Origin of the sequence: Kitasatospora arboriphila (assembly GCF_039528095.1) — a bacterium.
GTDB classification, from domain to species: domain Bacteria; phylum Actinomycetota; class Actinomycetes; order Streptomycetales; family Streptomycetaceae; genus Kitasatospora; species Kitasatospora arboriphila.
This window is the reverse complement of record NZ_BAAALD010000010.1, coordinates 1-57428: the sequence shown is the minus strand read 5'-3', so window position 1 is coordinate 57428 and position 57428 is coordinate 1. Positions and strand designations below refer to the sequence as shown.

Sequence of the window (57428 nt, the reverse complement as noted above, 5' to 3'; positions counted from 1 at the left end):
GTAGCCGTAGCGGATTACCTGCCCAAGCGGATTGGTCACCCGCAGCAGTTGCCCGAGGGCGTCTGATTCGTAGGAGATGCTGCGGTGGTGGAAATCGCGTTCGCCCGTCAGGCGTCCGGCCGAGTCGTAGCTGTAGTGCCACTGGCGGCCGAGCGCGTCCGTGACGGCGACCAACTGCATGTTGGCGTCATGGGTGAAGGTGATGCGGGTGCCATCGGGGGTGGTGCGAGCGGCGAGCGTTTCGAAGTGGGTGTACTCATAGGCGGTGGTCTGGCCGAGCTGGTCAGTGTGGGACAGGCAGTTGCCCTCGCCGTCGTAGGCCCAGGTTTCGGTGGCGCCGTCCGGCGTGGTGCGGGAGGCCGGTTGACCCTCGATCGTCCACGTCAGGCGGATCATGCCGCCAAGGGGGTCCGTGACGCTGACAAGGCGTCCGAAGGCGTTGCGGTGGTAGTGAGTGGCGGTGCCGGTGGCGTCGGTGATCTCTTCCGGTAGTCCGGCGGGATTGCAACGGATACGAGTGGTCTGGCCGAGGGCGTCGGTGACGGCCGTCAGGTGGCCGCTCTCGTCGTAGCCGTAGGTCGTCCTTGCGCCGAGCGGGTCGGTGAGCGAGGTGCGCAGTCCGCTGTCGTCGTACGTCTGTCGCCAGACCGCGCCGCCGGGTTCGACGATCTCCGTGGGCAGGCTGAGTTCGCCGACGTAGGTGGCGGTGGACCGTTCGCCGTCGGGGCGGGTGACGCACACGAGGTCGCCGGCACCGTCGTAGTCGTAGCGGGTGGTGCGGCCGAGGGGGTCGGTCTCGGCGAGGAGCCGGTCGTAGGCGTCGCGTTCGTAGCGGGTGGTGTGGCCGAGCGGGTCGGTGATCGCGGTGATCTGGGAGTGTTCGTTGACCTCGTAGGCGGTGGTGTGGCCGAGTGCGTCGGTCTCGGTGTGGACCTTGAGACCGGTGGCGGGGTCCACCTCGCCGTAGCTGAAGCGGAAGCGCAGCGCGCCGTCGGTGCCGCCCTCGTCGACGACCCGGTCGTGCGCGTCGTAGGTGTAGACGTACCGGGAGTTGTTGCGGTCGGTCCAGGACAGGATGCGGCCGCTCGCGTCGTTGGCGAAGCGCATCGGCTTGCCGGAGGAGTTGTAGACGGACGCGAGGTGGCCGTCGGTGTAGCCGTAGCGCAGCAGCAGGGCGTCGTGGCCGTCCTCGCCGCCACCGGCCAGTCGCAGGGCGGTGATGCGGCCGGCGTCGACGGTGACCAGCAGTTGGTAGCCGCCGGAGTGGGTGATGGAGACGGGTGCGCCGTCGGCGTCGTAGGCGAGGTCGTAGTGGCGGCCGTGGCGGTCGCGGACCCGGGTGAGCAGGGCGATCTGCGCGCCGGGCCGGGTGGTGAAGGTGCGGGTCAGGCCGTCGGAGCGGTCGGTGAGGGTGTAGGTGCCGCTGTCCGGGTCGATGTCGAGGTCGCGGCGGGCGCCGCCCGCGGAGGCCTGGACCGGGTCGCCGGGCTCGGGATGGGGGTAGGCCTGAGTGGTGCGGTCCGGGCAGAGGTGGACGACGCCCTCGTCGTCGATCTCCAGTCGTTCGTCGAAGGTGCAGACCCAGCGCGGGCCCATCCAGCGGCCGGCGAGGTAGCCGGACTCGTAGTTGCGGGTGAACACCAGCGGCAGTGAGCCGGGCAGGGAGGCGTCGTCCTGGTCGATGAACATCCGCCCGGTGGCCATGTCGACGGGCTCGCCGCCGCCGCACACCGCGTCCTCACGCCGGCCCGCCTGCCGCGGATCCGCCACCTGGCGGCGGCCCTCGCCGCCGTGGGTGTTCCCGCGTCCGCCCCGACCCCCGCCGCCGGAGCGCGGGTGCGGGACACCCTTGCCCTCGTGCCCGGCGAGGATCTTCTCCAGGTCCTTGGCGTGCTTCGCCTCGACCTCGCGGACGTTCTTGGCGACCTTGGTCAGGTTGTCGCCGGCCTGCTTGTACAGCTGGTGGACGGCCTTGCCGGCATCGTCCGCGAGCGTCTTGCCGAGCTTCTGCGCGCCGTGTTCGAGCGCCTTGACGATCCGGTTGCTCATTCGAAGCTCACCCCCGCGAGCTTGGACTGGAGGGCCTGCGCATGGCCGGCCACGGTCTCGGCGTGCTGGTGCATGGTGCGGGCGTGCGCCTCCAGGGCGTCCGGGTTGATCCGGAAACCGGTGCCGCCCCCGCCCCCACTGCCGCCGGAGACACCGAGCGCCGACTCGGCCGCCTGGAACACCAGGCCCGACACCGCACCCGCGACAACACCCACCAGCGGGTCGATCGCGGCCTCGATCACCTGGCCGATGATGTAGTCCTCCAGCTGCTGCTCAAGGAACTGCACCAGCTTGCGCCCCGCCAGCACCGTCGCCGCCGCAGCCGCCTCCGCCGCACCCAACGTGGCCACCGCGGCCGCCTGCTCGGCGATCAACGTGGCTGCCAGTAGGACGAGTTCGGCGATCGCCTCCAGCTTCATCGCCACGATCACGTCCGCCGCCACGTCCAGTGCCGTCGCCACCACCCGGCAGGCCTGCACCAGCTCGTTCATGTGGGAGTCCGACAGCGACGCCCACTTCGCCAGCAGCGCCTCGTACGAGGCACCCTCGTACGCCTCCGACAACGCGTGGATCGTCGCCGTCGACTCCCGGTGCGCCTCGTCCACCTTGTCGGCGAACTCCCGCACGTGGTCGGCGAACTCGCGGACCTTGTCCTCGTTCACCGACGGCCAGCGGATCCCGATGAAGGCCAGGAACGACTCCACCTCACCGGGTAACTCGATCGCCATGCTGTTCCTCCCCCGTCACGGCATGTGAACCTACGATCGCACAGCAGGACGACAGTGCCGATGCCGCGGTTGCACACATGCCGCCGCCCCCGGACCTCACCGGCGGGGCCGGCGGTCCGGGGGCGGACGGGGTGGAGCGGGGATCAGGCGGCGAGGCGCTCCGCGGCGGCGTCGAGGCGGGCCAGCACGCGGTCGCGGCCGAGCAGCTCCATCGACTCGAACAGCGGCAGGCCGACGGTGCGGCCGGTGACGGCCACCCGGATCGGGGCCTGGGCCTTGCCGAGCTTGAGGCCGTGCTCGGCGCCGACCTTCTCCAGGACGGTCTTGAGGTCCTCGGCCGTCCAGGCCGCCGTGGCGAGCACGGCCCGGACGTCCCGCAGCAGCTCGGCGGCGCCCGCCTTCATCGCCTTCGCCCAGGACGCCTCGTCGGCGACCGGCTCGTCGAGGAAGAGGAAGTCCACCTGCGCGGTGATCTCCGACAGCACCGCGATCCGGGTCTGCGCGAGCGGCGCGACCTTCTCGAACACGGCGGCGTCGAAGGCCTCCGGCTGCCACGGCGCGTGCGGGGCGGCCAGCCACGGCGCACAGGCCGCGGCGAACTGCTCCGCGCCCAGCGCCCGGATGTAGTCGCCGTTGAAGGCGGTCAGCTTCTTGATGTCGAAGAACGCCGATGAGCTGTTGACGTTCTCCACGCGGAAGAGCTGCTGCAGCTCCTCGAACGGCAGGATCTCGCGGTCGTCGCCCGGCGCCCAGCCCAGCAGCATCAGGTAGTTGACCATCGCCTCGGGCAGGAAGCCCTCGGCCAGGTAGTCCTCCAGCGCCACCTTGTCGCGGCGCTTGGAGAGCTTCTGCCGCTTCTCGTTGACGATGACCGGCAGATGCGCCCACACCGGGGGCTGCGCGCCGAGCGCCTCCCAGAGCAGCTGCTGCTTCGGGGTGTTGGAGAGGTGCTCCTCGCCGCGGATCACCTGGGTGACGCCCTCGTCGAGGTCGTCGACCACGTTGGCGAGCAGGAAGACCGGGGTGCCGTCGCCGCGGGCGATGACGAAGTCCTCGATGGCGCTGTTCGGGAAGGCCGGCTCGCCGCGGATCAGGTCCACGACCACGGTCTCGCCCTCGTCCGGGGTGCGGAAGCGCATCGCCCGGCCGGCCTCCCAGTCGAGGCCGCGCTCGCGGCAGAAGCCGTCGTAGCCCAACTGCTGCGAGCCGGTGCGCTCCTGGACCTGCTCGCGGGTGCAGTCGCAGAAGTAGGCCTTGCCGGCGGCGCGCAGCTGCCCGGCCGCCTCGCGGTGCCGGTCGGCGTTGTGCGACTGGAAGTAGGGGCCCTCGAAGGCGGGGTCGGACTCGTTGATGCCGATCGCGGAGAGGGCGTTGACGATGCCGTCGATCCACTCGGGCTTGTTGCGCGCCGCATCGGTGTCTTCGATGCGCAGGACGAAGGTGCCGCCGGACTGTCGCGCCACAGCCCAGTTGTAGAGGGCGGAACGAGCGCCGCCGACGTGGAACATGCCGGTCGGGGACGGTGCGAAACGGACGCGAACAGCGGGAGCAGACATGCCGCACAGCCTACCGATCCCGCGCCCGCCCCTGCTCCGCCCGACCGCCGCCCCGAGGGCGTGCACCCGCCCCCGCACTGCCCCCGCACGGCCCGCCGCACCGCGCCGCACCACGGACGGCGTCCGGCCGCTCGCGGCCCGTCCTCTAGGATGGCGGGGTGACCGATGACACTCAGCAGGCTCCCGACCGCGGGCCGATCAGCCACCCCGAACTGCCGACCGCCTACGCCCCGGCCGAGGTAGAGGGCGAGCTGTACGAGCGCTGGGTGGACCGCGGTTACTTCACGGCGGACGCGAAGAGCGACAAGCCGGCGTACACCATCGTCATCCCGCCGCCGAACGTCACCGGTGCGCTGCACCTCGGCCACGCCTTCCAGCACACGCTGATGGACGCCCTCACCCGCCGCAAGCGGATGCAGGGCTTCGAGACGCTGTGGCTGCCCGGCATGGACCACGCCGGCATCGCCACCCAGAACAAGGTCGAGCAGCAGCTCGCCGAGTCCGGCCTCTCCCGCCACGACCTGGGCCGCGAGGCCTTCGTCGAGAAGGTCTGGGAGTGGAAGGAGAACTACGGCGGCAAGATCCTCGGCCAGATGCGCCGCCTCGGCGACGGCGTCGACTGGTCGCGCGAGCGCTTCACCATGGACGAGGGCCTGTCCCAGGCCGTCCAGACCATCTTCAAGAAGCTCTTCGACGACGGCCTGATCTACCGGGCCGAGCGCATCATCAACTGGTGCCCGCGCTGCCTCACCGCGCTCTCCGACATCGAGGTCGAGCACAAGGACCGCGACGGCGAGCTGGTCTCGATCCGCTACGGCGAGGGCGAGGACTCGGTGGTCGTCGCGACCACCCGCGCCGAGACGATGCTGGGCGACACCGCGGTCGCCGTCCACCCGGACGACGAGCGCTACAAGCACCTGGTCGGCCGGACCGTCAAGCTGCCGCTGACGGACCGCGAGATCCCGGTCGTCGCCGACGAGCACGTCGACCCGGAGTTCGGCACCGGCGCCGTCAAGGTGACCCCGGCGCACGACCCCAACGACTTCGCCATCGGCCAGCGCCACGGCCTGCCCAACGTGACCGTGATGGACGAGCGCGGTGTCATCACCGTGCACGGCCCCTTCCTCGGCCTGGACCGCTTCGAGGCCCGCTCGGCCGTGGTCGGCGCGCTCCGCGAGCAGGGCCGGATCGTCGCCGAGAAGCGCCCGTACGAGCACTCGGTCGGGCACTGCTCGCGCTGCCACACCGTGGTCGAGCCGCGGCTGTCGCTGCAGTGGTGGGTCAAGGTCGGCCCGCTGGCCCAGGCCGCCGGCGACGCGGTCCGCGACGGCCGGGTCGAGATCCACCCGAAGGAGCTGGAGCGCCGCTACTTCGACTGGGTCGACAACATGTACGACTGGTGCATCTCGCGCCAGCTCTGGTGGGGCCACCGGATCCCGGTCTGGTACGGCCCGGACGGCGAGGTCGTCTGCGTCGGACCGGACGAGCAGCCGCCGACCGGCGAGGGCTGGCACCAGGACCCGGACGTCCTGGACACCTGGTTCTCCTCCGGCCTGTGGCCGTTCTCCACGCTCGGCTGGCCGGAGAAGACCGCCGACCTCGAGAAGTTCTACCCGACCGACGTCCTGCTGACCGGCCACGACATCATCTTCTTCTGGGTCGCCCGGATGATGATGTTCGGCCTGTACGCGATGGACGGCCAGGCGCCGTTCAAGACGGTCGCCCTGACCGGTCTGGTCCGCGACGAGTTCGGCAAGAAGATGTCGAAGTCGTCCGGCACCGCCGTCGACCCGCTGGACTGGATGGACGCCTACGGTGCCGACGCCGTCCGCTTCACCCTGGCCCGCGGCGCCAACCCCGGCGCCGACGTGCCGATCGGCGAGGACTGGGTCAAGGGCTCCCGGAACTTCTGCAACAAGATCTGGAACGCCACCCGCTTCGCGCTGATGAACGGCGCCACCGTCGAGGGCCCGCTCCCGGCCGCCGAGGAGCTGACCTCGGTCGACCGCTGGATCCTCTCGCGCCTCAACGCGACCGTGGCCGAGGTCGACGCGCTGTACGACGACTACGAGTTCGCCAAGGTCTCGGACGCGCTCTACCACTTCGCGTGGGACGAGGTCTTCGACTGGTACGTCGAGCTCTCCAAGACCACCCTCGCCAAGGGCGGCGCGCAGGCCGACGCGGCCCGCCGGGTCCTCGGCGAGGTCCTGGACCTCACCCTGCGCCTGCTGCACCCGGTGGTCCCGTTCGTCACCGACACCCTGTGGACCACCCTCACCGGCGCGGAGTCGCTGGTGGTCACCGAGTGGCCGAAGGATTCCGGCTTCCGCGACGCGGAGGCCGAGGCCGAGATCGCCACCCTGCAGCAGGTGGTCACCGAGGTCCGCCGCTTCCGCTCGGACCAGGGCCTGCAGCCCGCGCAGCGCGTCCCCGCGCGGCTCGAGCTGGCCGGCACCGTGCTCGGCGTCCACGAGGACGCGATCCGCTCGCTGCTGCGCCTGACCGTGCCGGAGGCCGGCTTCGCCGCCACCGCCTCGCTGCCGGTCGCCGGCGCGACGGTCTCGCTGGACCTGTCCGGCACGATCGACGTCGCGGCGGAGCGCAAGCGCCTCGCCAAGGACCTCGCCGCCGCCGAGAAGGAGAAGGCGCAGACCACCGCCAAGCTCGGCAACGAGGCCTTCCTCGCGAAGGCCCCGGACGAGGTGGTCGCCAAGATCCGTACCCGCCAGGAGGCCGCCGAGGCCGACATCGCCCGGATCACCGCCCAGCTGGCCGGCCTGCCGCAGGGCTGACCGGGCCGCCCGGCACGGACGACGGAGGGCCGCACCCGCGCGACGGGTGCGGCCCTCCGGCACGTCCGGCCGCTCGGGCTCCTCGGGGCCTTCAGGCCACGGCCGGCCGCATCCGCCGGGCCAGCCACTTGCCGAGCTCCCAGAGCACCAGCAGCGCCAAGGGCGCCAGCAGGGCCCAGCCGAACTGCTGGACGCTGATCCGGGTGGTGCCCAGGATGCGGCGGAAGCCGTCCATCTGGGTGACCATCACGGCCAGTACGAACTCGCCGAGCGCGGCCCAGTTCATCTGCTTGCTGTCGAAGGTCGTGGTGTTGAACACCGAGGCCGTCTCGCTGCGGCACTCGAAGGCCGCGACGATCAGGCAGAGCGAGAAGGCGGTGAAGGCGATCGAGCTCCCCGTGTCCACGTCGCCGTAGCGCGACTCGCCGAGCTTGATCAGCGAGAGCAGGAAGACGGTGATGGCGAGGCCGCTCAGCCCCACGGTGACCATCACCGGCCGGGTCAGCACCGACTCCCCGCGCGGCCGCGGCGTCCGCTGCATCAGCCCGGGGCTCTCCTGGTCGAAGCCGAGCGCGAAGCCGAACGGCGCGTTCACCACGAAGTGGATCCACAGCACCTGGGGCGGCGGGAAAGGCTCGCCGCTCGCGATGTTGAGGATCGTCGCGCCGAGGAAGGTCAGCACGAAGGTGACCAGCAGCAGGAGGACGAAGCGGATGTACTTGGTGAGGTTGTCGTAGAGCTTCCGGCCCTCCGCCACGGCGTAGACGATGGTGGCGAAGTTGTCGTCGGAGAGGATCATCCGGCTGGCGTTCTTCGCCACGTCGGTGCCGCTGCCCATGGCGATGCCGATGTCGGCGGCCTTGATCGCCGGCGCGTCGTTGACGCCGTCGCCGGTCATCGCGACGACGGCGCCCTTCTTCTTGAGCGTGTTCGCCAGCAGCACCTTGTGCTCGGGCGCGACCCGGCCGACCACCCCGATGGTGTCGATCCGCTCCATCTGCTCCTGCTCGGACAGGGCCGCGAAGTCGGCGCCGAGCACGGCCTCGCCCTCGATGCCGAGCTGCCGGGCGATGGCGGCGCCCGTGGTGACGTCGTCGCCGGTCACCATCCGGACCCGGATGTGGGCGGCCTGCGCCTCGGCGACCGCCGCCTTGGACTCCTCGCGCGGCGGGTCCACCATGCCGACCAGGCTGGTCATCTGCAGGTCGGTGACCAGGGCGAGCAGATCGCCGCCGGGATCGAAGTGCGCCGGGTCGATGTCGCGGACGGCGGCGGCCATCACCCGGCGACCCTCGCCGCCCATCCGCTCGGTGGCCGCGACGGCCCGCCGGGCGAGCTCGCCGTCCCAGGGGACGGTGGTGCCGGCCGAGAGCGCGGTGGCGGCCCGGCCCATCACCGCCGGGGCGGCCCCCTTGACGAAGCAGCGGACGACCGGCCGGCCCATGGCGTCCACCGCCGAGTTGAAGGTGGCCATCAGCTTGTAGCCGGGGTCGAAGGGCAACGTGGCGAGCCGCGGGTAGCGTTCCCGGGTCGCCTCGATGTCCAGACCGGCCTTGTGGCCGAGCACCAGCAGGGCGCCCTCGGTGGGGTCGCCGACCACCCGGCCGTCCACCAGCTTGGCGTCGCTGGCGACCAGGTACGGCAGCACCGCGTCCTCGACGCCGGCCGAGGTGCCCGCGGCGTGGTGGATCCGGCCCTCCAGGCCGTAGCCGGTGCCGGAGACGGTGTAGCGGTCGGTCGGGCTGAGCACCTCCACGGCCGTCATCTGATTCATCGTCAGGGTGCCGGTCTTGTCGGAGTTGATCGCCGAGGTGAAGCCCAGGGTCTCGACCGAGGGCAGCTCCTTCACGATCGCGTGGCGCTTCGCCAGGTTGAGGCTGCCGACGGAGAGGATCACCTGGGAGACGGTCGGCAGCGCCTCCGGGATGGCCGCGATGGCCAGCGAGACCGCGCTGACGAAGAGGGCGTCCCAGGCCTGGTCGCGGCTGCGGCCGAGCGCGAACATCACGATCATGGTCAGGCCGGCCGCGCCGGCGATCCACAGGGTGAGGGTGTTGAGCTCCCGGTCGAGCGGGGACTGCTCCTTCTCGGTGGCCGAGAGCAGGCCGGAGATCTTGCCGAGCTCGGTGCCGGAACCGGTGCCGGTGACGACCAGCAGCCCGCTGCCGTGCGTCACCGGGGTGTTCATGAACGCCATGTTCGACTGCTCGCCGGGCGCCAGCCGTTCGCCGGTCAGCGTGCCCGCGTCCTTGGCGGCCGGGACGCTCTCGCCGGTGAGCGCCGACTCGTCGATCTGCAGCGCGCTCGCCTGGACGATCCGTCCGTCCGCGGGGACCTGGTCGCCCGCCGAGATCAGCACGACGTCGCCGACGACCAGCTGCTCGGCGGGGATCTCCGACTCGGTGCCGTCCCGGCGGACCCGCGCGGTGGCCTTCATCATCGACTTCAGCGCGTTCATCGCGCTCTCGGCCTTGCCCTCCTGGCGCAGGCCCACCACGGCGTTCAGCAGCGTCAGCAGGACCAGCAGGATGCCGGTGCTCCACTGCTTGATGGCCAGCGAGACCACCGCGGCGGCCACCAGGATGATCTGCATGTAGCTGCGGTACTCGTCGAGGAACCGCCGCCAGGTCGGCTTCGGCTTCTCCTCGGGCAGCGCGTTCGGGCCGTCCGCGGCGAGCCGCTCGGCCGCCCGGGCGGCGCTCAGGCCGACGGCCGGATCGACGTCGAAGGCGGCCAGCACCTCCGTCGGCGGCCGGGTGTACCAGCTCGGTGCGGGCGCAGCCGCCGCCGGGTCAGCCTGCTGGGTCATCGGCTCCCCTTCTTCTTCCGCTTCTTGCCCTTCCCGTGCTCAGCCTCGTACGGGTCGGCCTCGGCGCCGGGCGGGGCCTCGTCCTCCAGGTCGCGCCGGACGAGGCGCAGCTGCTTGCGGGCCTCGGCGCCGACCGTCGGGTACTGCGGGTCGATCCCGGCCAGGGTGTGCACCAGGACGGCCGCCGCGCAGATCCGCGCGAACCACTTGCGGTCGGCCGGCACCACGTACCAGGGCGCCCACTCGGTGCTGGTCGCGGAGAGCATCTCGGAGAAGGCCAGCTGGTAGTCGTCCCAGAAGCGGCGCTCCCGGACGTCGGCCGCGGAGAACTTCCAGTTCTTCTCCGGCAGGTCGATCCGCTTCAGGAAGCGGATCCGCTGCTCCTCGCGGGAGAGGTTGAGGAAGACCTTGACGACCTTGAAGCCGTTGTCGGTGAGGTGGCGTTCCCAGCGGTTGATGTCGCGGTAGCGGCGCTTCCAGACGTCCGGTCCGCGGGCGGCCTCGGGCAGCCGCTGCCGTTCCAGGTTCTCCGGGTGGACCCGGACGACGAGGACCTCCTCGTAGTGCGAGCGGTTGAAGATGCCGATCTCGCCGCGGCCGGGCAGCCGGAGGTTGTAGCGCCACAGGTAGTCGTGGTCGAGCTCCTCGGAGGAGGGCACCTTGAAGCTGCTGACCTTCACGCCCTGCGGGTTCACGCCGCTCATGACGTGGCGGATCGTGCCGTCCTTGCCGCCGGCGTCGAGCGCCTGGAGGCAGAGCAGCACGCCGTAGGTGTCCTGGGCGGCGAGCCGGTCCTGGTACTCGGCGAGCAGTTCGACGCCGGTGCGCAGCAGTTCGGCGCCGTCCCGCTTCTTGAGGTGGGCCCGGTAGCGGGGGTCGAAGTCGCGGGCGAGGTCGACCCTCGACCCGGGCTCCACCCGGAGCGGCGCGATGAAGCGCGCGATGGCCTCGGCTCGGTCGTCCGCCATGCCCGGGCACCTTCCGCCGGCCCGCCTCGGTCGGAGGCGGGAGTCACCTGCCACGCTCCGCCCGGGGTCCGGGTGCGGCAATCGGAGTACGGCCGTTCGGGCCGGGACAGCCGGGGCGGCCCGGGACCCGGTCGGGGCCGGGTCAGGCGGGGTCGTGGCCGGGGGAGGTCCGGGCGGCGCGGGCCAGCAGCAGGGCGGCGGCCAGACCGCCGGCGAGGACGGCGGCGGCGCCGACCAGCTGGGCGGTGCGGGAGGCCTCGGTGAAGGCGTCGAGGACGGCGGCGCGGTCCGCCTCGGTGCGGGCCGCGGCGAGGGCGGCCGGTACGGAGGCCGCGGCCGGCAGGGCGGCCGTCAGCCGGGCGTTCATCACGGCGCCGAGCGCGGCCACCCCGAGGCTGCTGCCGGCCTCGGCCATCGCACCGTCGATGCCGGCGCCGGCTCCGGCCCGGTCCGGCGGGATCGAGCCCACCACGGCCTCGACGATGGCCGGGTTGGCGACCGCGCAGCCGGCGCCCATGAGCACCAGCCCGGCGAGCAGCGGCCCGTAGCCGCCGCCGGCGAACGCGGCGGTGCAGAAGCCGGCGGCGAGCACCGTCATGCCGAGGGCGATGGAGCGGGGCGTCCCGAGCCGGGCGATCAGCCGGGCGGTGAGGCCGGTGAAGTTGAGCGCGACGACGGTGAGCGCGAACGGCGCCATCCGCAGGCCGGCCTCCAGCGGCGGGTAGCCGCGGACGAACTGCAGCTGCTGGGTGAGCAGGAAGAGCACGCCGGCGCTGCCGAAGGTGATCAGCACGACGCCGGTGACCGCCCCGGTGAACCGCCGGTCGCGGAAGAACGCCGGGTCGAGCATCGGGTGGGCCGTCCGCCGCTCCCAGTGGGCGAAGGCGGCGAGCAGCAGCAGGCCGGCCGGGGCGGGCAGCAGCACGTGGGCGGAGGCCCAGCCGTGCTCCGGCCCGGAGACGACGGCGTAGACCACCGCGGTCGTGCCGGCCGTGGAGAGCAGGGCGCCGAGCAGGTCGGGCGGGCCGCCGCCGGGGGCGCGGGACTCGGGGACGAGCAGCCGGGTGGCCGCCAGCCCGAGCAGCACCACCGGGACGTTGACCAGGAAGAGCGCGCCCCACGCGAAGTGCGCCAGCAGCAGGCCGCCGACCGGCTGGCCGGCCGCGAAGCCGAGCGCGCTGACGGCGCTCCAGGCGGCGATCGCCCGGGTGCGCTCCTCGGCGTCGAAGAGCTGCATCACCACGGCGAGCGTGCTGGTCATCAGCAGGGCGCCGCCCACCCCCATGCCGGCCCGGGCGGCGATCAGCTGCCCGGTGGTGGTGGAGAGCCCGGCGGCGAGCGAGCCGAGGCCGAAGAGGGCGAGCCCGGTGAGCAGCAGCCGGCGCCGGCCGTACCGGTCGGCGGCGGCGCCCGCGGCGAGCACCAGCCCGGCCTGGACGAGGGAGTAGGCGTTGACGATCCACTGGATGCCGGCGGTGTCCGCGCCGAGCTCCCGGCCGAGGGTGGGGACGGCCACGTTCAGCACGGTGTTGTCGAGCACCACGACGAGCTGGGCGAGGCAGATCACCGCGAGGGCCGGCCACCGGCCGGGCAGGCGGGCCTCGCGGGCGGACTCCACCGGCGCGGTGGCGGCGGTCACCGGGCCGCGGGGGCGAAGCGGGCGATCGGGTTGGCCAGGGTGCCGACCAGCTGCAGGGCGGCGGACGGGTCGGCCAGGTCGACCATCTGCCGGTTGTTGCGCAGCTGCAGCCGGTTGAGGCAGGACAGCGCGAACTCGGGCGCGAACGGGTCGTACCGGTCGAACCGGTCGGCGAGGTGCGGCACCGAGTCGCGGTAGTCGGCGACGCACTCGGCGACCGTCCGCCAGAAGCCGTCCTCGTCGAGCACGCCGTCCTCGGCGAGGGTCGCGGCGAGGTAGCGGAAGAAGCAGTCGAAGACGTCGGTGAAGATCGACAGCAGCTTCATGTCGTCGGGCACCGCGGCCCGGACGCGCCGGACGGCGGGCGGCAGCACCGCGTTCTCGTCCATGACGACGATCTCCTCGGCGATGTCCTTGAAGACCGCCCGCTGCACGGTGCCGCCGTCCAGCACGAGGATCGTGTTCTCGCCGTGCGGCATGAACGCCAGGTCGTAGGCGTAGAAGCTGTGCAGCAGCGGGGTCAGGTAGGCGTCCAGGTAGCGTCGCAGCCACACCTCGGGGGCGAGGCCGGACCGCCCGATCAGGGCGGCGGCCAGCGAGCGGCCGGCCCGGTCGGTGTGCAGCAGGGCGGCCATCGTCATCAGCCGCTCGCCGGGGGCGAGGGAGGGCACGGGGCTCTCCCGCCAGAGCGCGGCGAGCATCTTGCGGTACGGCGAGTACCGGTCGGTGGCGGCCTCGTACTGGCGGTGCCGGTAGCCGATCGCGGCGTGCTCGCGGATGATCGTCAGGCCGGTGCCGCGCAGCACCTCGTCGTCGGCGATCAGCTTGGCCAGCCAGTCGTTGATGGCCGGGGTGGCCTCCATGTAGGCGGCCGAGAGGCCGCGCATGAAGCCCATGTTGAGCACCGAGATGGCCGTCTTCACGTAGTGCCGGGACGGGTCGCTGGTGTTGAAGAAGGTGCGGATGGACTGCTGGGCGAGGTACTCGTCGTCGCCCTCGCCGAGGCAGACCAGGCGCTGCTGGGCGACCTCGCCGGCGAAGGTCACCGACAGCTTGTTCCACCACTGCCAGGGGTGCACCGGCAGCAGGTGGTAGTGGGAGAGGGAGAGCCCGCGGGCGGCCATCGCGGCGGCGAACCGGGCCAGGGTGGCCGGATCCAGCTCCTGGCGGATCAGCGTGTCGTAGTCGGTGTCCGCGCAGGAGGTGAAGACCGAGTGGTCGCGGTGCGCGGCGAGCCAGACCAGCTTGACCGGGGAGGCGGCCTCCGGGGCGTACCGGTGGTACTCGTGCACGCCGAAGCCGATCCGGCCGTTGTTGGCGACGAAGCCGGGGTGGCCCTCGGTCATGCCGGTCTCGACGGTCTGGAAGTCCGCCTCGGCGAGCTCGTCGGCGCCGAGGGCGGGCCGGGAGAGCTTGTAGGCGGTGCCGGCCAGGGTGGAGGAGATCTCCTCCAGGTAGACCGGCAGCACCTCGTCGGTCAGGCCGAGCGTGCCGCGCAGTTCGATGCAGAAGTCCAGGGCGTCGAGCGGCAGTTCCTGCTCGCCGCGGTGCCGGGTGACGGACCCGTCCGGGATCTGCCAGTGGTCGAGGGCGCGCAGCCGGGCGGTGAAGCGGTACTCCACCGTGCCGTCGTCGCTGCGGACGGCGTACCGGCCGTCGGGCAGCCGCTCGGGGGCGAGCAGCCGCTCGTGCGAGAACTCGGCGAGCGCCTTGCGGACGAGCAGCCGGTTGGCCCGTGCCCAGGCGTCCGGCGTCAGGTGGGCGACGGCTCCGGCGGGCATCATGCGGCGGCTCCTGCGAGGGCGTGCTGGAACTGGGCGCGGGTGCAGACGCTGAGCAGGGCGTCCTTCTCCGGCTTGGCGATCGGGCCGACCACCTCGAAGCCGACGGCGGCGTTCAGGGCGTGGACGGCGGTGTTGCGGACGTCCGGCTCGACGACGACGCGGCGGGTGGCCGGGTCGTCGAAGAGGAAGGCCATCACGGTGGTGATGACGGCCCGGGTGAAGCCGTGCACCGGGGTGTCGGCGGGCGCGCACAGGAAGTGCATGCCGACGTCGCCGGGCTCGGCGTCGTGGAGGCCGACGAGTTCGAGCCGGGCCGGGTCGTAGCGTTCGGCCAGGAAGGCCGGCACGCCGTCGACCAGGCCGAGGAAGGCGTCGTGGTGCGGGTGCCCGGTGATCCGCCGGTACTCGGCGCGGACGTCGTCCTCGGTGGCGTCCTGCATCATCCAGAACGCGGCCTTGGGGTGGGTGACCCAGCCGTGCAGCAGTGCGGCGTCGGCGTCCGGGTCGAGCGGGCGGACGGAGAACTCGCCGAGGCGGGCGTCGGTGCGGGTGAAGAGCGTCATGCGGGGGCGCCCTCCGGCGCGCCGAACTCCTGGAAGGCGATGGTCTTCTCGATCGGGTAGACCTCGCGGCCGGTCAGCTCGCGGACGATCCACGAGTTGCGGTACGGGCCCATGCCGAGGTCGGGCGAGGTGATGCTGTGGGTGTGGGTGCCGCCGTTCTGCAGGAAGATCCCGCGCCCGGTGGTGTCGATGCTGTAGTTGCGGGCGACGTCGAAGCGGCCGCGGCCGTCCCAGCGGATCCGGTCGTGCACCGGCTCCAGGAAGGCGGGCGGGGTGTACGCGTAGCCGGTGGCCAGCACCAGGCCCTCGGTGGTCAGCGAGAAGTCCCGCTGCTGCTCGGCGTGGTGCAGCCCGAGGGTGTAGGTGCCCGGCGTCTCGTCGTACGAGGCGCTGCGCAGCGCGGAGTTGGTGAGCAGCCTGGTCGGGACGGGGCCCTTGACGCTCTTCTGGTAGAGCAGGTCGTAGATGCCGTTGACCAGGTCGGCGTCGATGCCCTTGAAGAGGCCCTTCTGCTCGGACTCCAGGCGGTAGCGGGTCTCCTCCGGCAGGGCGTGGAAGTAGTCCACGTACTCGGGGGAGGTCATCTCCAGGGTGAGCTTGGTGTACTCCAGCGGGAAGAACCGCGGCGAGCGGGTCACCCAGTCGAGCCGGTAGCCGTGCACGTCCGTCTCGGCGAGCAGGTCGTAGTAGATCTCGGCGGCGCTCTGGCCGCTGCCCACGACGGTGATGCTGCGCTTCTTCTGCAGCGCCTGCTTGGCCTCCAGGTAGCCGGAGTTGTGCACCAGGTCGCCGCCGAGCCCGCGGCAGGGCGCGGGCAGGAAGGGCGGGGTGCCGGTGCCGAGCACCAGGTGCCGGGCGCGGTGCCGGACGGTTTCGCCGCCGGCCTCGGAGACGACGGTGTACAGGCCGTCGGCCCCGTCGTACTCGACCCGGGTGACGGTGTGCCCGAAGCGGACGCTGCGCAGCCTGGCGGCGGCCCAGCGGCAGTACTCGTTGTACTCGCTGCGCACCGGGTAGAACATCTCGCGGATGTAGAACGGGTACAGCCGGCCGCGCTCCTTCAGGTAGTTGAGGAAGGAGTACGGCGAGGTCGGGTCGGCGAGCGTCACCAGGTCGGCCATGAACGGCGTCTGCAGGGTGGCGAAGTCGAGCAGCATCCCGGGGTGCCAGTCGAAGTCCGGCTTGCTCTCCAGGAACACGCCGTCGAGGCCGTCGATCGGCTCGGTGAGGCAGGCGAGGCCCAGGTTGTAGGGACCCAGCCCGATCGCGACGAAGTCGTGGGTGGACATGCTTCTCCCGTGATGCGGAGGGGGCGGGCGGGGATCAGACCGCGGTGGGGCAGAGCTCGGGGGCGACGGCGGCCCGGTCGTTGACGTACCGGCCGGCGTGCTCGGCGAGGAGGTCGAGGACGTGCGCGATGTCGTCCACGGTGGTCTCCGGGTTGAGCAGGGTGAACTTCAGGTGGTGGCGGCCGTCGACCTTGGTGCCGGCGACGACGGCCTCGCCGGAGGCGGCGAGCGCCTCGCGGGCGTACAGGTTGGCCTCGTCGGCGAGGTCGCGCGCCGGGCCGGCGGGCGGCAGCCAGCGGAAGACGACGGTGGACAGCTGCGACTTGGTGACGACCTCGAAGCGCGGGTCCTCGGTGAGCATCTCCCAGGCGGCGGCGGCGCGGTCGACGACCTCGTCGAAGAGCAGGCCGACGGCCTCGGCGCCCATGGTGCGCAGGGTCAGCCAGAGCTTGAGGGCATCGAAGCGCCGGGTGGTCTGGATGCTCTTGTCGACCTGGTTGGGGATCCGCCGCTCGGCCATCCGGGCCGGGTTGAGGTAGTCCGCGTGGTAGGTGGCGTGCCGCAGCACGGCGCCGTCGCGGACCAGCACGGCGGAGGAACTCACCGGCTGGAAGAAGGACTTGTGGTAGTCGACGGTGACCGAGTCGGCCCGCTCGATGCCGTCCAGCAGGTGCCGGCGGGTGGGGGAGACCAGCAGTCCGCAGCCGTAGGCGGCGTCCACGTGCATCCACACCCCGGCGGCGGCGCACAGGCCGGCGATCTCGGGCAGCGGGTCGATCGAGCCGAAGTCGGTGGTGCCGGCGGTGGCGACCACGGCCATCACGGTCAGGCCCTCGGCGGTGCAGCGGGCGAGCTCCCGGGCGAGCGCCTCGGGCTTCATCCGGCGGCCGCGGTCGGTCTCCACGGAGATCACCGCGTCCATGCCGAGGCCGAGCAGTTTCGCGGACTTCTTGACGCTGAAGTGGCTGGCCTCGGAGGCGATGATGCGCAGCTGCGGCAGCAGTTCGTGCTTGGCCGGCGGGGTGTCGGCGGCGGCCGCGAGGGCGGTGCAGGCCTCTTCGCGGGCGAGCAGCAGGGCCTGGAGGTTGGACTGGGTGCCGCCGCTGGTGAAGACGCCGTCGGCGTCCGGGCCGAGGCCGATCCGCTCGGCCGTCCAGTCGATCAGGCGACGCTCGATCAGGGTGCCGCCGGCGCTCTGGTCCCAGGTGTCCAGCGAGGAGTTGACGGCGGTGAGGACGGCCTCGCCGAGCAGGGCGGGGATCACCACCGGGCAGTTGAGGTGGGCCAGGTAGCGGGGGTGGTGGAAGTAGACGGCGTCGCGGAGGTAGACGTCCTCCAGCTCGGCGAGCGCCTCGGCAAGGTCGCCGAGCGGGCGGTCGAGGTCGATGCCGGATATCTCCGGGGCCAGCCGGTCCGGGGTCGTCCCAGTGAAGGGGCGGGTGGTGGTAGAGACCTTGGCGGCGACGGTCTCGACGCCGGCCCGCAGGGACTCCCGGTAGCGCTCCACCGTGCGGTCGTTGAACAGGTGTGATCTGGCGTCCTCCAGGGTGGCGGTGCTGCCTGCCGACGGCTCGACGGTGTGGCCCCGGAAACTCATGGTCAGTCCTCAACGGTCGCGGACGGGGAGTGGAACTTAGGTTAGCCTATCCTAAGTTCCATGCATGCGCGACGGCCCGTACCCCGGAGTCGGGGAACGGGCCGTCGTGGAGGTGCGATTGACGGTGTGTCGAATTCAGTCCTCGTCAGAAGACGTGCCGGAAGCGGCCTCCAGGCGCAGCTGCTCCTCGGAGGCGCCGCGCCGCCAGTAGCCGGAGAAGGTCACCGCGGCGCGGTCCGTCCCGCGCTCGCCGACCAGGTGCCGGCGCAGCGCCCGGACGCTCCCGGACTCGCCCGCGATCCAGGCGTACGGGGTGCCCCCGGGCAGGTCGGCCGCGCGGACGGCCTCCACCAGCGGGGTCGCCCCGCTCTCCCGGACCAGCCAGGTGATCTCCACCTCCGGTCCGGCGGCCAGGTCCTGGATGTCCTGCGCGTACGGGACCTCGATCCAGACCCGGGCGCGGGTGGCCGGCGGCAGCGCGTCCAGGATGCCGCCGACCGCGGGCAGTGCCGTCTCGTCCGCGGCCAGCAGCACCCAGTCGGTGCCGGCCGGCGGCCGGAAGCAGACGCTGCGGTTGTCCTCGACCGCCGGGCCGAGCATGACCACCCGGTCACCCGGTGCGGCCTTCGCCGCCCAGGAGGCGGCCGGTCCGGCCGCGCCGGGCACGTCGACCCCGTGCAGCACGAAGTCGACGTCCACCTCGTCCGGGTCACGGCGCTGCGCGCGGACGGTGTACGAGCGCATCACCGCCCGGACGTCCTCGTCGAGCGCCCGCCAGGCGGCGAACCAGCCCTCGCCCTCCTCGACCGGCAGCACCGGGGCGTCCTGCCCGGGGTGCGGCAGGAAGAGCGAGAAGCTCTGGTCCCGGCCGCCCGAGGCGAAGCCGGCCAGCTGTGCGCCGCCGAAGGTGACCCGCAGCATCGTCGGCCCGAGCCGGCGGGTGCGGACGACCTCGGCCTCGAAGAAGCCGTACTGCGCCGCGATCGCGGAAGCGGTGGCCATGGCGGCGTCAGCTCACCTTCTTGGCGTTCCGGATCGCCTTGGCGAGGTTCTCCAGCAGCGGCGCGGCACCCGCGTACGAGAAGCGCGGCACGGCGTCCCACGGGGTGACCTGGCCGGCCTTGACGGCGGGCAGCTGGCCCCAGGCCGGCTTGGCGGCGAGGTCCTTGGGCTGCAGCGCGGTCGAGCGGTTGTCCAGCAGGATCAGGTCGGCGGGGAACTTGCCGGCGTTCTCCCAGCTGAGCGCCTCGAAGTAGTCGCCGGCCTCCAGCTTGGTCGGCACCACGATGTCCACGCCGAGCTCGGCGAAGTACATCAGGTCGGTGGAGACCTTCGGGTTGGAGACGTAGAAGATGTCCGCGCTGCCCGAACAGGCCATCACCTTGAGGCCGCCGGCGGCCTTGGCGGCCTGGCGCAGCTCCTCGGCGGCCTTCTCGAAGCGGGCCTTGGCGTCGGTGACCTTCTTTGCCTTCAGGTCCGCGCCGAGCGACTCGGCGAGTGCGGCGTACCGCTCGATCGGCTTGGTCATCGGGACGCGGGCGGTGGTGATCGCGACGCTCGGGGCGAGCCCCAGGATCTTGTCCTTGCTCTCGTCCGGCACGTACCAGAGCGCGTCCGGGTCGTACATGTGCGTCACCAGCAGCTCGGGCCGCAGCGCCGCGTACTTCTCGACGCCGAACTCGCCCCAGACGTTGCCGAGGATCTCGACCTTGTCGACCTTCAGGTCGCCGGCCGTCGGGTCGGCCTTGCCGTCGGCGGTCTTCGTCTCGCCGAAGACGCCGACGATCTGCTCGTCCAGGCCGAAGTCCACCAGGGCGGCCGCGGTGCCGGTGTACGCCACGACCCGCTTCGGGGCGGACTTGGCGGTGACCTCCTTCCTGCGGTCGTCGGTGAACGACCAGGAGCCCGCACCGGCGGGCTTCGCCGAAGAGCCCGACGCGCCGTCGGATCCCGAACCGCCGCCACTGCCGCAGGCGGCCAGCACGGCACCGAGGGCGGTGGCGCCACCGGCGGCGAGCAGGCCGCGACGGGAGAGGCGAGCGGCAGTTCTGGAACGCGGCATGACGGTGTCTCTCTCGGTTCGAAGGGGGCGGGTGCGGCGGTCGGCGCAGGCAGGGACTGGCGGCCGACCCGCAGCGGACATTAGGTTAACCTAACCTAAGTCGTTGTCCAGAGGGGGTTCCGGAATCCGGTCCCCGCCAGCGCCGGAGCACCACCCGTGTCTCTCACCAAGCCGCCACAGGCCCAAGGGGGTTCGGCCGAACCCGCCGACCTCCGACGGCGCCCGCCCGGCGCCCGCACCGCGCTGCGCGCCGCCGGCCTCCTCGCCGCCCTCGCCGTCCTGATCGCCGTCCTGGTCCTCAGCGTCGGCGTCGGCGCCAAGCAGCTCGCGCCCGCCGAGGTCTGGCACGGCCTCACCGACCCCGCCTCCGGCTCGTACACCGTCGTCCACGAGATGCGGCTGCCGCGGACCCTGCTCGGCCTGCTCGCCGGCACCGCGCTCGGCCTCGCCGGCGGCGTCATGCAGGCCCTCACCCGCAACCCGCTCGCCGACCCCGGCCTGCTCGGCATCAACGCCGGCGCCTCCGCGGCCGTCGTCTCCGCCGGCACCTTCCTCGGCATCGCCACCTTCGACGGCTACGTCTGGTTCGCCCTCGCCGGCACCGCCGCCGTCGCCGCCCTGGTCTACGCCGTCGGCGGCGGCCGCGGCGCCACCCCGGCCCGGCTCGCCCTCGCCGGCTCCGCCCTCAACGCCACCCTCTACAGCTACGTCAGCGCCCTGATGCTGCTGGACACCGGCGCCCTGGAGAAGATGCGCTTCTGGACGGTCGGCTCGCTCGCCGGCGCCCAGGCCTCCACCGTGCTCAAGGTGCTGCCGTTCATCGCCACCGGTCTGCTGCTCGCCCTCGCCCTCGCCCGGCCGCTCAACGCCATGGCCCTCGGCGACGACTCCGCCCGCGCGCTGGGCGCCCGGCCCGAACTCGTCCGCGCCGCCGCGATCACCGCCGTCACCCTGCTCTGCGGCGCGGCCACCGCGGCCTGCGGACCGATCGTCTTCGTCGGCCTGATGGTGCCGCACTTCGTCCGCGCCCTCACCGGCCCCGACCTGCGCTGGCTCTTCCCCTACTGCGCGGTCCTCGCCCCCGTTCTGCTGCTCGGCGCCGACGTGCTGGGCCGCGTCCTCGGCCGGCCCGGCGAACTCCAGGCCGGCATCGTCACCGCCGTCCTCGGCGGCCCCTTCTTCCTCTGGTTCGCACGCCGCGGAAAGGTGGCCCGGGCATGAGCAGCACCCTCCGGATCGGCACCTCCGTCTCCGTCCGCCACCGGCCCCGCGCCCTGCTCGTCGGCGCCTCGGCCGCCCTGCTCGCCCTCGCCGTCGGCGTCCTCGCCCTCGGCAGCGGCGACTACCCGATGAGCACCTCCGACGTGCTGCGCACCCTCACCGGCGGCGGCAGCCCCGCCGAGGACTTCGTCGTCAACGACCTGCGGCTGCCCCGCGTCGTCACCGCCCTGCTGGTCGGCGCGGCCCTCGCCCTGTCCGGCGCGCTGTTCCAGTCCCTCGTCCGCAACCCGCTCGGCAGCCCCGACATCCTGGGCTTCACCCAGGGCGCCGGCGCCGGCGCCCTGCTCGTCGTCCTCGCCGGCGGCAGCAGCCTCGCCCTGGCCGGCGGCGCGGTCGCCGGCGGCACCGCCACCGGCGCCGCGATCTACGCCCTCGCCTGGCGGCAGGGCGTCCAGGGCAGCCGGCTCGTCCTCGTCGGCATCGGCAGCGCCGCCATCCTCACCGGCATCAACGGCTACCTGCTGACCCGCACCCAGCTCATGGACGCCGCCCGCGCGATGCTCTGGCTCACCGGCAGCCTCGACGGCCGCGGCTGGCGCGACGCCGTCCCGCTGCTGATCGCCCTCGCCGTCCTCGGCCCCGCCGTGCTGCTCGGCTGCGGCCGCGCCCTGCGGATGCTGGAGATGGGCGACGACGCCGCCAGCGGCCTCGGCATCCGGGTCGAGCGCGTCCGCCTCGCCCTGCTCGTCTGCGCCGTCCTGCTCGCCTCGCTCGCCGCGGCCGCCGCAGGACCGGTCAACTTCGTCGCCCTCACCGCACCCCAGCTGGCCAAGCGGCTCACCCGGGCGCCCGGCCCCAACCTGCTCGCCGCCACGTGCACCGGCGCAGCCCTGCTCGTCACCGCCGACTACGCCGCCCAGCACGCCTTCGCCGGCCACCAGCTGCCGGTCGGCGTGGTCACCGGAGTCCTCGGCGGCGGCTACCTCGTCTGGCTCCTCGCCACCGAGCGCCGGGCGGGCCGGCTGTGAACAGACGGACCGCACCCCGCACCAGCACCACGCCCCGGAACGGAGAACCGACCATGGACAGCGGCGGAACGCGCCTCGCCGGCGCCGAGCTGACCCTCGCCTACGAGAAGCGCACCATCGCCGAGGGCCTGACCGTCGCCGTCCCCGACCGGTCGTTCACCGTCGTCGTCGGCCCCAACGCCTGCGGCAAGTCCACCCTGCTGCGCGCCCTCTCCCGCACCCTCAGGCCGGCCGCCGGCTCGGTGCTGCTCGACGGCCAGGACATCGCGACGATCCCGGCCCGCAAGGTCGCCCGCACCCTCGGCCTGCTGCCCCAGTCCTCCGTCGCCCCCGACGGCATCACCGTCGCCGAACTCGTCGCCCGCGGCCGCTACCCGCACCAGGGCCTGCTCCGCCAGTGGTCCGCCCGCGACGAGGAGGTCGTCACCGAGTCGATGGCCGCCACCGGCGTCGACACCCTCGCCGACCGGCTCGTCGACGAACTCTCCGGCGGCCAGCGCCAGCGCGTCTGGATCGCCATGGCACTCGCCCAGGAGACCCCGCTGCTCCTTCTCGACGAGCCCACCACCTACCTCGACATCGCCCACCAGATCGAGGTCCTCGACCTGTGCGCCCGGCTGCACGAGGAGCAGGGCCGCACCCTCGTCGCCGTGCTGCACGACCTCAACCACGCCGCCCGCTACGCCACCCACCTGATCGCCATGCGGGACGGCAAGGTCGTCGCCTCCGGGCCGCCCGCCGAGATCGTCACCGCCGACCTCGTCGAACAGGTCTTCACGCTGCCCTGCCGGGTCATCGACTGCCCCGAGACCGGCACCCCGCTGGTCGTCCCCGCCGCCCGCCGCGGCGCCGCCCGCCCCGAAGGGAGCCGGGCATGACCGCCCGCACCTACCGCGACGCGTACGGCATCCCGCACCTGCGCGCCGACGACCCGCTCGAACTCGCCCGCGCCCAGGGCCGCAACGCCGCCGCCGACCGCGCCTGGCAGATCGAGGTCGAGCGGCACCGCGCCCGCGGCACCTCCGCCGCCTTCCTCGGTGCCGACGCCCTCGGCTGGGACGTCTTCGCCCGGCGGGCCCGGCTCGCCGACACCGCCCGCCGCTGCTACGACGCCCTCGCCCCGGCGACCGCCGCATGGGTCCGCGCCTACGTCGACGGTGTCAACGACGGGCTCGCCGAACACGGCCACCGGGCCCCCGAGTTCGCCGCCGCCGGGACCACCCCCGGCCACTGGGAGCCGTGGACCCCGCTCTCCGTCTGGCTCTCCCACCACGTCCTGTTCGCCGGCTTCCCCACCAAGCTCTGGCGCGACCGGGTCGCCCGCGCCCTCGGCGAGGAGCACACCGAACTCTTCGCCACCGACGGCCCCGGCACCTCCGGCAGCAACGGCTGGCTGATCGCCGGCGGGCGCACCGGCAGCGGCGCCGCCCTGATCGCCGGAGACCCGCACCGCTTCGTCGAGGACCCGGGCATCTACCAGCAGGTCCGGCTGGCCTGCCCGGAGTACGACGTGATCGGCCTGGCCGTGCCCGGCGTCCCCGGCATCGGCCACTTCGGCCACACCGGCGGCGTCGCCTGGGCGATCACCAACGCCATGGCCGACTACCAGGACCTGTACCGGGAACGGCTGCGCCGCACCGACGGCCTCGGCGGCCCCGGCGTCGAGGCGCTCGGCCCGGACGGCTGGCAGCCCGCCGCCGTCCACCGCGAGACGGTCGAGGTCGCCGGCGCCGGACCGGTGGAGATCGAGATCGTCGAGACCGCCCGCGGACCGGTGATCACCGGCGGCGCCGACGGCGAAGGGGAGGCCCTCAGCCTCCGCTGCCTGCCGCGGGTCGACGTCGAACTCGGCTTCGACGCGCTGCCCGCCCTGCTGCGCGCCCGCACCGTCGACGACGTCGACCGCGCCTTCGACCACTGGATCGAGCCGGTCAACGTCGTCCAGGCCGCCGACACCGCGGGCGGCCTGCTGCACCGGGTCGCCGGCGCCGTCCCGGACCGGCCCCGCGCCAACAGCCTGCGGCCCGTCCCCGCCTGGGAGGCCGAGCACGCCTGGCGCGGCCGGCGCCCGATGCCGCGCGCCGAGGTGGACGGCACCGCGGTGATGGCCAATCAGCGGGGCCTCGCCGCCCCGCTCGGCGTGGAGTTCGCGCCGCCGCACCGGGCCGACCGGATCGCCGACCTGCTCGCCGCCCCGGTCGCCTGGACGGCGGCCGACATGGCGCTCGTCCACATGGACACCCACCTGGCCTCCGCCGCCCCGCTGCTCGACCTGCTCGCCGCCCTCGACGCCCTCAGCCCGGCCGCCGAGAAGCTCCGCGACCGGCTGCTGGCCTGGGACCGCCGGATGGCGGCCGACTCCACCGACGCCGCCCGGTTCGCCGAGCTGCGCTCCGCCGTCGTCCGCCGGTTCGCCGCCGAACCGGCGCTCGCCGGCCTCACCGGGCCCTCGCCGTACCCGGAGCCGTTCCTGCCCTGGCTGGCACTGCTGCCCAGGATCGCCTACGCGCTGGAGACCCTGCTGGCGGAGGACCGGCTGCCCGGCGTGGACCGCGCCGCGCTGGTGCGGGCCGCCGCGGAGGAGACCGCCGCCGCCGAGGACACCGGGCGGACCTGGGGCGCCACCCACCGGCTGGCGCCCTGGCAGGCGCTGCCCGGTGCCGACGGCGGATCCGACGAGGACCGGCCGGGGCTGGCCGGCGACCACGACTGCGTGCTCTCCACCTCCAGCGTGCCCGGCTTCACCGACCGCAGCGCCCGCGGACCGGCGGCCCGGTACGTCTGGGATCTGGCCGACCGCGACAACAGCCGCTGGGTGGTGCCGTTCGGCGCCTCCGGGTTGCCCGGCCACCCGCACCGGCGCGACCAGCTGCCGTTGTGGCTGAGCGGCGGCCTCGCACCCGTCACCACCGACTGGACCCGCCTCACCGAGGAGCCGTGATGACCGCCGACACCCCCGCCCGGGCGGCCCTGCCCGCGGACCGCCCGGCGCTGCACGAGGAGCGGCTGCCCGTCGTGGGTGCCGTCCGGATCGTCGAGCTGGACCCGGCCGCCGACGCCGGACTCGTCCACCGCTGGGTCACCGAACCGCGCGCCCGCTACTGGGGCATGCTCGACGCCGACCGCGAACAGGTCCGGGAGACCTACGAGTTCGTCGACTCGCTGACCACCCACCACGCCTTCCTCGCGCTGCGCGACGGCCGCCCGGCCGCGCTCTTCCAGAGCTACGAACCCGAGCACGACCCGGTCGGCGAGTGCTACGACGTCCGGCCGGGCGACCACGGGATGCACCTGCTGATCGGCCCGGCGGACGGCCCCCCGCAGCACGGCGTCAGCCGGGCGCTGGTCGGCGTGTTCGTCCGCTTCCTGCTCGCCGACCCGGGCCGCCGCCGGATCGTCGCCGAGCCCGACGCCCGCAACGACCGGGCGATCGCGCTGCTGCGGCGCTGCGGCTTCGAACCCGGCCCGGAGATCGACAAGCCGGAGAAGCGGGCCCGGCTGGTCTTCCTCGACCGGGAGGCCGCCGAACGGGCCTGACCCGGACTCAGACCGTCAGCACGATCTTGCCCCGGGTGCCGCGCGACTCGATCAGCGCGTGCGCCTTCGCGGCCTCCTCCAGCGGCAGCACGTGCTGCACGTGCGGGCGCAGCCGGCCCTGCCCCGCCAGCTCGGCCAGGGCCGCCAGCCCGGCGGCGTCCGGCGCGACGGCCGGCCCGGCGAGGCGCCGTCCGGCCGCCGCGGCCGCTGCGGTGAGCTCCGGGCTGTTCCGCTCGATCAGGGTGATCAGCATGCCGTCCTCGGCCAGCAGCGGCAGCGAACGCCGCCCGTATCCGCCGACGCCGTCCAGGACGACGTCGAGCCCGCCCAGCCCGGCGGCGAAGTCGCCGGCCCGGTAGTCGATGACGCGGTCCGCCCCGAGCGAGCGGACGAAGTCGTGCTTGGCCGCGCTCGCCGTGGCCAGTACCTCCGCGCCGCGGGCCCTGGCGATCTGCACCGCGAGGTGGCCGACCCCGCCGCCCGCGCCGTGCACCAGCACCCGCATGCCCTCCCGCAGGCCGGCCGTGCCGACCAGCGCCTGCCAGGCGGTCAGCCCGGCCAGCGGCAGCGCGGCGGCCCGCACGTGGTCCAGGCCGGCCGGCTTGCGGACGAGGTGCCCGGCCGGCGCCGCGACGTACTCGGCGTAGGCGCCCGCCGGCCGCGGGAAGCACGGCATGCCGAAGACCTCGTCGCCGACCCGGAACCGGGTGACGTCCGGGGCGACCTCCTCGACCACGCCCGAGACGTCCCAGCCGAGCACGAACGGCGGCTCGCCGAGCATCGGCAGCGCACCCGCCCGGACGTGGGCGTCCACCGGGTTGACCGAGGCGGCGTGCACCCGGACGAGCACCTCGCCGGGGCCGGCGACCGGGCGGACGGCCTCGGCCGGGACGAGGACGTCGGGGGTGCCGAAGGACTGCTGGACGATGGCGCGCAAGGGGTGCTCCTGGTGGCGGCGGGGGTGCGGCGGGACGGTCCCGCCGATCGGTTCGGTGTCCACCGTAGGAACCATGTGCGAGACGATGAATGGCTGATCGACTCGATTCGATGTCCGATCGTCTCCAGGTGGTGGGCGGGCGGATAGGCTCGCCGGGTGGACATCCTCACCGACGCCGTCGCCTCCGTACGGACCGGCAACCCCGTCTCCGCCCGCACCGACTGCCGGGCGCCCTGGGGCCTGCGCTTCGCCGAGCAGGCCGGCGCCGGCTTCCACGTGGTGCTCGCCGGCACCTGCTGGCTGATCGAACCCGGCGGCGCCACCACCCGGCTCGGCCCCGGCGACATCGTCTTCGTGCGCAGCGGCCGGGAGCACGTCCTCGCCGACGACCCCGGCTCCCCGGTCGTGGACTACCGGGCCGACCTCAGCTGGCCCCGGCCGCCGACGCCGAGCCCCGCCGATCCCGGCACCGGCCCGGTCAGCACGATCCTCTGCGGCTCCTACCTCCTCGACCAGGAGCGCCCGCACCCGCTGGTCGCCACCCTGCCCCCGCTGATCCACCTGCCGGCCCGGCGCGGCCGCCACACCGCCCTCGCCTCCGCGGTCGACCTGCTCGCCGCCGAACTGGAGCGGCCCGGGCCCGGCTCCGACGGCATCGTCGCCCAGCTGATCGACCTGCTGCTGCTCTACATCCTGCGGGCCTGGCTCGACGAACAGCCCGACGCCGCGGCAGCCGGCTGGGCCGCCGCCCTGCGCGACCCGGCGATCGCCCCCGCCCTGAAGGCGATCCACGCCGACCCCGGCGGCACCTGGACGGTCGAGAGCCTCGGCGCGGGCGTCGGGCTCTCCCGGGCCGCGTTCGCCCGGCGCTTCACCGCCCTGGTCGGCGAACCGCCGCTCGCCTACCTCACCCGCTGGCGGATGACCACCGCGGCCGGCCTGCTGAGGCACTCCGACACCCCGATCGCGGTGGTCGGGGACCGGGTCGGGTACCGCTCCGAATTCGCCTTCGCCAAGGCCTTCAAACGCGCGTACGGGCAGCCGCCCGGCCAGTACCGGCGGCGGGCCCGCGAGGCCGCCTGACCCCTGCGCGGCGGCGTTCGGTCCGGTGCGTCCAACACGCCGAGGTCGGCCGAGGGGGCGCGGGCGGGCGGTCCGCGGCGGATACTGGCGCCATGGTCCAGAACCCAGAGAACCCGGAGTTCCCCGAAGACTACGACGAGGAGTCGCCGGCCGTCATGGAGGCGGAGGACGAGGAGCGGGAGGTGGCCGAGCGCCAGGTCGACGAACTGGAGCAACTGCGCGAGCGGCGGGCCCTCGGCGCGGACCAGGCCGACGACGGCGACGCCGTCGAGCAGTCCATCGTGGTCTCCCTCGACGAGGACGACTACCGGGACTGAGGCAGCCGCGGGCAGCACCCCCACGGGCAGCACCCCAGTGGCAGCACCCCAGGGGCGCGGGGAACTGCGCAGTCCGGGAGCGGGTACGCCACAGAATTTCGGGCCGCGCGCTGATCCGTAGGGCAGCCCCATCCGACTTGCGCAGTTCTCCCCAGCCTTCGGCCGGGAGGTGCCCCCACGCGCCCCTGGGGCGTTGCCTACAGGGCCCGGCGGCGCTGGAGCCAGGTGAAGGCGAGCCAGCCCGGGAGGACGGGCAGCAGGAAGACCAGCAGCCGGAAGAGCATCACCGCGGCGAACGCGCTGCCCTGGTCCATGCCGCCGGTGTGCGCCAGGCCCTCCGTCAGCAGACCCTCCACCACGCCCGCGCCGCCCGGCGTGGGCGCCGCGGAGCCGGCCGCGTTGCCGGCCAGGAACACCACCGCGACCGCGCTGAAGGACGGCCGGGCGCCGACCGCCAGTGCGCAGCAGTACAGGCAGGCCACGAAGGCCGTCGAGACCAGCAGTTGCCCGGCGATGCCGGCCGCCAGCTTGCCCGGCTGCTGCAGCAGGTCGAGCAGGCGCGGCAGCACCTCGGCCCGCAGCGGCCGCAGCAGGCCGACGACCCGCCGCCGCAGCCAGGGCACGGCGAGCGCGGACAGCAGGACGGCGGCGACCAGGCCGAGGCCGGCCGCGAGCCAGGCCGGGCTGGGCAGTTCGGTCTGCGGTCCGAGGCCCACCAGGGTGGTGAAGAAGGCGAGTTGCAGCATGTGCAGTGCCAGGCCGACCAGCTGGGAGGCGCCCACGCTGGAGAGTGCCTGTGCGGTGGGGATCCCGCTGGCCTGCAGGAACCGGGTGTTCAGTGCGATGCCGCCCACTCCGCCGGGTGACACCAGTTTGACGAAGGAGCCCGCCACTTGGGCGGCGAGCGCGCCGCGCGGGTCGAGCCGTTCCGGGACGAAGCCGATGAATCCGAGGGCCGCCGCGCCGTAGCTGGCGACGGCCGCCAGGACGGCCGCCGAGAGCCAGAACGGGTCGGCGTCGGCGACCGCGCGGAAGGAGTCGAGGCCGGAGCCGAACAGTGCCTGCAGCAGCAGGTACCCGCCGGCCATGCCGGCGGCGACGGTGGCGAGGGTGCGCGGCCGCAGCCGTTCCAGCCGGACGGGTTCCGCCGGTGCCTGCGGGCGCAGCCGGAGCACTTCCGCGCGTATCGCGGCGGCCAGTTCGGGCTGTGCGGCGAGGGCGTCGCGGGTCGCCCGGGGCAGGGCGATCGGCTGCAGCAGCGGCAGCGCGGCGCCGATCGTGGCGGGCCCGAGCACCGTGGCGCCGGCGGCCACCGCCCGTTCCGGACCGGCCTTCAGGGCCAGCGCGGTGAGCATCCCGGCCACGTCGAGGCGCAGCAGGAGTTCGCCGGCCGCGATCTCGCCGTACGCGAGTTCGGTGAGCTGCACCGCGCCGTCCGGGCCGAGGCGGACGGTGTCGGGGCCGAGGGTGCGGTGGGCGATGCTGCGCCGGTGCAGCAGCCGCAGCTGCTGCCAGGCGTCGTGCAGCACCTCGTCGGTGACCTCGTCCGCGGGGACGTCGCCGAGCGGCCGGCCGGGCAGGTGGCGGTAGGCCACCAGGGCGGCGTCCGGACCGAGTTCGGCGGCGGCGAGCGGCTCCGGGGTGCGTACCCCGGCGGCGAAGGCTGCGTGCGCCACCAGGGTCTGGTGCTCCAGTCCTTCGCGCAGCGAGCGCAGGCCGAGCGGCAGCGGGGCGGTGCGCAGCCGCAGCAGTTGCCAGACGTGCTGCGGCAGGCCGAGGGCGGCGGCGCGCCGGTCGAGCAGCCGGACGTCGAGGTCGGGCCGGTCCTGGTGCTGGGTCACCAGGTACCGGCAGGGGCCGGCCACCCGCACGGTGTTCGGGCGGGTCCCGGCGTTGCGCAGGGTCACCCAGAGCTGCAGTTCGGACGGCTCCCGGGTGGGTTCGCCGACGGCCCAGGCGACCAGGTGCGCGGTGGTCCAGCCGACCAGCAGCGCGAGCAGCACCGACAGCGGGGTGGCGTAGCCGGTGAGCAGGCCGGACAGCCCGGCGGCGGTGAGGGTGGCGGCGAGCGAGGCGCGCCAGCGGGGCAGTCCGCCGGTGCCGACCGCGGTCATGAAGGCCAGGACGGGGGCCAGGTGTCCGTACACCGGGTCGGTGCGGCCGGGGCCCTCGGGGAAGGGGTGGGTGAGCGCGGTGAGCCCGCCGACCGCGAGGTCGAGGAGGAGCGAGACGGCGTAGGCGAGGACGGCGGCGAGCACCCCGTCGGCGACCTGCCGGCCGGCTCGGCGCAGCACCCGGCCGACGGCGAAGGCGAGCGGCACCAGCAGCAGGGCGGCCGCGCTGCAGGCGGCCAGCAGCCGCACCGGGGGTCGGGGGAGCAGGCCGGTGCCCTCGACGACGTCGGCGTCCAGACCGCCGGCGGTGCCCTGGGCGTACTGGGCGAGCAGCAGGAGCAGGCCGATCGCGGTGAGCCCGATCAGGGCGCGGATCAGCGCCGCGGGGTGCCGCACCCGGCGGTGACGCGGTGTCGCGGGCGCGGTCCGCAGTTCTCCTGCAGGGGTCAGCGTGGCCACGCGGCATGCTCCCACATCCCCCGGACGGGGGAGTGCGATGCCGGTCACGAGATCCGCCCGGTTGCCGGGCCGGGCCTGCGGAGGCTCGTCGGGCGGGTGTCCGGGCCAAAGGTGCGGGGTCGGCGGGCGGGGGGGGTACAGGAAGGAGTGAAAACGCTAAAATCCGGACATAACACCCCGTGCGGTCGGCGTTCCCCGAGTCCCGCGGCCCCCGCGGGCGGCCCGGCTGCGGAAGGGAGGCCGACCATGGCCAAGCAGACCACCGGCAAGATGACCAAGCTCCGCCGCGGCACCCAGGAACTGCTCGAACGCCGCGGCATGGCCACCAACCCCGGCCCGCTCGCCCCGCAGCTGCACACCGACACCGCCTCCGCCGCCCGCAACGGGCCGTACTTCGGGGACGCGGTGTTCAGCCACGGCGGGCGCCGCTCCGACACGACGGCGGGGCCGATGGCCGGCGTCGCCCACCACGTCGAGCTGCCGGGCCACCGGCACCGCGGCGCGGAGAAGCACTCCGCGCACTGAGACGGCCTCCGCCCGCGCACGGCCGCGCCCCGCCGACGCCGACGGGGCGCGGCCGTGCGCGCCCGTACGGAAGAGTGGGCCCGTGCCGCCGCCCGGCGGCCGTCCCCGACGCGGAGGAGCACCGCATGTCCGACAGCCCCCTGCTGCAGACCCGTGAGGAGTGGCTCGCCTCGCTGACCAGGGTGTACGCGGCCGCCGGCTGCCTGATCACCGACCCGCAGGGCCGGGTGCTGATCGTCAAGGCCGGCTACCGCGAGCACTGGCAGTTCGTCGGCGGGACGGTCGACCCCGGCGAGAACCCGCAGCAGTGCGCCACCCGCGAACTGCACGAGGAGACCGGCATCGAGAAGGAGGCCGGCGAGCTGCTGGCCGTCGCCTGGACCAACCCCTCGGGCGAACTCGACCACCCCGCCTGCCACTTCCTCTTCGACCTGGGCACCCTGCCGGCCGACACCCCGATCACCCTGCCCGCGGGCGAACTCGACGATCACCGCTGGGCGGAGGTCGACGAGGCGCTCGAACTCCTCGGCCCGGCCCGCTCGCTGCGCCTGTCGGCGGGCCTCGCCGCCCGCGCCGACGGCCGCACCCGGGTCGTCACCAGCCCGGTCAGCGGCCTCTGAGCGGCGACCGCCGCGTCACAGGGCGAGCTTGAAGCCGTCGTGGCTGCGCTCGAACCCCAGTGAGGCGTAGAAGCGGTGTGCCTCGGTCCGCCGCTTGTTGCTGGTCAACTGCACCAGGGAGCAGCCCTGTTCGCGGGCCCGGTCGATCGCCCGGGCCAGCAGCAGCCGGCCCAGCCCGCCGCCGCGCCGGTCGGCCCGGATCCGGACGGCCTCGATCAGCGCCCGCTCCGCCCCGCCCCGGCCGAGGCCGGGGATGCGGGTCAGCTGCAGGCAGCCGAGCACCGTGCCGTCGCCCTCGTCGAGCACCAGCAGTTCGTTGCGCGGATCCGCCTCGATGGCGGCGAAGGCCGCCTCGTAGGCTGCACCGATCCGCACCGACGCCGGATCGGTGACGGCGGACTCGTCGGCGAGCAGGGCGAGCACGGCAGGCAGGTCGCCGCGGACGGCGGTACGGACGATCACACGGGGAGTCTGGCAGATGGAGGTCGTGGAGTACCCGGAGGCCGAGGTGCCGGCCCGGCTCCGGGCCCAGGTGTGGGCCCTGCAGGAGCGGGCCTGGCCCACCGGGGCGCCCGACCCGGGGGTGAGTCACGACCCGGCGCTCGACCCGCGGAGCATGCTGCTGGTCGACGGGCCGCGGGTGGTGGCCGCGCTCGACCTGCTCGGCAAGGACCTCCGGCACGGCGGCGAGGTGTTCGCGGCCCGAGGGCTGTCCGCGGTGGTCACCGACCCGGCCTGCCGGGGCCGCGGCCACGGGCTGGCCCTCGTCACGGCGGCCCGCACGCGGATCGCCGCGCTCGGCGCCGACCTCGGCCTGTTCACCTGCGACCGGCCGCTGCAGGGGTTCTACGAGCGGGCCGGCTGGGAGGTGCTGCCCGGGGCCGTCCTGGTCGGCGGAACGGCCGAGGAGCCCTTCCCGAGCGACCGGCCCGGCTTCGACAAGGCCGTCCTCGCCGGGTTCTTCTCCGCGCACGGCCGGGCCCGCCGGCACGGCTTCGACGGCGCCCGGATCGCGCTCCACCCGGGCACCGTCGACCGTCTCTGGTAGCGGCCCCGGCCCGGGTGCGTCAGGCCAGCAGCCGGGCCCGGACCGCCGCCGTGTCGGCCGCCGGCAGGAAGACGCCCGGCTCGAACTCGGCGATCGTCTCCAGCAGGGCCGCCTCGGCCGTGGTGCCGGCCCGGTCCAGCACCGCCTCGATCTCGGCGGTCTCGTCGGGCCGGCCCAGCATCGCCCAGAGCGGGCGCAGGTTCCCGGCGCTCAGCAGGTAGTCGTCGACGATCGCGTCGGCCGCGACCCCGGCCACGGCGAGCAGCACCAGCGCGGCGAGTCCGGTGCGGTCGCGGCCCGCGCCGCAGTGCACCACCACCCCGCCCGGCGCCGCCCGGCCGACCGCGGCCACCACCTCCGCCACCGCCCGCGGGCAGTGGTCCAGGTACGGCCGGAAGGCCAGCGGGGTGCCGTCCAGGCCGCCGAACCGCGCCCACCACTCCGGTCCGGCCAGCTCGTCCAGCGGTACCCGGACCAGCTCGATGCCGTCCGGGCGCTGCAGCAGCGGCCGGTACTCCTCCTCGTTGCGCAGGTCGATCACGGTGCGGATGCCGTACGCCTGCAGCGCGGCCCAGCCCTCGGCGGTCAGCCGGTCCAGGTTGTCGGCGCGGACGACGGCCCCGCGCCGCGTCCGCCGGCCGTCCCGGGTGGGCAGCCCGCCGAGCTCGCGCACATTGAGGCAGCCGTCCCACACCAGGCGCCGATCGTCCGTCATGTCCCGTTCCCCCCAAGCCGTTGCGGGGCCCCTGCGGATCCCCCTCAGAACAGACTCCCGGGGGTGCGCCGATGGTTCCCCGGACGCCGCCCGCGCCCGGCGGTTCAGCCGCCGAAGGACCAGAGGTGGCGGCCGGCCGTGTCGCGGCAGCCGACGGCGCCGAAGCGGGTGTCGCCGACCGAGAGGAAGCCGGTGGCGGCGCCGCGGAGCACCTCGCGGGCGACCCGGTCCGCCGGCGACCAGTCGCCGTACAGCCGCAGCACCCGGTCGGTCAGCTCCGTCCGGCGGATCGGGGCGACGTCGGCGAGCCGAAGCGCGGCGTTGACGTCCACCAGCTCCTCGGGGCCGAGGTAGCGCTCGGTGCCGCCGGAGGCCGCCTCCAGGCGGCGGAGCAGCTCGGGCAGCCCGTAGTGGCGCACGGCCGCCACCGTGTCCTGGACGGCGACCGCCCAGCGCGGGCCGGGCGTGATCTGCCACCACACGTCGCCGCCGACCGGCAGCAGCCGGCCTATCCGGGTGTGCCAGGACTCCAGGCCGGTGACCGCGTTCGGGTCGGGCCGCACCGCCCGTCCGGGCCGGTCGGCCGCCCAGGCGGACTTGCGGGTGAGCCCCAGGTTCACCGTGTAGCGGACGACGCGGTCGTCGGCGGTGCCGAGCTCGACGCCGAGCAGCGCCCAGTGCTCCTCGTCGGGCAGGGCGAAGGTGTGCCGCCAGCCGGTGAAGCCCATGGTGCGCAGGGCGGGCGCGAGATGGTCGCGCATGCCCTCCGCGAAGAGCGTCCGGGCAGTGGTCATCACGGTGTCCTGGGGGTAGGCGGGGTCCGGGGGTGGAGGACCGGGCGGGCCGCGGGGGGTGGAGCGGCCCGGTCCAACGTATGCCCCGGTCACCTCTGTCGGACGCGGACGAATGACAGCTGCTGCCAGGACATTGGTCCTGCCGGCCGCGGACTTCGGGCCCGAACCACGGACCTCGCCCTGCCGCCCCACGGCCGCGCCGTGATGGCCCATGATGTGGCGGGTGCACAGTGCAGATCACCACGGCCCGGGCGTCGGCGACCCGGCGGGCCACACCACCAGCCCGGACCACCCGCCCGGCCGGACGGCGGACCTCACCGCGGCCGTGGCGGCCGCCCGGAACGGCGACGAACAGGCCTTCCGCCTGCTCTTCAGAGCCGTCCAGCCCGGTCTGCTGCGCTATCTGAGAGTGCTGGTCGGCGGCAGACCCGAGGACGCCGAGGACATCGCCTCCGAGACCTGGCTGCAGGTCGCCCGCGACCTCGCCGGATTCCAGGGGGACTCGGACGGCTTCCGCGGCTGGGTGGCCACCATCGCCCGCAACCGCGCCATGGACCACCTGCGCCGCCAGCGCCGCCGCCCGGTCGCCGACCTGCCCGTCGAGCACCTGCTCGACCTCGCGGCCGCCGAGGACACCGCGCACAGCGCCATCGCCACCGTCACCACCGAGGACGCGCTCGCCCTGATATCCCGGCTGCCCCGGGACCAGGCCGAGGCCGTCCTGCTGCGCGTGCTGCTCCAGCTCGACGCGGAGAGCGCCGCCCGGGTGCTCGGCAAGCGCTCCGGCAGCGTCCGGATGGCCGCCCACCGCGGACTGAAGCGGCTGGCCAAGCTGCTCGACCAGACCGGCGGACCGGCCGCCGGACTGCCCCGGCAGCAGCCCGCCGAAAAGAATTCCGCGCAGGGTGTGACACGCGCGCGGACCGCGACGCTGAAGGACATGAGATGAGCAAGAACCGATCCCGCCGGATCGACCGGGACACCGCCGAGCAGCTGCTCGGCGGCGCCGCGGTCGGCTCGGAGGCCGGTCCGGCCTCCCTCACCGGTCATGCGGCCCTCGCCGGGCTGCTCGCCGCCGCGGCAGCCCCACCCGCCGACGGCGCACTGCCCGGGGAGGAACGGGCCGTGGCCGCCTTCCGGGAGGCTCGTCGCACACCTGCACCGCAACCCGGGAGAGCGACCATGGCGGACCACGCGCGAAGGAGGACCTTCACGCTGAAGGCACTCGTCGCGGCGTTCGCCGTGACCGCCGTCGGCGGCGTCGCCGTCGCCGCGGGCACCGGCAACCTGCCGCAGGCCCTCGGCGGCAGTCCGGCCAAGGGGCACGCCCCCGTCGCGCCGGACGCCTCCCCGACCGACCCGGCCTCCGCCTCCCGCAACGGCCACGGCACCCCTAGCGGGCGCCCGGCCCCGTCCGGCAGCGCGGGCCGCACCGACGCGGCCGGCTCCCCGTCGGCCGGCTCCCAAGCGGGGGGCTCCGCCTCGGCGGCCTCCGCGCTGCCCGACCTCGCGGCGCTCTGCCAGGTCTGGACGGACCGCTCGCGCAGCGGCACCAAGCCGCGCGACCTGCTGGCCGAGCCGCGGATGGCACCACTGGTCGCGGCGGCCGGCGGCACCGCCAAGGTCGACTCGTACTGCAAGTCCGGCAAGGGCAGGACCGCCACGGCGAGCCCGTCCGCGACCACCGGTACGGGGCACGACGGCGGCCAGCCGAGCGCCTCGCCGACCAAGGCGGAGCGGACCTCGACCCGCACCGCCGCGCAGAACCTCACCGACACCGTCGACAAGGCCGGTGCCGCGGTGAGGTGACACCACAGACTCCGGACGGCCGGCGGGCACACACCCCCCCCGGGCTCGGCGGCCGTCCGGTGACCGCACCACCCCGAAGACTCCGGGGGGTCGGTGGGTTCCCCCGTGCCCACCGCCTCCCCGGGAACCGCTCCGGACGGGCGCAGGAACTCCCCCGGGTCCTTGTGCCCGTCCGGATCCGCCCCGACGGGCGCCCCGGAACCCCGGGCGGGCGGTGGATTCCCCCGTGTCCACCGCCCACCCGGCCGTGCCGGGCCCGGGGGCGACGATTGGAGCACCCGTGACCGACGACACGCTGCGGATCCCCCGCGTGACGGCGCCACGACCGGACGCCCCGGTGTTCGTCGACGGCAGCGGGCGCCGCCGGCGGCTGGTCCGCCGGGCCGGCTGGCTGCTCACCGTGCCCGCCGTCGGCTACCTCGGCCTGCTGGCCTCCAGTCTGGTCGGCGGCCCCGTCCTGGACGCCCCCTTCCTGCCGGCCCTGCCCGCGCACACCGCGACCCCGGCGGCCACCGTGCCCGCCCAGGCCCCCGTACCGGCCGCAGCGGGCTCCGAACCGGCGTCCGGCCCCGCCGGTGCGGCCGGACCGACCGGCACCCGCAGCACCGCGACCACCCGGCCGACGGTGCCCGCCACCCGCACCACGGCGCCCGCCACCCCGCAGCCGACCGCCACGGCGACCACCGTGCCGAGCCCGACCCACGGTCGCTCCACCGCACAGCCCGGCCGCAAGCCCACCAAGACCCCGTGAGCGCCGCCCCGTGACCACCGCCACCCGCCCCCGCAGGAGCCGCGGCCGCCGGGCCGCCGTCCGGCAGACACCGCTGCGCACCCACTGGCTGCTGCTGACCGTGCTCGTCCTCACCCTGGCGGCCGCGCTGCTGATCCAGGGCTACACCCGGCACATGTACGGGAACACCGCGGACGGTGCAGCCCGCGCCGACGGGAGCAGTGCGGCCGTCCCCGAGCAGGTGCGCACCGGCGGCCCGGTGATCGCCGCGTCCGAGGACGGTTCCGCCCGTACCGCCCGCCCGGCCACCGGGACGATCGCGCTCACCTTCGACGACGGCCCGGACCCGCGCTGGACCCCGCAGGTCCTCGACGTGCTCCGCCGCCACGGCGTGCACGCCACCTTCTTCACCGTCGGCACCCAGGTCGCCGACCACCCCGACCTCGCCCGCCGGATCGTCGCCGAGGGCCACCAGATCGGCGTGCACACCTTCACCCACGCCGATCTCTCGGCCGTCGCACCCTGGCGGCGCACGCTGGAACTCCGGGAGTCCCAGCTCGCCCTGGCCGGCGCCGCCGGAGTGACCAGCACGCTCTTCCGGCCGCCGTACTCCGCCGGGAACGACGCGCTCACCGACGCCGGCTGGGACGCCGTCCGGCAGGCCGGCCGGGACGGCTACCTCACCGTCCTCACCACGCTCGACAGCGAGGACTGGCGCCGCCCGGGTGTCGAGCAGATCATCGCCGGCGCCACCCCGAAGGGCCGCGACGGCCAGGTGGTGCTGATGCACGACGCCGGCGGCGACCGCGGCCAGACCGTGGCCGCCCTGGACGTCCTGCTGCCCCGGCTGCAGGCGGCCGGCTGGCGCTTCGACACCGTCTCCGCCGCCGTCGGCACGACCGACCCGGTGCACCCCGCGACCGCCGCCGAGCACTGGCAGGGCCTCGCCCTCGTCACCGTCCTCGGCGCCAGTTCGTGGGTGCTCGACCTGCTGGGCTGGCTCCTGTGGGCGGCCGGTGCGATCGGCGTGCTGCGTGCGATCGCCCTGCTGGTCGCGGCCCGCCGGCACAAGCGGCTACGGGCCCGCGGTTGGGGCCCGCCGATCACCGAGCCGGTCTCGGTGATCGTCCCCGCCTACAACGAGAGCGCCGGCATCGAGGCCGCCGTCCGCTCCCTGCTCGCCTCCGACCACCCGGTCGAGGTGATCGTCGTCGACGACGGCTCCACCGACGGCACCGCCGACCTCGTCGAATCCCTGAACCTCCCCTACGTCCGGGTCTTCCGGCAGCCCAACTCCGGCAAGCCCGCCGCACTCAACCTCGGCCTGCGCTACGCCCGCGCCGAGCTCGTGGTCATGGTCGACGGCGACACCGTGTTCGAGCCGGACGCCGTGCGGATGCTCGTCCAGCCCTTCGCCGACCGCCGGGTCGGCGCCGTCTCCGGCAACGCCAAGGTGGTCAACCGCGGCGGCCTGCTCGGCCGCTGGCAGCACATCGAGTACGTGGTCGGCTTCAACCTGGACCGCCGGCTCTTCGACCTCGCCGAGTGCATGCCCACCGTGCCCGGCGCGGTCGGCGCCTTCCGCCGCTCCGCCCTGCTGCGGATCGGCGGCGTCGCCGAGGAGACCCTCGCCGAGGACACCGACCTCACCATGGCGCTCTGCCGGGCCGGCTGGCGGGTCGTCTACGAAGAGCGGGCCAGGGCCTGGACGGAGGCCCCCGCCTCGCTCGGCGCCCTGTGGCGGCAGCGCTACCGCTGGTGCTACGGCACCCTGCAGGCCATGTGGAAGCACCGGGGCGCGCTCCGCCAGCGCGGCCAGGCCGGCAAGCTCGGCCGCCGCGGCCTGCTCTACCTGCTGATGTTCCAGGTCCTGCTGCCGCTGCTCGCCCCGGTGGTCGACGTCTTCACCCTGTACGGGCTGGTCTTCCTCGACCCCGTCCGGATCACCGGCCTCTGGCTGGCCTTCATGCTCGTGCAGGTCGCCATGGGCGCCTACGCCTTCCGGCTGGACGGCGAGAGGCTCGGCCCGCTCTGGACGCTGCCCCTGCAGCAGGTCGTCTACCGGCAGCTGATGTACCTCGTGGTGATCCAGTCCGTGTGCACCGCACTGGCCGGCTCCCGGCTGCGCTGGCAGCGGATGCAGCGCTACGGCAGCCTCTCCGTCCCGCCGCCCGCCGCCGGATCCGCGGCGGGCCGCTAGGGTGCACAGGTGCACGAGGCGGGCGCCGAGGCCCGGACCACGGAAGCGAGAGGAGCCGGACGGGTGATCGGACGCGCACTGAACGGCCGCTACGAGCTGACCGAGATACTCGGCGTCGGCGGCATGGCCACCGTCTACCGCGGCACGGACCACCAGCTCGGCCGGCAGGTCGCGGTCAAGGTGCTGAACGGCGGCCTGGCCGACGACCCGCGCTTCGCCGAGCGCTTCGGCCGCGAGGCCCAGCTCGCCGCGATGCTGGTCCACCCGCGGATCGTCATGGTCTTCGACTCCGGCGTCGACCAGGGCTCCCCGTACATCGTCATGGAGCTGGTGCAGGGCCGGACGCTCGGCCGGCTGCTCGCCGAGCAGCGGATCCTGCCGGTGGAGCGCGCCGTCGGCATCGCCGCCGCGGTCTGCGAGGCGCTGGAGGTCGCGCACCACGCCGGCCTGGTGCACCGCGACGTCAAGCCCGGCAACATCATGATCTCCGACGACGGCGGGGTGAAGGTGGTGGACTTCGGCATCGCCCGCGCCAACGCCTCCGCCGGTCAGCAGCTCACCCAGAGCGCCGCCGTCCTCGGCACCGCCTCCTACCTCTCGCCGGAGCAGGCCACCGCGGCCCCGCTGGACGGCCGCTCCGACCTCTACGCGGTCGGCTGCGTGCTCGCCGAGATGCTCACCGGCGCCCCGCCGTTCACCGCCGACACCCCCGTCGCGATCGCCTTCAAGCACGTCTCCGAGCAGCCCGCCCCCGTCTCGCTGCGCCGCCCGGAGATCCCGCCCGCGCTGGACGTCGCGATCATGCGGCTGCTGGCCAAGAACCCCGAGGACCGTCCGGCGGGCGTCGGCGCTGCCCGGGCCGAGCTGCTGGCCGCCGTGCCGGTCGCCGCGGCCCAGGACCGCACCAGCGAACTGCTCGGCGCCGCCACCCAGGTCATCCCGCCGGTGGCCGCCCAGCAGGGCGGCTTCCCGACGCCCCCGCCCTTCCCCGCCGCGGGCGGGCAGCCGTACGTGGAGCAGCAGCGCACCTCGCTGCTGCCGCAGATGGACATGCCGCCGTCCGCCGCCCCCGCCTGGGCCGACGACCAGGACGGGCCGGACGAGCCCGAGCGCCGCAACCCCTGGCTGCTGGCCGGCGCCGGCGCCGCCGTGCTGGTGGGCGTCGCCGCGGTCGCGGCCTTCGCGTTCAGCGGCGGCCCGGACGGCGAGGGCACCGCGGCGGCCGCGACCCCTGGTCCTTCGGTCTCCGTCACCGCCCCCGCGGTCCCCTCGCAGACGCCCACCCCGACGGCCTCGGCCTCGCCCTCCCGCTCGGCCTCGCCCTCCGCCGGCCGGCTGACCGCCGCGGCGGCGCTGGCCGACCTGCGCTCCGACGTCGCCGACACCGAGCTGGCCAAGGAGAAGGACCGCAAGGAGTCGCTGCTGCGCACCCTCGACGCGGCCTCGGAGGCGATCGGCGAGCAGGACTTCTCGGCCGCGGAGGACAAGCTGAAGTCGGCCCAGCGGACGGTCCGCGACCTCGGCAAGCGGCACGCGCTGCCGCCGGCGGTCCTCGCCTCCTGGCAGACCAGGCTCGCCGCGATCACCGCCGCGGTGCACGCCAAGGCGGACTGAGCGGCCCGCTCAGTCCGGGTCGGACGACCCCTCCGGCGTGCGGCCGATCCGGCGCCCCACCAGGTTGCGGGTCCGCCGGCTGACCGAGGTCGCGCCGGCGGTCAGGAAGATCAGCGTGTAGAGGATCTGCAACATCACGATGCCCCGGGCCTCCTGGCTGACCGGGGTGATGTCGCCGTAGCCGACCGTGGCCATGGTGATCACGGTGAAGTACAGGGCGTCCAGCCGGGTCGTCATGATGCCGTTGAACGTCCCCGGGGTCCGGGCCAGTGAGAGGTACGCCGTCGCGAAGACGATCAGGGCCGCGGCGATCAGCACCATGATGACGAAGGCGGGGTGACCCGGCCGCTCGGTGAGTTCGGACCAGATCTCGTGCATCAGCGCGGCGGCCAGGGCGACCAGCGCCACGGCGAACACCGTCCAACTGACCGCCGGGTGTTCCGGGCCGAACACCCCGATCGGCACCAGGAACCAGGCGGTCAGCATCAGCGCCGGCCCGCCGAGCATGGTCACCAGGCCCCACAGATTCGGACGCCGCCTCATGGCCGGACCTCCTCCGTCCCTCCTGCCGCACCGGTGCCCGGTTCGTCGAGCAGTTCGACCGCCGCGAGGACGGCCAGCAGCGCCAATCCGAGCCAGACCGCCACCTCGGCGGTCGGACGGTCCCAGAGCAGCAGCACGAGCACGGCCGCGCCGACCGCCGCCCAGCAGAGCGGTGCCTTGAACCGGTGCACGAAGCGGCCGACCGGGCCGGGCCGCAGCCCCATCCGCTCCGCGGCCGTGCGGACCCCGCCCAGCCCGGCCTCCCACAGCCCGCGCACCGCGCCCGCCGAGCGGCCCCGGCCGGACAGCCAGGCGCCCAGCGCGGCCAGCACGCCGAGCACGACCACCAGCTGGACGGCGTCCCGCAGGTAGCGGACGAGGGTGTCGTAGACCGCGGAGGCGGCGTCCTGGTCGACGCCCGCGGGCAGCCGGTCCAGGTAGACCGCCCGGAAGGCGGTCAGCCCGAGGCCGAGCAGCGCGGCCGCGGCGGCCGCCCCGAGGGCCGCGGCCACCGCCGCCCGGTGCCGCCGCACCGCGAGCAGCACCCCGCCCACCGCGCAGGCCGCCGCCAGCACCGCCACCCAGTACCCGGCCAGCGACAGCAGCCGCAGCAGCGTCCGGACGTGCGCCACCTGGTCGGACCTGACCAGCACGTACGAGGTGTGGATCTCCGGGATGCGCGAGGCCGCCGGCACGCCGTCGGCGACCAGCGCCTGCTTGGTGCGGTCGATCACCGGGGCGAGGTCGAGGGTGACGGTGTTCCCGCGGACCTCGACGGCGCCGCCGCCCTCGCCGGTGAGCGCCCGGTCGACGGCGGCGTGCGCGTCACGGTTGAGCCCGTCCCAGATCGCGGGGAAGGCGTCGCTGCGCACCAGCCGCTGCACCCCGTCGTGGACGAGCCCGGTGACGCCGCCCTCCAGTGCCGAGCCGAGCCGCTGCAGCAGCGCGCCCAGCAGCGGCGAGCCGCCGGGGACGAGGTCGGAGACCAGCGAGTCGACCGGGAACCGCTGGACGACGGCGGCGGTCACCCGGTTCGTCACGGCGGCCTGCACCGCCGGGTCGTGGGCGAGCGGCGCCATCGTCGCGACGTACCGGTCCGGGTCGCTGATCTCGGACTTCGCCCAGGCCGCGACGACCGCCGGGGGAGTGAGCAGCACCGCCAGCACGATCAGCACGGCGGCCGCTGCTGAGCGCAGTGGTCGCCGTGCCGGTGACGGTGCCGGAGCGGGCCCGTCGGGCCCGTCCGGCGTGCTGCTGGCCATCGGTGCCTCCACTCGGGAACGCGTTCGTCCCAGCAGACACCGGCTCCGGCGGTCGGGCCAGTCGGCGAGAACGGCGGGGGGCGCGGGCCCGCCGGTACGTCGGGTGACGTACCGGCGGCTCCGGGGTGGTCTCAGGCGTTGGTGGCCGACTTGTTGGTCTCGGCCGACGTGGTGATGCTGCTCGGGTTGACCGCCTGACGCGGCTGGTCGGCCGCGGTCGAGGAGGCGGTGGTGTTCTGGCCCTCGGCCTGGGCGTCGTCCTCGCGGAGCGCCTTGGTCTCGGCCTTGAGGATGCGCATGGACTTGCCGAGTCCACGGGCCATCTCCGGGAGCTTCTTCGAGCCGAACAGCAGGACGAGCACTGCCACCATCACGAGGATGTGCCAGGGCTCGAGACCGTTACGGAACATCCCTGACCACCGGTCCTTCCGAGGAGTTCTCGTCGCTTCTAGGACGTCGGACGGTTGTGCCCGACTCCGGCCAGTATGCCTGGCCGAGTCGTCGGGCGTATACACCGGCCCGGAAACCACGGTCAAAATGCAGGTGTTTCTTGGGTTGTGGTCTGGACCATTTCGGGCGCGGGACGGCTGGTCGGACCGGCCGGCAGGTGCTTCATGAGGCGGTGGGCGACCAGGGCGGCACCGATCAGGAAGACCGCACCGGCCACCGCGGCGACGTGCATGCCGTCGGCGAAGGCGTTCCGCGCCACCGCCAGCAGCTCGGCCCCGGTGCGGCCGCCGATCCCGGCCGCGGCGGTGACGGCTCCGCCGAGCGTGTCGTGCGCGGCCCGGGCGGCCTCGCCGGCCACCCCGGCGGGCATGCCGTCCGAGAGCCGCGACTTGTAGACCGCGGCGCCCGCCGTGCCGAGCACCGCGATGCCCAGCGAGCCGCCAAGCTCGGACGCCGTCTCGGAGGCGGCGGAGGCGGCGCCGGCCTGCTCGGGCGGCGCGGCCGAGACGACCATCTCGGTGGTGAGGGTCATGGTGCCGACCGAGCCGGCCGCGATCACCCCGGCCGCGGTGAGCGGCAGCCAGAGCGGGGTGTCCGGGCGGACGAGGACCATCAGTGCGTAGCCGCCCGCACCGGTCAGGAAGCCCGCGGTCATCAGGACGGCCGGCCGGACCCGCCCGGCCAGCGCGCCCACCGAGCCGGCGGGCGCCGCGACGCCGACCGAGGGCAGCAGCGCCCAGAGCGCGGCGGTCAGCGGGCTCATCCCCTTGACCAGCTGCAGGTACTGCGAGGTGTAGAGGGTGAAGCCCATCATCGCGAACATCGCCACGGTGTTGACGGTGATCGCCCCGGTGAAGGTGCGGATCCGGAACAGCGCGGGGTCGATCAGCGGGTGCTCGGCGGTGCGCAGCCGGCGGACGAGCGCGGCGGCGGCCAGTGCCCCGGCGGCCAGCGCGGCGAGCGGCGGCGCGGCCCAGCCGTCCATCGCGAGGGTCTTGACGCCGTACACCACCGGCAGGACGGCGGCGATCGACAGCGCGGCGCCGGGGAGGTCGAAACGGCCCTGCCGCGGTGCGCGGTACTCGGGCATCAGCAGCGGGGCCGCGACGAGCACCAGCAGCATCACCGGGACGGCGGCCAGGAAGGCCGAGCCCCACCAGAAGCGGTCCAGCAGCAGCCCGCCGGCCACCGGGCCGAGGGTGGCGCCGCCCATCAGCGCGGCCGTCCAGATGCCGAGCGCGGCCTGGCGCTGCTTGGGGTCGTGGAACATGTTGCGGATCAGCGCCAGCGTGGAGGGCATGACGGTGGCCCCGGCCACGCCGAGCAGCGCCCGGGCGGCGATCAACCCGCCGGCGCCGTCCGCCCGGGCCGCCAGCAGCGAGGCCGCGGCGAACCCGGCCGCCCCCAGCATCAGCAGCCGCCGCCGGCCGATCCGGTCGCCCAGCGCACCCATCGGGATCAGCAGCCCGGCCAGCAGGAACGAGTAGATGTCCATGATCCACAGCTGCTGGGTGCCGCTCGGCCGCAGGTCGGTGGAGATGAACGGGACGGCGAAGAAGAGCACGCCCATGTCCATGGTCAGGACGAGGGTCGGCAGCAGGAGGACGGCGAGTCCGGTCCATTCGCGTCGGCCGGCGAGGCCGTGGGTTGCGGTCATGGCAGTGACTGTACGAGCGTGTGAAACGCTTGTCTAGTACGAGCGTCTAAATCTCTCGTCTCACTCGATCGTGCAAGACGATCGTCCAGTCCGGCGGTAGCATCGGGGGCATGGGAAATCGCGAGGACCTGCTGGCCGGCGCCAAGCGCTGCCTTCTCGAGAAGGGCTACGGGCGCACCACCGCCCGGGACATCGCCTCGTCCGCGGGCGTCAGCCTGGCCGCCATCGGCTACCACTACGGCTCCAAGGACGCCCTGCTGACGCAGGCGATGATGGAGGCGATGGGGGAGTGGGGCGACGAGCTCGGCCGGGTGCTGGCCGCGCTCGGCGAGGAGACGGACCCTCGGGAGCGCTTCGTCGCCGCCTGGGACAAGGTCGTGGAGAGCTTCACCGAGCACCGCGGGCTGTGGGCGGTGCAGATCGAGATCCTCGCGCAGATGGAGCACTCGCCCGAGCTGCGCGAGGTGCTCGGCGGCGCGCAGAAGGAGGCCCGGCTCGGCCTCTCCGCGATGTTCCAGGGCGTGCCCGAGGTGCCCGACACCCCGGATGAGCTGGCCCGCGGCGCCTTCTACCAGGCACTGCTCGCCGGGCTCGCCACCCAGTGGCTGGTCTCCCCCGAACTCGCCCCGGACGGCAAGGAGTTCCTGGAGGGGCTCCGGCTGGTCGGTGCCGCCGTGCTGCCGGCCGCCGGCACCCGGTCGGCGGCCGGCTGACCGCCGTCAGTTGGTGACGGCGGTCAGCAGCACGACCGAGTCCTCGTGGGCGAGCAGGCCGTGCCGCTCCTGCGGGATGGCGTGCAGCTCGCCCGCCGACGCCTCCTGCTGGCGGCCGGCGATGGTCAGCGACACCCGGCCGCGCAGCACCAGCAGGCTGGCGGCGACCGGGGCGTTGTGCTCGTCCAGCGAGCTGCCCGCGGTCAGTGCGATGACGGTCTGCCGCAGGACGCCGTCGTGCAGCACCAGATGGGCGCTGCGCCCGTGCGGGTGGGCGGCGGCCAGTGCGGCGTGTTCGTCGGCGAGCGCGTCGATGTCGACGCGGACGGGTTCGGTCATCGCGGCCTCCTCGCGGCTCGGCGCTCCGATCCATCAGACACCTGTCAGGCATCCGGCCGCACCCGGACCCGCTCGGCGTGCGGGCCGTCCGGAGGGGCCCGATCGTGGATGCATGGCGACCAACCAGAAGTTCAGCAACGGATTCCGCGTCAACCGCACCATGCTCGGCACCGGCGTGGTCCTCGCCGGCATCGGCACCGTGCTCTCGCTGGCCGGCACGGCGATCGCGTGCGCGACCCTCGCCTCGGCGGGTCGCGACTACGTCAACCGGATGGAGACCCCGCCGAGCGAGCAGGCGCGCCGGGCGATGCAGCAGGCCAAGGCCGCCTCGATGGCCGGGCTGGAGGCCTGGCGGACCGAGGGCCGGACGGCCTCCGCAAACTGACCCCCGCCGCCGTCAGGGCCGGGGCACCGCCGCCCCGGCCTCCTGGCGCAGCGCCTGCTTGAGGATCTTGCCGGTCGGGTTGCGCGGCAGCGGCCCGTCGCGGAAGACCACGTGGGCGGGCACCTTGAACGCGGCCAGCCTGGCCGCCACGTGCGCGCGGACCTCCGCGGCGTCCGGCTCCGCACCGGTGTGCGCCACGACCACGGCCGCCACCTCCTCGCCGAGCAGCGGGTGCGGAACACCGACCACCGCGGCGTCCGCGATGCCCGGATGGCCCAGCAGCACGCCCTCGACCTCACCGCAGTAGACGTTCTCGCCGCCGCGGATCACCACGTCCTTCAACCGGTCCACCACCTGCACCTCGCCGTCGGCCAGCCGGGCGAGGTCGCCGGTGCGGAACCAGCCGTCGGCGGTGAACGCGGCGGCGGTCGCGTCCGGGTCGCCCCGGTAGCCGCCGAACACCGGCTGGCCGCGCAGCAGCAGTTCGCCGATCTCGCCGTCCGGCAGCGGAGCCCCCTCCGCGTCCGCGATCCGCACCTCCACCGCGGGGCACGGCCGGCCGATCGACTCGGGCCGGGCCAGGTAGCGGGCGCCCACCTGGGCCGTCACCCCGCCGCAGGTCTCGGTGAGGCCGTAGCCGTTGCGGGCCTCCACCCGGCCGCCGAACTGCCGGGCGATCCGCCCCGCGAGACCCGGCGGGGCCGGGGCGCCGCCGGTGCTGATCATGGTCAGACCCGTCAGCGGGTCGCCGGCGGACTCCGCCGCGTCCAGCAGGCCGAGCGCCGTGGTCGGCACCCCGGCGAAGATCGTGACCCGGTGGCGGGCGATCAGCTGCCGGGCCGCGTCCGGGTCCCAGCGGTCCATCAGCACCGCCGTGCCGCCCGCGGCCATCGCCAGGAACACCGAGGTGAAGGCCGCGACGTGGAAGAACGGGAAGGTCATCAGCACCGTCGGCGGCGCCGCGGCCGCCGGTGAGTCACCCCGGAGGAGTGCCGCGCCCGCCGCGAAGAACCGCGGGGTGTGCGCGCCGGCGCACCAGTTGGCGTGGCTGGCGGCCACGCCCTTGGGCCGGCCCGTGGTGCCCGAGGTGTAGATCAGCGTGGCCGGGTCGTCCGGGCCGACGGCCGGACCGGGGGCGGGCGGGCCGCTCGGCGGCAGGTCCTCGAAGCGGTCGTGCGGGCCGTCGCTGCCGTCGGCGCCGACGGTGAGCAGCGGCACCCCGCGGGCCGCCGCCCAGGCGGCCGTCCGCGCGGCCCGTTCCTGATCGGCGACGACCAGGCCGGGCACGCAGTCGTCCAGCGCCCGGGCCAGCTCCTGCGGCCCCCACCAGGCGTTCAGCGGGACGGCGACCAGGCCCGCGGCCTGGGCCGCCCAGAACGCGACCTGCCACTCGGGCAGGTTGCGCATCGCGATCGCCACCCGGTCGCCCGGGCGCAGCCCGTACACCGTGCGGAAGCGGTGGGCGAGGGCCGAGGCCGCGGCGTGGTGCTCGGCGAAGCTCCAGGTGCGTCCGCCCGCCACCAGGAACGGGCGGTCGCCGTGGGCGAGGGTGGCGTCGAACACCTCCCGCAGGGTGCGGGGGCCGCGGACGTACCGCGGCCCCCGCGGGCCGGGTTCCGCCTCGAACGGCGCGCCGGGCGCGGCCAGCGCCGCGTGGGCGCGGGCGACGGCGGCGAGCGAGTCCTCCGGTGCGGCGGTCATCGGCCCTCCGGCCTCACAGGCCGAGCGACTTGGCGATGATGGTCTTCATGACCTCGCTGGTGCCGCCGTAGATCCGGAACACCCGGTTGTCGGTGTAGAGGCGGGCGATCGGGTACTCCAGGATGTAGCCGTAGCCGCCGTGCAGCTGCAGGCACTTGTCGATCACGTCGGAGGCCGACTCGGTGCAGAACAGCTTGGCGGCCGCCGCGTCCGCGACCGTCAGGTCGCCGTTCTGGTAGAGCTCCAGGGCGCGGTCGACCATCGACTGCTGGGCGACCACCTGGGCCTCGCAGTCCGCCAGGGTGAACTTGGTGTTCTGGAACTCGGCGACGGCCTGGCCGAAGACCTTGCGGTCCTTCACGTACTGCACCGCGAAGCGCACCGCGGCGGCCGCCGCGGCGTACGCGCCGACGGCGATCGCCAGGCGCTCCTGCACCAGGTTGTGGGTGAGGTAGCTGAACGCCTTGCCCTCCTCGCCCAGCAGGTCCTCCACCGGCACCTTGACGTCGGTGAAGGAGAGCTCGGCGGTGTCGGAGGTGCGCAGGCCGATCTTCTGCAGCTTCCGGCCGACCGCGTAGCCCTCGGACGTGGTGTCCACGCAGAGGATCGACAGGCCCGCCCTGCGGTTCGCCGGGTCGTACGGGGCGGTGCGGGCCACCACCAGGACGAGGTCCGCCAGCACGCCGCCGGTGATGAAGGTCTTGGCGCCGTTCAGGACGTAGTGGGTGCCGTCCTCGGAGAGCTTCGCCGTGGTCGCGATGCCGGCCAGGTCGGAGCCCGCGCCCGGCTCGGTCATCGCGATCGCCGTCATGATGTCGCCGGAGACGAAGCCGGGCAGCCAGCGCTGCTTCTGCTCCTCGTTCGCGTACTCCAGCAGGTACGGAAGCACCAGGCCGGTGTGCACGCCGGACGAGCCGAAGCTCACGCCCGCCCGGGCGACCTCCTCGGTGACGACCGCCTGGTACTTGAAGCCGCTCTCGCCGGCGCCGCCGTACTCCTCCGGCACCTCGATGCCGTACACGCCGAGGGCGCCGAGCTTGCGGTAGAAGTCGCGCGGCGGGTGGCCGGCCGCCTCCCAGCTCTCGTAGACCGGGACGACCTCCTTGGTGATGAAGTCCCGGATGGTCGCCCGGAACGCCTCGTGGTCCTCGTTGAACACCGTCCGGCGCACGGCGGCACTCCCTTCGTTCGGCGGCTGATCGCCAGACAAGTTAATCGCCGGTAGCTGTGGCTGTAAAGCATCCGGGCGGCTTTTCCTCGCAGGTCACAGGCGCATAAGTGAATCCTTGCTACCCTGGCGTCGATCATCGGCGAGGTGGAGGAGCGCACGTGGCGGCGGAGCGCGTACCCGGGGCGGGCGCGGCGGGGCGGGTGGTGCGCCGACCGCCCGGACGGAAGGCGCAGATCCTCGCCGCCGCCGCGGAGCAGTTCCACCGGCGCGGCTACCACCTGGTGTCCATGGCCGACGTCGCCGCCGAGGTCGGCATCACCGCCCCCGCGCTCTATCGGCACTTCCGCAGCAAGCCCGAACTGCTGCTGCGCGCCGTCGACACCGACCTCCAGGCGCTGCGGACGGCCGTGCGGGCGGGCGGCGGCAGCCCCGCCGACCTGTGCGCCGCACTCGCCCCGGCCGCCGTCGACCACCGGGCCCTCGGCACCCTCTGGCACCGCGACGCCCGGCTGCTCGCCCCCGCGCAGCGCGCCGCACTCCGCCGGGAGCTGCGCACCGACGTCCGCGCGATGGCCCGCACCCTCGCCCGCTCCCGTCCCGAACTCTCCGCCGAACAGGCCGAGTTCCTCTGCTGGTCGCTGCTCTCCGGGTACGGCAGCCTCTCGTACCACACCTTCGCGCCGCCGCGGCGTTGGTTCGAGACGCTGCTGCGGCGGATCGGCGGCGAGCTGCTCGCCGTCGCCCCGCGGGCCGAGGACCGTGCCGGGCCGCCCGCCGCACCCGCCGTACAGCCCGCCGCCCCGGCCGCCGGCGAGTCCCGCCGGGAGGAACTGCTGCTCGCCGCCGTCCGGCTGTTCCACGAGCGCGGCTTCGACAACGTCTCCACCGACCGGATCGGCGCCGCCGTCGGCATCGCCGGGCCCAGCGTCTACAAGCACTTCGCCACCAAGGCCGAGCTGCTCGCCGCGGCGCTCGTCCGCAGCCGCGAGCGGCTCTGGCACGAGGTCGAGGGGGCGATCGCCGACAGCACCGGCCCGGCCGCGGCACTGGACGCCGGCCTGCGCTCCTACCTGGACTTCGCCCGCCGGCACAGCCACTACCTCGGCGCGATGCTCAGCGAGACCGAACGGCTCGACCCGGCCGACCGGCGGGCCGCCGTCGACTTCCGCCGGGACTTCCTGCGGGTCTGGGTCGGCCTGCTCCAGCAGGTGCGGCCCGACTACGACACCGCCGAGGCCCGGATCCGGGTGCACGCCATGTTCGCCGTCGTCAACGACGGCGTCCGGCACCGCCCGGGCGGCAGCGGGACCGCCGCGGCCGGACTGCTGGAGCCCGCCGCCCGCGCCGTCCTCGGACTGCCCGCGGCCTCCGCACCCGGTACGGGAAAAGAGCTGGTCGACGGATAGTCGTACTGGCAGAATCCGGCCTCATGTCCCAAGGTCTGCCGCCCGCCGACAATCTGCGTACGACCGAGGTCGACCTCGGCGGGCTGGTGAGCGTGCTCGCCACCCACCTCTACTCCACCCCGCTGGTCGCCCTGCGCGAACTCGTCCAGAACGCCCACGACTCGCACACCCGCCGCCGGCTGGAGGACCCGGAGTCCACCGCCGCCCCGGTGATCCGCGTCCGGGCCGACGCCGCCCGCCGCACCCTCACCGTCGAGGACACCGGCGCGGGCCTCACCGAGCCCGAGATCCACGCCTACCTCGCCACCGTCGGCACCGGCTACACCCGGATGCTGCGCGACCTGACCGGCAACCAGGACCTCATCGGCGCCTTCGGCCTCGGCTTCCTCTCCGCCTTCTCGGTCGCCGACGAGGTCACCGTCACCACCACCTCGCACCGCGAACCCGGCCTCGGCCACCGCTACCGCAGCCGCGGCGGAGAGCAGTACAGCGTCGAACCGGTCGAACCGCGGCCCGCCCCCGGCACCGCCGTCGAACTCCGCCTCAAGGCCGAACACGGCCACCTCGCCGACGAGGAGGCGCTGCGCGAGGTCCTCGGCCGCTACTGCGTCCTGCTGCCGATCCCGGTGCACGTCGGCGAGGACGAACGCCCCGTCAACGACGTCCCGGTGCCCTGGCGGCAGGACGTCGACGGCGACCCGCACACCGCCCGGATGCGCTTCGCGTCCGCCTTCGGCCGCCGCTTCGAGCCGCTCACCGCCTTCCCCGTCGCCCCGGTCGAGGGCGCCACCGACGCCGTCGGCCTGCTCTGGGTCCAGGACGGCGGCACCTACGGCTCCACCGACAACCGCGACCTCGCCGTCTACCTGCGCGGCATGCTGCTCGCCGACGACGCCCGCGACCTGCTGCCCAGCTGGGCCGGGTTCATCGGCGGCGTCGTCGAGTCCAGCCGGCTCACCCCCACCGCCAGCCGCGAGGACCTGCAGCGCGACGAGCACTACCGCGCCCTGCAGAAGGCCCTCGCCGACGCCGTCGTCGACGGCCTCTACGAGACCGCCCGGCTGCACCCCGCCGCCTGGCGCCGCATCCTCGCCCGGCACGGCCAGGACCTCCTCGGTGCCGCCCTCTGCGACGACCGCCTCTTCACCCTGCTCGCCGACGACGTCCCCGTCCCCACCTCCCAGGGCGACCTCACCGCCGGCGCCCTGCGCGCCGCCGGACGCGGCGCCCTGCACGTCGCCCTCGGCAGCGGCGGCGGCTTCGAGGAGATGCTCTACCGCGCCATGCAGGTGCCGATCGCCCGCGGCGACCGGTACGCCGTCCTTCCGTTCCTGCGGCGCTACGCCCAGCTCAAGGACTGCCGGATCGTCGAACTCGGCAGCGAGAGCGGCAACCGCGAACTCTTCCGCGACCCCGCGGAGCCGCTCGCCGCGGAGGAGACCGCCTGGCTCGCCGCCGCCCTCGCCGACGACGGCGAACAACTCGTACCCGCCCGCTTCGACCCGCCCGGGCTGCCGCTCGTCCTCGTGCCCGACCGGGAGGCCGAACGCAAGGCCCGTATCGAGGACGACCAGGCGGACGCCCGGATCCCCTCCGCGGCGCTGCGGCTCGCCCGGGCCTTCACCGCCCGCACCGACGGCACCGTCAAGGCCCGGCTCTACCTCAACCTCGCCTCGCCGGCCGTCCAGGACCTGCTCACCGCCTACCGCGCCGGGCACACCGGGAGCGCCACCGCCGCGGGGCTGCTGCGGTCGCTCAAGGTGATCATGGCCGCCGCGGGCGGCTCCGCCAACGGCGACCTCACCGCGGCCCTCGCCGGCATCGGCACCGCGGTGGCCGCGCTCACTTGGGCTTGAGGCCAGCTCTGCAGGGGCGCGTGGGGTACCCCCAGCGCCCCTGTGTGGTGCATCCATCTCATGGAGGAGTTCGTACGGTATGACCACCGACATCTGGGCCTGGGTGCGGGACACCCACGAGCAGCTGTCCGAGGCGGGCCACCACCGGCTCGCCGCCGCCCTGGTGGAGATCGCCGGGCACGCCGTCGAGGGCCGCAACGAGCAGCTCGACGCGATGTACCCGGAGGCGCTCGCCTCCGCCCGGGCGCTCGGCCTGCCGTGGGTCGAGGTGTTCCTGCGGCACTGGCGGATGCAGAACCTGCTGAACAAGCGCCACCAGGGCGAGGCCGCGATGGCCGAGGCCGTCGACCTGCTGGAGTTCGCGCACCGCGAGGAGACCGCCTCGTGCCCCCAGTCGGTCTGCGCCGTGCAGGACTTCACCATCTGCCACGCCAACATCGACGGCCCCGGCTACGTCGCCGAGCGGCTGGCCGTGCTGGAGGAGACGCTGGCCCGGGTCGAGCCCGCCCGAGCCTGCTTCGACTGCCTGTCCCGGGAGTACGCCGACACCCTGGAGGACGACGGCCGGCCCGCCGACGCCCTCACCCACCTGGACCGCGCCCAGGCCCGGATCCAGGCGGCCGGCGACCAGGTCTCGCTGGCCTTCGGGCACAGCCGGGCCACCGCGCTGCTGAACCTCGGCCGCCCCGAGGACGCCCTGGCGGCCTACGACACCGCGGAACGGGCCTACGCGGCCCGCCACCAGCTCGACGACGACGACCGACGCAAGCTCGCCGCCGGCCGGGCCGTCGCCCTGGCCGCGCTCGGCCGCAGCGCGGAGGCGCTGGAGCAACTGCCGGACGGCGAGGAGGCGGACCGCTACCCCGACATCCGCCACCGCTGGGCGACCGCGGTGCAGACCCTCGCCGAGGCCGGTGCGCTGCCGCACGGCGAGCTCGACAACGACGCCGCCCTCGGCGTCCGGCTCGCCCGGTGGGTGGCCTACCTGGACACCGCCGGCTCGCACCGGCCCTGCCTGGACCTGCTGCTGATCGCCGGCCGGCTGGCCGTCGCCCGCGGCGCCCGGACGGTCGCCCTCACCCTCGCCGCCACCGGCGAGCGCAAGCTCGGGCAGCTGCGCCGCACCGACGGCGTCGCCGAACGGCTCGCCGGGCTGAGGGCCGCCGCCGAGGCGCTGCCGCTGCCCGAGATCCCGGTGCCGGCCGCCGAACTCCCGGAGTGGCTCGGCACCCGCCGGGTCACCTTCGAGCAGGCGCTGGACCACTTCACCGCGGCGAGCGCCGAGTCGGCCGGGGCCGCGGCGGCGCTCGTCCTGCAGCGGGCGCGGGCGCTGGACGCGCTCGGCCACCCGCGGGCCGCCGCCGACCTGCTCTGGGCCCGCCTCGACGAGGACCCGGCGGACGAGCACCTGCCCGGCATGCTCGGCCAGGTGCTGATCGACGCCGAGGACGCCGACGGCGTCCGCCGGCTCGCCGACCGGCTGATGCCCGCCAACCCCTCCGAGGCGCACTGGATCCGGGCCCGCTGGGCCGCCGAGCAGGGCCGCTGGGAGGAGGTCGGCGAGCACTGCGACGGCGTCCTTTCGCACGAGCCGGACGCGCTGAACACCCGCCGGCTCGCCGCCACCGCGGCCACCCGCCTCGGCGACCATGCGCGGGCCCAGCGGCTCTACCAGGAACTGCTGGAGCACGCGGTGCCCGCCGACCGGGCGGGCGAGGACGAGGAGCACCGCACCGTCCAGGAGCCCGACCTGTGGCACCTGATCACCGCCGCGACCGCCAACCGGGACTGGGCGGTCGTCCGCAGCACCGGCGCGCTGATCGGCATCGAGTTCGACGCCGACGAGGGCCCGGTGGACGAGGAGTGGCAGATGGTCACCGTCCGCACCACCCGCGCCAACGGGGCGAGCGTGGACCTGCCCGCCGTCCGCACCGGGCCGGCCACCGCGCGGATCGTGCCGGTGCTCGGCGAGGACGTGCCGCTCAACCACCGGGACGTCGTCGTCTTCGGTCCGGCCGTGCTCAACGAGCGCCCCGAGGACGGGACCGAGCGCGAGTCGTGGCGCCCGGTCTTCCGGCAGCTGGCGCTGCTCGACCCGGCCGGCTACACCACGCACTGGCTGGACGGCGCCTGGCCCGGCGAGGACGCCTGGTTCGCGCTCCGCGGCGCGCTCGCCGAGGAGCGCTACGGGCTGTGGGCCTACAGCGGCGACCAGTACGCCGTCACCGACCCGGCCGGCGGGGACACCGGCCTGCCCGGCGTCTACGCCGCCCTCGGCGTGCCGCCGACCGCCACCTCGGCGGACGCCGACGCGCTGCTGCAGCGGCTGACGGCGGACTGGGAGCACCCGCTGAGCTGGCTCGACCTGGCGAAGGCGGCGGGCGCGGACACCGCCCGGCACGAGGACGTCGTGCGCCGGTACGGACTCTGAGGCGCGGGGGCACCGGCCGGACCGGTGCCCCGCCCCGGGGGCGGATGTCCGTGATGTCCGTCACGTCCGCCCGCCGGCCCTGCGGTTGCCGCGCCCCCGGCCCCGGTGGACATGTGCGTCCGCGCGTTCGATCGGGCAAGGTGGGGCGCAGGATCGGAGCGTGGCCGGCGCGGCCACCAGGGGCGGCGAGGAGTGGCGGACGTGCCGAAGCGGGGCCGGCCGGGCGGCGGCAAGAAGGCCAGGAGCGGCCGCGGACCCGCCCCGGCCCCCGCCGCGGCGCCCGCGGACCGGGCACCGGAGCGGGCCGTCCGCGGCCCGGCCGGGCAGGCGCCGCCCACCGAGGGCCTGCTCGGGCCCGCCGTCCCCGCCGCGTCGCCGCGGACCGCGGTGCCGCTCGCCCCGCCGCCCCCGCCGACCGAGGGCCTGCTCGCCCCCGCCGGCGGACCCGAGGACACCCTCACGCCGGAGGACTGGCGCGCCGCCGGCTACACCCCGGCACACGGCGTGGACCTCTCCGAGCTGCAGGCGGGCGCCCCCGGGTCCGCGCCCTGGCCGGACCGGATGCGCACCCTGCTGCGCACCCCGATGACCGAGCGGCCCGCCTTCGAGCGGACCCCGCGCGACCTGCACCCGTCGGCCGCCCGGCACGTCCCCCGGGTGCTCGACCTCACCCTGCGGATCGGCGAACTGCTGCTCGCCAGCGGCGAGGCCGCCGAGGACGTCGAGGCGGCGATGCTGGGCATCGCGCACGCCTACCGGCTCGACCACTGCGAGCCGCAGGTCACCTTCACGCTGATCTCCATCTCCTACCACCCGTCGCTGATCGACCCGCCGGTGAGCGCCGCCCGGACGGTCCGCCGGCGCACCTCCGACTACACCCGGCTGGCCGCGGTGCACCGGCTGGTCGCGGACATCACGGCGGAGAAGATCCCGGTCAACGACGCCTACCGGCGGCTCGCCGTGATCCGCCGCAACCGGCACCCCTACCCGGTCTGGCTGCTGGCGCTGGCCACCGGACTGCTGGCGGGCGCGGCGACCTTCCTGGTCGGCGGGCGGATCGACGGCAAGGCGTGGCTGGTGTTCGCCGGCGCCTTCCTCGCCGCGGTGGTCGGCGACCGGCTGGCCTCGACGATCGCCCGGCGCGGGCTGCCGGAGTTCTACCAGTTCGTGGTCGCGGCGACGCCGGCCGCGCTGATCGGCATCGTGCTCTCCTTCAACGACCTGCACCTGCGCGGCTCGGTGGTGATCACCGGCGGCCTGTTCGCGCTGCTGCCCGGCCGGGCGCTGGTCTCCGCCGTCCAGGACGGCCTGACCGGCTTCTACATCACCGCCGCCGCCCGCCTGCTGGAGGTGCTCTACCTGATCGCCGGCATCGTGATCGGCGTGATGTCGGTGCTGTACCTCGGCGTCAACTACAACGCCAAGCTCCGCCCGGACGAGTCGATCGGCGGCGCCGTCGACCCGCCGATCCAGCTGCTCGCCGCGATGGTGCTGGCGCTGGCTTTCGCGGTGCTGCTGCAGACCGAGCGGCGGACGCTGCCGATGGCCGTGCTGATGAGCGGCATCGGCTGGTCGACGTACGGCGTGCTGACGAACGCCGGGGTCTCGCCGATCGCGGCGACCGGCGCCGCGGCCGGCCTGGTCGGCCTGTTCGGCCAGCTGACGGCCCGCTACCGGCGGGCCTCCGCGCTGCCCTACGTGACGGCGGCGATCGGCCCGCTGATGCCCGGTTCGGCGCTCTACCTCGGCATGCTGGCCTTCGCGCAGGGGCACGCCAGCGCCGGGCTGGTCTCGGTCACCCGGGCCGCCGCGCTGGCGATGGCCCTGGCGGTCGGCGTCAACCTGGGAGGTGAGGTCGCCCGGCTCTTCCTGAAGACCCCCGGCGCGACCGATCCGCTCGCGCCCCACCTGCTCGTCCCCCGCCGGGCCGCCAAACGCACCCGCGGGTTCTGACCGGTCGTTGGCCCCTCGACGCCCCGGAGCACCACCCGAGAACGAAGGCACCACCCGTGATCAACGACCTGCTGGACGGCTACCGCGAGCACATCGTCGACGCGCACAAGCAGCCGCTCTTCCTGCTGCTCGTCGGCTTCATCGTGTCCTTCGTCGGCATCCGCTTCAGCGTGCGGATGATCCGCGCCCAGGTGCGCTGGTGGCCGGGCAACATCACCCCGGGCGGACTGCACATCCACCACATGGTGTTCGGGCTGGGCTTCCTGCTGGTCGGCGGGATCGGGGTGTTCGCCACCAACGGCGGCCACCCCTGGATCGACTGGTTCGGGCTGTGCTTCGGCATCGGCTGCGGCCTGGTGCTGGACGAGTTCGCGCTGATCCTGCACCTGGACGACGTCTACTGGAGCGAACAGGGCCGCAAGTCCGTGGACGCCGTGGTGCTCGTCCTGCTCGGCACGGCGCTGCTGCTCACCGGCTACGTCCCGCTCGGCGTCGTGCCCGGCCAGACCTCCGCGACGGGCGAGGGCCGCTGGGGCCTGGTCGCGGTGATCTCGGTGAACGCGCTGGTCTCGGTGGTCGCCCTGGTCAAGGGCAAGCTGTGGACGGGCCTGCTCGGCATCATGGTGCCCGGCCTCGCCTGGGTCGGTGCCGTCCGCCTCGCCAGGCCGGGCAGCCCGTGGGCCCGCTGGCGCTACCGCTCCCGGCCGCGCCGGATGCAGCGCGCGGTGCGCCGCGAGCGGCGGCTGCACGCCCGCGCCGACGTGGCCCGCACCTGGCTGTTCGACCTGATCGCGGGCGCCCCGGACAAGGTGCCCGCGCACCACACCGCCACCCACCGGGTCGCCGAGCGGATGGCCGCCCGGGCCACCGCCCACCTCGACGTGCAGCACGCCCGGGCGCTCGCCCCCCGCTCGGCCCGGCTCGCCGACCGGCGGGCGGCCTGCGTGGCCGCCGCCCGCCGCACCCGAGGGGCC

General features: G+C 74.4%; 47 protein-coding genes (1 of these 47 running past the window's edge). 23 read left to right on the top strand and 24 right to left on the bottom strand.

Translation table 11 applies throughout. The features are described 5' to 3' along the window. From ABD353_RS08075 to gltX, 3 genes are all read right to left on the bottom strand, one after another. Positions 1 to 2049, bottom strand: partial view of a DUF6531 domain-containing protein gene (locus tag ABD353_RS08075; RefSeq protein WP_344622793.1) — the 5' portion only. It extends 1692 nt beyond the left edge of the window; the window shows 2049 of its 3741 coding nt (coding positions 1-2049); its start codon is at positions 2047 to 2049; its stop codon lies beyond the left edge, outside the window. Beyond that, entirely contained in the window at positions 2046 to 2777 is a 732-nt protein-coding gene (locus ABD353_RS08070; RefSeq protein WP_344622792.1) for a WXG100-like domain-containing protein, read from the bottom strand. The genes ABD353_RS08075 and ABD353_RS08070 overlap by 4 nt, the downstream gene beginning before the upstream one ends. A gap of 143 nt (positions 2778 to 2920) precedes the next feature. After that, complete coding sequence (gene gltX, locus ABD353_RS08065) at positions 2921 to 4285, bottom strand: glutamate--tRNA ligase (protein ID WP_344622876.1); 1365 nt, start codon at positions 4283 to 4285, stop codon at positions 2921 to 2923. A 206-nt stretch (positions 4286 to 4491) separates the two neighbouring features. Between gltX and ABD353_RS08060 the strand changes: the two genes are divergently transcribed. Beyond that, positions 4492 to 7125: a valine--tRNA ligase gene (locus ABD353_RS08060; protein ID WP_344622791.1), complete on the top strand. Its 2634-nt coding sequence runs from the start codon at positions 4492 to 4494 to the stop codon at positions 7123 to 7125. Positions 7126 to 7216: 91 nt separating this feature from the next. Here ABD353_RS08060 and ABD353_RS08055 read toward each other — a convergent pair whose 3' ends face one another. The 9 genes from ABD353_RS08055 to ABD353_RS08015 all read right to left on the bottom strand — a co-directional run bounded on the left by ABD353_RS08055 (position 7217) and on the right by ABD353_RS08015 (position 19836). Then, positions 7217 to 9934: a cation-translocating P-type ATPase gene (locus tag ABD353_RS08055; protein WP_344622790.1), complete on the bottom strand. Its 2718-nt coding sequence runs from the start codon at positions 9932 to 9934 to the stop codon at positions 7217 to 7219. Then, a complete protein-coding gene (locus ABD353_RS08050; RefSeq protein WP_344622789.1) occupies positions 9931 to 10902 on the bottom strand; it encodes a polyphosphate kinase 2 family protein in 972 nt (323 codons plus the stop codon). Before ABD353_RS08050 ends, ABD353_RS08055 begins: the two co-directional genes overlap by 4 nt. A gap of 142 nt (positions 10903 to 11044) precedes the next feature. Further along, positions 11045 to 12541: an MFS transporter gene (locus ABD353_RS08045; RefSeq protein WP_425555100.1), complete on the bottom strand. Its 1497-nt coding sequence runs from the start codon at positions 12539 to 12541 to the stop codon at positions 11045 to 11047. After that, positions 12538 to 14325: an IucA/IucC family protein gene (locus tag ABD353_RS08040; protein ID WP_344622788.1), complete on the bottom strand. Its 1788-nt coding sequence runs from the start codon at positions 14323 to 14325 to the stop codon at positions 12538 to 12540. Before ABD353_RS08040 ends, ABD353_RS08045 begins: the two co-directional genes overlap by 4 nt. Then, a complete protein-coding gene (locus ABD353_RS08035) occupies positions 14322 to 14888 on the bottom strand; it encodes a GNAT family N-acetyltransferase (protein ID WP_344622787.1) in 567 nt (188 codons plus the stop codon). Before ABD353_RS08035 ends, ABD353_RS08040 begins: the two co-directional genes overlap by 4 nt. Beyond that, entirely contained in the window at positions 14885 to 16177 is a 1293-nt protein-coding gene (locus ABD353_RS08030; RefSeq protein ID WP_344622786.1) for a lysine N(6)-hydroxylase/L-ornithine N(5)-oxygenase family protein, read from the bottom strand. The genes ABD353_RS08035 and ABD353_RS08030 overlap by 4 nt, the downstream gene beginning before the upstream one ends. A gap of 34 nt (positions 16178 to 16211) precedes the next feature. Then, on the bottom strand, positions 16212 to 17774 hold the full coding sequence (locus tag ABD353_RS08025; RefSeq protein ID WP_344622785.1) for a pyridoxal phosphate-dependent decarboxylase family protein: 1563 nt from the start codon (positions 17772 to 17774) through the stop codon (positions 16212 to 16214). A 135-nt stretch (positions 17775 to 17909) separates the two neighbouring features. Continuing rightward, a complete protein-coding gene (locus tag ABD353_RS08020) occupies positions 17910 to 18776 on the bottom strand; it encodes a siderophore-interacting protein (RefSeq protein ID WP_344622784.1) in 867 nt (288 codons plus the stop codon). Between the two features lie 7 nt (positions 18777 to 18783). Further along, complete coding sequence (locus ABD353_RS08015) at positions 18784 to 19836, bottom strand: ABC transporter substrate-binding protein (RefSeq protein ID WP_344622783.1); 1053 nt, start codon at positions 19834 to 19836, stop codon at positions 18784 to 18786. 156 nt (positions 19837 to 19992) lie between these two features. Here ABD353_RS08015 and ABD353_RS08010 point away from each other — a divergent pair, with 156 nt between their 5' ends. From ABD353_RS08010 to ABD353_RS07990, 5 genes are read left to right on the top strand one after another with little or no spacing between them, the layout of a single operon-like run. Beyond that, complete coding sequence (locus tag ABD353_RS08010) at positions 19993 to 21057, top strand: FecCD family ABC transporter permease (protein WP_425555099.1); 1065 nt, start codon at positions 19993 to 19995, stop codon at positions 21055 to 21057. Then, positions 21054 to 22085, top strand: coding sequence for a FecCD family ABC transporter permease (locus ABD353_RS08005; protein ID WP_344622782.1), 1032 nt, complete (start codon positions 21054 to 21056; stop codon positions 22083 to 22085). The genes ABD353_RS08010 and ABD353_RS08005 overlap by 4 nt, the downstream gene beginning before the upstream one ends. A gap of 53 nt (positions 22086 to 22138) precedes the next feature. Continuing rightward, positions 22139 to 22963, top strand: a complete 825-nt coding sequence (locus ABD353_RS08000) for an ABC transporter ATP-binding protein (RefSeq protein WP_344622781.1) — start codon at positions 22139 to 22141, stop codon at positions 22961 to 22963. Next, positions 22960 to 25026 carry a penicillin acylase family protein gene (locus ABD353_RS07995; protein ID WP_344622780.1) on the top strand — a complete coding sequence of 689 codons (2067 nt, stop codon included), beginning with the start codon at positions 22960 to 22962 and terminating at the stop codon, positions 25024 to 25026. Before ABD353_RS08000 ends, ABD353_RS07995 begins: the two co-directional genes overlap by 4 nt. Beyond that, complete coding sequence (locus ABD353_RS07990) at positions 25026 to 25622, top strand: GNAT family N-acetyltransferase (RefSeq protein ID WP_344622779.1); 597 nt, start codon at positions 25026 to 25028, stop codon at positions 25620 to 25622. Before ABD353_RS07995 ends, ABD353_RS07990 begins: the two co-directional genes overlap by 1 nt. 7 nt (positions 25623 to 25629) lie before the next feature. On the opposite strand, the gene ABD353_RS07985 is transcribed toward ABD353_RS07990, so the two are convergent. Next, positions 25630 to 26559: an NADP-dependent oxidoreductase gene (locus ABD353_RS07985; RefSeq protein ID WP_344622873.1), complete on the bottom strand. Its 930-nt coding sequence runs from the start codon at positions 26557 to 26559 to the stop codon at positions 25630 to 25632. 156 nt (positions 26560 to 26715) lie between these two features. On the opposite strand from ABD353_RS07985, the gene ABD353_RS07980 reads away from it, so the two are divergent. Beyond that, complete coding sequence (locus tag ABD353_RS07980) at positions 26716 to 27642, top strand: AraC family transcriptional regulator (RefSeq protein ID WP_344622778.1); 927 nt, start codon at positions 26716 to 26718, stop codon at positions 27640 to 27642. A gap of 92 nt (positions 27643 to 27734) precedes the next feature. After that, positions 27735 to 27959, top strand: coding sequence for a hypothetical protein (locus tag ABD353_RS07975; protein WP_344622777.1), 225 nt, complete (start codon positions 27735 to 27737; stop codon positions 27957 to 27959). A gap of 197 nt (positions 27960 to 28156) precedes the next feature. Here ABD353_RS07975 and ABD353_RS07970 read toward each other — a convergent pair whose 3' ends face one another. Then, the gene (locus ABD353_RS07970) at positions 28157 to 30532 is read right to left on the bottom strand and encodes a lysylphosphatidylglycerol synthase domain-containing protein (RefSeq protein WP_344622776.1); all 2376 of its coding nucleotides are present in this window, start codon (positions 30530 to 30532) and stop codon (positions 28157 to 28159) included. A 246-nt stretch (positions 30533 to 30778) separates the two neighbouring features. Here ABD353_RS07970 and ABD353_RS07965 point away from each other — a divergent pair, with 246 nt between their 5' ends. Together ABD353_RS07965 and ABD353_RS07960 are read left to right on the top strand one after the other, a co-directional pair. Next, on the top strand, positions 30779 to 31057 hold the full coding sequence (locus tag ABD353_RS07965) for a hypothetical protein (RefSeq protein ID WP_344622775.1): 279 nt from the start codon (positions 30779 to 30781) through the stop codon (positions 31055 to 31057). A 125-nt stretch (positions 31058 to 31182) separates the two neighbouring features. Continuing rightward, positions 31183 to 31677: an NUDIX domain-containing protein gene (locus ABD353_RS07960; RefSeq protein WP_344622774.1), complete on the top strand. Its 495-nt coding sequence runs from the start codon at positions 31183 to 31185 to the stop codon at positions 31675 to 31677. 15 nt (positions 31678 to 31692) lie between these two features. Here the strand turns inward: ABD353_RS07960 and ABD353_RS07955 are convergent, their stop codons facing one another. Then, a complete protein-coding gene (locus tag ABD353_RS07955) occupies positions 31693 to 32139 on the bottom strand; it encodes a GNAT family N-acetyltransferase (protein WP_344622773.1) in 447 nt (148 codons plus the stop codon). Positions 32140 to 32155: 16 nt separating this feature from the next. Here ABD353_RS07955 and ABD353_RS07950 point away from each other — a divergent pair, with 16 nt between their 5' ends. After that, complete coding sequence (locus ABD353_RS07950; RefSeq protein ID WP_344622772.1) at positions 32156 to 32725, top strand: GNAT family N-acetyltransferase; 570 nt, start codon at positions 32156 to 32158, stop codon at positions 32723 to 32725. A gap of 19 nt (positions 32726 to 32744) precedes the next feature. Here ABD353_RS07950 and ABD353_RS07945 read toward each other — a convergent pair whose 3' ends face one another. Together ABD353_RS07945 and ABD353_RS07940 are read right to left on the bottom strand one after the other, a co-directional pair. Next, positions 32745 to 33440, bottom strand: a complete 696-nt coding sequence (locus ABD353_RS07945; RefSeq protein ID WP_344622771.1) for a tyrosine-protein phosphatase — start codon at positions 33438 to 33440, stop codon at positions 32745 to 32747. Positions 33441 to 33544: 104 nt separating this feature from the next. Next, positions 33545 to 34234 carry a DUF4304 domain-containing protein gene (locus ABD353_RS07940; RefSeq protein WP_344622770.1) on the bottom strand — a complete coding sequence of 230 codons (690 nt, stop codon included), beginning with the start codon at positions 34232 to 34234 and terminating at the stop codon, positions 33545 to 33547. 214 nt (positions 34235 to 34448) lie between these two features. Between ABD353_RS07940 and ABD353_RS07935 the strand changes: the two genes are divergently transcribed. From ABD353_RS07935 to ABD353_RS07915, 5 genes are all read left to right on the top strand, one after another. Beyond that, the gene (locus ABD353_RS07935; RefSeq protein WP_344622872.1) at positions 34449 to 35183 is read left to right on the top strand and encodes an RNA polymerase sigma factor; all 735 of its coding nucleotides are present in this window, start codon (positions 34449 to 34451) and stop codon (positions 35181 to 35183) included. Beyond that, on the top strand, positions 35180 to 36043 hold the full coding sequence (locus ABD353_RS07930) for a hypothetical protein (RefSeq protein WP_344622769.1): 864 nt from the start codon (positions 35180 to 35182) through the stop codon (positions 36041 to 36043). The genes ABD353_RS07935 and ABD353_RS07930 overlap by 4 nt, the downstream gene beginning before the upstream one ends. Before the next feature lie 280 nt (positions 36044 to 36323). Next, positions 36324 to 36794: a hypothetical protein gene (locus tag ABD353_RS07925; RefSeq protein ID WP_344622768.1), complete on the top strand. Its 471-nt coding sequence runs from the start codon at positions 36324 to 36326 to the stop codon at positions 36792 to 36794. 10 nt (positions 36795 to 36804) lie between these two features. Then, the gene (locus ABD353_RS07920) at positions 36805 to 38973 is read left to right on the top strand and encodes a bifunctional polysaccharide deacetylase/glycosyltransferase family 2 protein (protein ID WP_344622767.1); all 2169 of its coding nucleotides are present in this window, start codon (positions 36805 to 36807) and stop codon (positions 38971 to 38973) included. A 63-nt stretch (positions 38974 to 39036) separates the two neighbouring features. Then, the gene (locus ABD353_RS07915) at positions 39037 to 40587 is read left to right on the top strand and encodes a protein kinase domain-containing protein (protein ID WP_344622766.1); all 1551 of its coding nucleotides are present in this window, start codon (positions 39037 to 39039) and stop codon (positions 40585 to 40587) included. Between the two features lie 9 nt (positions 40588 to 40596). On the opposite strand, the gene ABD353_RS07910 is transcribed toward ABD353_RS07915, so the two are convergent. The 4 genes from ABD353_RS07910 to ABD353_RS07895 form a co-directional block, all read right to left on the bottom strand. Further along, positions 40597 to 41130, bottom strand: coding sequence for a potassium channel family protein (locus tag ABD353_RS07910; RefSeq protein ID WP_344622765.1), 534 nt, complete (start codon positions 41128 to 41130; stop codon positions 40597 to 40599). Next, positions 41127 to 42392, bottom strand: coding sequence for a hypothetical protein (locus ABD353_RS07905; RefSeq protein ID WP_344622764.1), 1266 nt, complete (start codon positions 42390 to 42392; stop codon positions 41127 to 41129). The genes ABD353_RS07910 and ABD353_RS07905 overlap by 4 nt, the downstream gene beginning before the upstream one ends. Positions 42393 to 42523: 131 nt before the next feature. Then, complete coding sequence (gene tatA, locus ABD353_RS07900) at positions 42524 to 42802, bottom strand: Sec-independent protein translocase subunit TatA (RefSeq protein WP_344622763.1); 279 nt, start codon at positions 42800 to 42802, stop codon at positions 42524 to 42526. A 122-nt stretch (positions 42803 to 42924) separates the two neighbouring features. After that, positions 42925 to 44499, bottom strand: a complete 1575-nt coding sequence (locus tag ABD353_RS07895; protein WP_344622762.1) for an MFS transporter — start codon at positions 44497 to 44499, stop codon at positions 42925 to 42927. Between the two features lie 110 nt (positions 44500 to 44609). On the opposite strand from ABD353_RS07895, the gene ABD353_RS07890 reads away from it, so the two are divergent. Next, positions 44610 to 45212 (top strand): TetR/AcrR family transcriptional regulator, encoded by a 603-nt coding sequence (locus tag ABD353_RS07890; protein ID WP_344622761.1) that lies wholly within the window; start codon positions 44610 to 44612, stop codon positions 45210 to 45212. A gap of 6 nt (positions 45213 to 45218) precedes the next feature. Here the strand turns inward: ABD353_RS07890 and ABD353_RS07885 are convergent, their stop codons facing one another. Continuing rightward, complete coding sequence (locus ABD353_RS07885) at positions 45219 to 45551, bottom strand: cupin domain-containing protein (protein WP_344622760.1); 333 nt, start codon at positions 45549 to 45551, stop codon at positions 45219 to 45221. Positions 45552 to 45663: 112 nt separating this feature from the next. Between ABD353_RS07885 and ABD353_RS07880 the strand changes: the two genes are divergently transcribed. Then, entirely contained in the window at positions 45664 to 45936 is a 273-nt protein-coding gene (locus tag ABD353_RS07880) for a hypothetical protein (RefSeq protein WP_344622759.1), read from the top strand. Between the two features lie 12 nt (positions 45937 to 45948). Here ABD353_RS07880 and ABD353_RS07875 read toward each other — a convergent pair whose 3' ends face one another. Continuing rightward, positions 45949 to 47637 (bottom strand): class I adenylate-forming enzyme family protein, encoded by a 1689-nt coding sequence (locus ABD353_RS07875; RefSeq protein ID WP_344622758.1) that lies wholly within the window; start codon positions 47635 to 47637, stop codon positions 45949 to 45951. A 13-nt stretch (positions 47638 to 47650) separates the two neighbouring features. Next, on the bottom strand, positions 47651 to 48808 hold the full coding sequence (locus ABD353_RS07870; protein WP_344622757.1) for an acyl-CoA dehydrogenase family protein: 1158 nt from the start codon (positions 48806 to 48808) through the stop codon (positions 47651 to 47653). Positions 48809 to 48966: 158 nt separating this feature from the next. Between ABD353_RS07870 and ABD353_RS07865 the strand changes: the two genes are divergently transcribed. The 5 genes from ABD353_RS07865 to ABD353_RS07845 all read left to right on the top strand — a co-directional run. Next, on the top strand, positions 48967 to 50214 hold the full coding sequence (locus ABD353_RS07865; protein ID WP_344622756.1) for a TetR/AcrR family transcriptional regulator: 1248 nt from the start codon (positions 48967 to 48969) through the stop codon (positions 50212 to 50214). 23 nt (positions 50215 to 50237) lie between these two features. Continuing rightward, positions 50238 to 52070: an ATP-binding protein gene (locus ABD353_RS07860; RefSeq protein ID WP_344622755.1), complete on the top strand. Its 1833-nt coding sequence runs from the start codon at positions 50238 to 50240 to the stop codon at positions 52068 to 52070. A 79-nt stretch (positions 52071 to 52149) separates the two neighbouring features. Further along, the gene (locus tag ABD353_RS07855) at positions 52150 to 54501 is read left to right on the top strand and encodes a hypothetical protein (protein WP_344622754.1); all 2352 of its coding nucleotides are present in this window, start codon (positions 52150 to 52152) and stop codon (positions 54499 to 54501) included. A gap of 192 nt (positions 54502 to 54693) precedes the next feature. Beyond that, positions 54694 to 56454 carry a threonine/serine exporter family protein gene (locus ABD353_RS07850; RefSeq protein WP_425555098.1) on the top strand — a complete coding sequence of 587 codons (1761 nt, stop codon included), beginning with the start codon at positions 54694 to 54696 and terminating at the stop codon, positions 56452 to 56454. Between the two features lie 56 nt (positions 56455 to 56510). Continuing rightward, the coding region (locus ABD353_RS07845) for a hypothetical protein (RefSeq protein WP_344622752.1) at positions 56511 to 57428 on the top strand (918 nt) is incomplete at its 3' end.

Bases quoted from the DNA above. Each gene is read 5' to 3' on its own strand.
- tatA (WP_344622763.1), bottom strand. From the start codon at position 42,802: ATGTTCCGTAACGGTCTCGAGCCCTGGCACATCCTCGTGATGGTGGCA.
- ABD353_RS08040 (WP_344622788.1), bottom strand. From the start codon at position 14,325: ATGATGCCCGCCGGAGCCGTCGCCCACCTGACGCCGGACGCCTGGGCA.
- gltX (WP_344622876.1), bottom strand. From the start codon at position 4,285: ATGTTCCACGTCGGCGGCGCTCGTTCCGCCCTCTACAACTGGGCTGTG.
- ABD353_RS07880 (WP_344622759.1), top strand. From the start codon at position 45,664: ATGGCGACCAACCAGAAGTTCAGCAACGGATTCCGCGTCAACCGCACC.
- ABD353_RS07945 (WP_344622771.1), bottom strand. From the start codon at position 33,440: ATGACGGACGATCGGCGCCTGGTGTGGGACGGCTGCCTCAATGTGCGC.
- ABD353_RS07995 (WP_344622780.1), top strand. From the start codon at position 22,960: ATGACCGCCCGCACCTACCGCGACGCGTACGGCATCCCGCACCTGCGC.
- ABD353_RS07930 (WP_344622769.1), top strand. From the start codon at position 35,180: ATGAGCAAGAACCGATCCCGCCGGATCGACCGGGACACCGCCGAGCAG.
- ABD353_RS07905 (WP_344622764.1), bottom strand. From the start codon at position 42,392: ATGGCCAGCAGCACGCCGGACGGGCCCGACGGGCCCGCTCCGGCACCG.
- ABD353_RS08000 (WP_344622781.1), top strand. From the start codon at position 22,139: ATGGACAGCGGCGGAACGCGCCTCGCCGGCGCCGAGCTGACCCTCGCC.
- ABD353_RS07885 (WP_344622760.1), bottom strand. From the start codon at position 45,551: ATGACCGAACCCGTCCGCGTCGACATCGACGCGCTCGCCGACGAACAC.
- ABD353_RS08035 (WP_344622787.1), bottom strand. From the start codon at position 14,888: ATGACGCTCTTCACCCGCACCGACGCCCGCCTCGGCGAGTTCTCCGTC.
- ABD353_RS07855 (WP_344622754.1), top strand. From the start codon at position 52,150: ATGACCACCGACATCTGGGCCTGGGTGCGGGACACCCACGAGCAGCTG.
- ABD353_RS07890 (WP_344622761.1), top strand. From the start codon at position 44,610: ATGGGAAATCGCGAGGACCTGCTGGCCGGCGCCAAGCGCTGCCTTCTC.
- ABD353_RS07875 (WP_344622758.1), bottom strand. From the start codon at position 47,637: ATGACCGCCGCACCGGAGGACTCGCTCGCCGCCGTCGCCCGCGCCCAC.
- ABD353_RS07860 (WP_344622755.1), top strand. From the start codon at position 50,238: ATGTCCCAAGGTCTGCCGCCCGCCGACAATCTGCGTACGACCGAGGTC.
- ABD353_RS07940 (WP_344622770.1), bottom strand. From the start codon at position 34,234: ATGACCACTGCCCGGACGCTCTTCGCGGAGGGCATGCGCGACCATCTC.
- ABD353_RS08055 (WP_344622790.1), bottom strand. From the start codon at position 9,934: ATGACCCAGCAGGCTGACCCGGCGGCGGCTGCGCCCGCACCGAGCTGG.
- ABD353_RS08070 (WP_344622792.1), bottom strand. From the start codon at position 2,777: ATGGCGATCGAGTTACCCGGTGAGGTGGAGTCGTTCCTGGCCTTCATC.
- ABD353_RS07975 (WP_344622777.1), top strand. From the start codon at position 27,735: ATGGTCCAGAACCCAGAGAACCCGGAGTTCCCCGAAGACTACGACGAG.
- ABD353_RS08005 (WP_344622782.1), top strand. From the start codon at position 21,054: ATGAGCAGCACCCTCCGGATCGGCACCTCCGTCTCCGTCCGCCACCGG.
- ABD353_RS08030 (WP_344622786.1), bottom strand. From the start codon at position 16,177: ATGTCCACCCACGACTTCGTCGCGATCGGGCTGGGTCCCTACAACCTG.
- ABD353_RS08025 (WP_344622785.1), bottom strand. From the start codon at position 17,774: ATGAGTTTCCGGGGCCACACCGTCGAGCCGTCGGCAGGCAGCACCGCC.
- ABD353_RS07950 (WP_344622772.1), top strand. From the start codon at position 32,156: ATGGAGGTCGTGGAGTACCCGGAGGCCGAGGTGCCGGCCCGGCTCCGG.
- ABD353_RS07965 (WP_344622775.1), top strand. From the start codon at position 30,779: ATGGCCAAGCAGACCACCGGCAAGATGACCAAGCTCCGCCGCGGCACC.
- ABD353_RS07960 (WP_344622774.1), top strand. From the start codon at position 31,183: ATGTCCGACAGCCCCCTGCTGCAGACCCGTGAGGAGTGGCTCGCCTCG.
- ABD353_RS08020 (WP_344622784.1), bottom strand. From the start codon at position 18,776: ATGGCCACCGCTTCCGCGATCGCGGCGCAGTACGGCTTCTTCGAGGCC.
- ABD353_RS07990 (WP_344622779.1), top strand. From the start codon at position 25,026: ATGACCGCCGACACCCCCGCCCGGGCGGCCCTGCCCGCGGACCGCCCG.
- ABD353_RS07910 (WP_344622765.1), bottom strand. From the start codon at position 41,130: ATGAGGCGGCGTCCGAATCTGTGGGGCCTGGTGACCATGCTCGGCGGG.
- ABD353_RS07895 (WP_344622762.1), bottom strand. From the start codon at position 44,499: ATGACCGCAACCCACGGCCTCGCCGGCCGACGCGAATGGACCGGACTC.
- ABD353_RS07935 (WP_344622872.1), top strand. From the start codon at position 34,449: ATGTGGCGGGTGCACAGTGCAGATCACCACGGCCCGGGCGTCGGCGAC.
- ABD353_RS08050 (WP_344622789.1), bottom strand. From the start codon at position 10,902: ATGGCGGACGACCGAGCCGAGGCCATCGCGCGCTTCATCGCGCCGCTC.
- ABD353_RS08015 (WP_344622783.1), bottom strand. From the start codon at position 19,836: ATGCCGCGTTCCAGAACTGCCGCTCGCCTCTCCCGTCGCGGCCTGCTC.